Genomic DNA, 56,895 nt, shown 5'->3' with positions numbered 1-56,895 from the left:
GAGGCGAGTTCGGCCGCGAGGGCCGTGGTGAGCGCGCGGGTGGCGCCCCGGCCGTGGCTGATCATGACCAGGGTGGGCCGCCGGGGCGCCCGCCGGGCCGTGCGTACGCCGGTGCGGATCCGGGCGAGGGAGCCGGGCGGGGCGCCCCAGGAGCGTTCCAGCACGGTCGCGGTGGGTGGTTCGGTGTACGGGGCCGCCGCGCCCCGGTCCCGGTCGTCCCCGGTCAGCGGGAACCAGAGCTGCGTCATCAGCTCACGGGGCCCGGGGCGGCCGGCGAACGGGTCGGTACGGGTGTGGTCGACCACGGGGAAGGAGAGTGTGCCGACCGGGTGGCCGCCGGTCGGCCGGGGCAGCGGCAGCGGGCCGGCCCCGGTGGTGGCGACGGCCTCGGCGGCGGGCAGCGCGGCCAGCGCGGCCGCCCCTCCGGCTCCCAGCAGCAGCGAACGACGAGCGAGCACCGACACCTCCCGGTCCGGGGGCGCGGGGTGCGCCCTGAACAGCGCCCACCCTATTGGTCCGTACCAATATCGGGGAGGGTCCGGGCCCCCGCTTCCCTCCGGCGGCCGCCCACCGCCCAAGGCTCCCGCCCGGCCGGTGGTCCGCGGTGCGGGACACCCCGGACCACCGGCCGACGGGGTACCGCGCCGCGCGACCCCGTCCACACCCACCCCCCTCACCGGCCGACGACCCTGCCGCGTACGGCCGACGCCGCCGCCGGGGACCCGGACCCGGCCCGGGACCGCGCCCGCGACCTCCCGGGTCCGGCCCGCCGCAGCCACCACACCCGTCAAGCCGCCCCCTGTCGCGGGCTCCTGCCCCGCCGCTGCCCTCCGGACCGTCCAGGAGCCCGCCCGCCGGCCGGGACGCACGTCCCGCCGCCCAGGGCCTTTCTTCCGGATCAGGCTGGATCAGGGAGCGGAATCTGGTGCATGGGGTCTCCCCAGGCCCCCAGGGCCGAGGGGACGGAGGCCGCCAGGCCCAGAGGAGCGGTGCCATGCCAACGCGAGCCCAGCAAGATCCGGAAGCGAGGGCCCAGGGCCCCGTACGCACATCGTGCCCGTCACCGCCTCTGCCGCCCGATCGTCCGGAGCCGGCTTCTCCCCGCGGAGGGAAGCATCCGGCCAACCGGCCCTCCGCGGCGCCCTGTCCCCGCCCCCGCCGCGCACTGGGAGGGGCGGGGGGCCGTATCCGCGCCGGGACCCGGCGGCCGCCGTCCATGACCAGTGCCGGAGCGGCCCGGTGGGCCCGGTCGGCGACACGCGTGGGTGACTTCGGGCGTGCCGGGGTGACCCGACGTGTGCCGGGTCCCGCGGCGGGGCAGGGCTGGGGAGTCGGCCGGGCCCCGCGTACGGTGCCGGGGCGGGCGGCGACCGGGACGGTGAGCGGTGACAGGGACCGAGGGCACGGTGGACCAGGGGGCGCGGATCCGGGCCACCGGAGTCGGGCTGCGGCTGCGCGGCGGACGGGACGCCCTGCGCGGGGTGACCCTCGCCCCGCCACCGGGCCGGATCACGGGGGTGGCGGGCGGCAGCGGCGCGGGGAAGAGCCTGCTGCTGGAGACGCTCGCGGGGCTGCGGCGGCCCACCGACGGCGCGGTGCTGCACGACGGGCTCGAACCGGCCGCCGCCGCCGTGCCCTTCGGCTTCGTCCCGCAGGACGACATCCTGCACCGGGGCCTCACCCTGCGGCGCGGCCTCGCGTACGCCGCCCGGCTGCGGGGCGCCGATCCGGCCGAGGCCGACCGGGTCCTCGCCGAGCTGGGGCTGTCCGCGCGCGCCGGGCAGCGGATGGGCACCCTCAGCGGCGGTGAGCGCAAACGCGCCTCCATCGCGGTCGAGTTGCTGACCCGGCCCCGGCTGCTCTTCCTGGACGAGCCCACGTCGGGCCTGGACCCGGCGACGGGGGCCCGGTTGCTGGACACCCTCACCGACCTCGCGGCCCGGGGCGTCACCGTGGTCCTCACCACCCACTCCCCCGCCGATCTGGACCGCTGCGACCAGGTCGTCCTCCTCGGCCCCGACGGCTCCCCCGCCGCCACGGGCACCCCGGGCCAGGTGCTGCGCCGCTACGGCGTACGGGACTTCGCCGCGGTGTACGCGGCCGTGGCCGACGCCCCGGGCGACCGGGGGACGTCCGGAGCGCGGCAGGGGACGGAGAAGGCACGGCAGGCACAGGAACCGGAGGAGACGGAGGAGACGGAGGAACCAGACGCACCACAGGGACCAGAGGGGGCGGAAGGGTTCCGGGACGTCCGCGGCGGGCACGGTGCGGCGCGCACCCCTCACCGGCGCCGGCGGATCCCCGGTGCCGTGCGGGCCCGGCGCCCCGGACCGCTCGCCCAGTGGCTGCTGCTCACCCAGCGCGCCGGTGAACTGCTGCTGCGGGACCGGCCGGCCGCCGCGATCGTCGTGGGCTCACCGCTGATGATCGTGGCGATGTTCGCCCTGCTCTTCCGGCCCGGTGCCTTCGACCCGGCGGCGCCCAGCCCGTCGGCGTCGGCGATGGTGCTCTTCTGGATCGCGTTCGGCGCCTTCTTCTTCGGTCTCGCCTACGGGCTGCTCCAGATCTGCGCCGAACTCGGCGTGGTCCGCCGCGAACGGCTCACCACCCTGCGGCTCGGCCCCTATCTCGCGTCGAAGGTGACGCTGTTGCTGCCGGTGCTGGCGCTGGCGGACGCGCTGCTGCTCGTCGTGTTGCGGGCGGGGGACCGGCTGCCCGCCGCCGGGGCGGGTGTGTACGGGTCGCTCTTCGTCACCACCGCCCTCGCCTCCGCCGCCGGGCTCGCCCTCGGTCTGCTCGCCTCGGCGGCCGCCGCGGACCCGGCGCGGGCCGCGCTGGCGCTGCCGCTGCTCTGCTTCCCGCAGGTGCTGTTCTCGGGGGCGTTCGTCCCGGTGCCGCTGATGGCGGAGGCCGGGCGGGCGCTCAGCACGGCGATGAGCAACCGCTGGGCCTTCGAGGCCCTGGGGGCCGGGGTGGATCTGGAAACGCTCTGGGCGCGGGGCGCCTCCCCGCTGGGCCCGCCGCTGCTCGCCTCGTACGGGGACAGTTTCGCGCACGCCCCCTGGACCCGCTGGCTGATTCTCGCGGGTTTCACGGCCGTGCTGCTGCTCATGGCGGGGTGGGTGGTGCACCGCCGCTGTCCCACGCCCGCCCGGCCGCTCGGCGCGCGACGCGCAAGGCCCCGCCGACCCCGCGGCCCCCGCCGACCCGACGCACCCGACGCACCCGACGCACCCGAGGAGCACGGTCGGCCGCCCGGTCAGCAGCTGGTGCGCGGCGACAGCCCGTCGGCCACGGGGACCCGGTCCCGGTAGGCGGCCCCCAGGAAACGCAGCAGGGCGTCCACGTCGTCCGCGCTGGTGGGGATGCCGACGGAGACCCGGATCGCACCCGCCGACGGCAGGCCGAGGCGGCGCAGATACTCCTCCAGACCCGCCGTCGTCCCGGAGTGCACGGCCGCGCGCAGGGCGTCCCTGCCGATCCCGAAGGCGGCCTCGCCCGCGCCGGGGTTGCAGAAGCAGCCCGTGCGCAGCGAGATCCGGGCCCGGCCGCTGTCCCGGGCGACGACGCGCTCGTCGACGACCGCGCCGCGCGCGTCGAGGACGTTGAACGCGACGGTGCCGCCCCGGCGGTGGACGGTACGGGGCCCGTACAGCCGGATCAGCGGCCGGCCGTCGCCGTGGCGCAGCCGGGTCAGCCCCGACAGCAGCCGGGCGGTGAGCCGGGTGACGTGGTCGTGGACGGCGTCGATACCGATGGATTCGACCCAGTCCAGGCCGGTACAGATCTCGGGTATGGCGTGGAAGTCGACGGTGCCGTCCTCGAAGGCGGCCGGGCCGGGGGCGAGGCGGTGCCAGCGGCCCTCGGCGCTGGCGACCCGGATGGTGCCGCCGGAGAACCAGGGCCGCCGCAGCAGCCCGAGGGCGCTGTCACGGGCTATGAGACAGCCGACCCCGGTCGGGTAGCCGAAGACCTTGTACCAGCTCAGTACGGTGAAGTCGGCGGGCCAGCGGTCGAGCCGCAGCCGGTTGGACCCGGCGTACGCGGCGGCGTCGAGCAGGACGTGCCAGCCCTCCTCGCGGGCGCGGGGGATCCAGTCCAGGGGGTGCCGCACCCCGCTGAAGTTGCTCTGCGCCGGGAAGGCGAAGAGTCCGCGCCCGCCCCGGCGGCCGCGCAGCGCGCGCCGCAGATCCGCGTCGGCCACCCGCAGGTCCGGTCCGTCGAGGGGGATGTAGGTGGTCGCGGCGCGGCGGGCGCGGGCGAACTCGCGCAGCCCGTTGACGGAGTTGTGGTTGTCGAGGGTGAGCAGCAGTTCGGCCCGTCGCCGGCGGAAGGGGTAGCTCTCGCCGACGAGCCGGCAGGCGGCGGTGGCGTTGGCGGTGAACACCACGGTGTACTCGGCGGGGTCGGCCCCGGCGAAGGCGAGCACCCGCTCCCGGGCCCGCTCCAGCAGGGCGGTGCTGGGGGCGGAGGCCGGGCTGTCGCTGTGCGGGTTCCCGAAGACGTCCCGGGTGAGGCGTTCGGTCTGGGCGTGGAGCTGGCGGCGGGCCGGCAGGGCCGCGCCGGTGTGGTCGAGGTAGACATGGCGCCGCTCGTCGAGATACCCGTACTCGGCCTCGCGTATCCGGGCGAAGCGGCCGGGGCCGTCCAGGGGGTCCACGGGGTGGCCGGGGGGCTGTGGCACGGGGGCGTGCCGGTCGTCGGTACGGTTGTCGCTCATCGCATCCCCTGTCCTGCCCCCCGATCCCAGGATGCGGCCGGGTGTCCGGCTGGGCAAGAACGCACCCGTGCGCCGCACACCGCCGGGCGGGTGCCTCGGCCGAACGAGGGCGTCCGGCGCGGCCCTGCGCCCTGTCCGGGCGGTACCGGATCACAATGGCCCCGGGCGAAGCCGATCCTGGGAGGCCACCGGTGGGAAAGACCATGAGAGCCGTCGTGCTGGACGAGCCGGGGCCGGTGGAGAAGCTCGCGCTGCGGGAGCTGCCGGTGCCGGAGCCCCCGCCCGGCTGGGTGCGGATCAAGGTGGAGGCGTTCGGACTCAACCGTTCGGAGCTGCACACCCGGCTGGGGCTCGCGGAAGGGGTGACCTTCCCCCGGGTGCTGGGGATCGAGGCGGCGGGAGTCGTCGACGCCGACCCGGACGGGGTGCTGGAGCCGGGCCGGCAGGTGGTCACGGTGGTGGGCGGGATGGGCCGGACCTTCGACGGCGGGTACGCCGAGTACACGGTCGTCCCCCGCGAACAGGTGATCCCCTTCTCCTCCGCGCTGCCGTGGGAGACGCTGGGGGCGCTCCCGGAGACCTTGCAGACCGCGTACGGCTCGCTGACCACCGGGCTGGATCTGCGGGAGGGTCAGACGCTGCTGATCCGGGGCGGGACCTCGGCGCTCGGGCTGGCCGCCGCCTCGCTCGCCAAGGACAGGGGGGCGACGGTGCTGGCGACCACACGGAACCCGGACCGGGCCAAGGCGCTCGCCCTGCACGGGGTGGACCATCCGCTGGTGGACGACGGGGCGGTGGCACCGAAGGTCCGGGAGATCGTGCCGGAGGGCGTCCACGCCGGGCTGGAGCTGGTCGGCACGCCGACGCTGCCGGACACGCTGGCGGCGGCCCGGGTGCACGGGACGGTGTGTTTCACCGGGATGCTCTCCAACCAGTGGATCGTCAAGGACTTCTATCCGATCGAGTACCTGCCGCGCGGGGTGCGGCTGAGCGCGTACGGCGGCGGGTCGGCCGATCTGCCGCCGGAGGTGTTCCAGCGGTACGTGGACCGGATCGCCGACGGGACGATCTCGCTGGGCCCCGTCCATGTCTACTCGATGGACCAGATCCGGGCCGCCCACACCGACATGGAGCAGGGGCACCGGGTGGGGAAGCTGGTGGTACGGGTCTGAGGCGCGGCCCGCCGGGGAGGCCGGGGTGCCGAGAAGGACGGCCCGCCGAGGAGGACGGGGTGCCGAGGAGGACGGGGTGCCGAGGAGGACGGGGTGCCGAGGAGGCGGGTCAGGGGCCGCCGCCGGCCGCCGCGCCGAGGGCGGCCGCGAGCACGGCCCGCTGGGTGTCGGTCATGGTGCCGACGAAGGCGGTCAGCGCGGCCCCGGGGTCGTCCCCGAGGGCCCACGCCCGGTGCATCAGGGCGGCCGTGTAGGCGGCCCGGGTGGAGACCGGGGTGTAGCGGTACGCCCGTCCGTCCAGCTCCCGCCGGAGCCAGCCCTTCTGGTGCACCTTGTCCATCACGGTCATGACGGTGGTGTAGGCGATGGAGCGGTCCCGCTGGAGGTCCACCAGGACCTCACGGACCGTCACCGGGCGGTTCCACCGCCACACGACGGTCATGACCGCGTCCTCCAGCTCTCCTAATTGGCCCTTCACGAAGACCAGCCTAGGCGGTGCCCGGAGCCGGGGCGGGGCGGCCGGGAGCGGCCGGGCAGGGCCCGGCTCAGTCGGTGCGCGCCCGGACCGTCATGGGCACATGGTCGGGGTGGGCCATCGCGGACGCCGCCTCCCGGGTGACGTGGTCCCCGGTGGGCCGCAGCCGCCAGCGGGCCAGGACGGTCGCCAGCACGATGGTGGCCTCGGTCCAGGAGAAGGCGTCCCCGATGCACTTGCGGGTCCCCGCGCCGAACGGGACGAACGCCGTGCGCGGGACGGCCTCGCGGCGGCCGGGGAGCCAGCGGTCCGGGTCGAATCGGTCCGGGTTCTCGTAGACGGCGGGGTCGCGGTGGACCGCGTACAGGCTGAAGGCCGTCTCCACGCCCGCCGGGAGCAGGTGGCCGCCGATCTCGACGGGCTCGGTGGTACGGCGCATCAGCAGGGTGACGCCGTGGAGCCGGATCGTCTCGTCGAGGACCCGCCGGACGGTGGTGAGCCGGGGGATGTCGGCGGCGGTGACGGGCCGGCGGCCCACCACCTCGTCCACCTCGGCCACCACCTGCCGCTCGATCTCCGGGTGGCGGGCGAGTTCGTGGAACGCCCAGGCGAGGGTGGAGGCGGTGGTCTCGGTCCCGGCGAAGAGGATGGTGACCAGCTCGTCCCGCACCTCCTCGTCGGTGAGTCCGGCGCCGGTCTCCTCGTCCCGCGCGTCGAGCAGCAGGGAGAGCAGATCGGGCTGCCCGGTGCGCCCCGCGCGGCGGGTGGAGGCCACCACCGTGTCGATGACGGACCGCATGCGCGCGGTGGCACGGTCGAAGTCCCGGTTGGGGCGGATGGGGAGCCGGTCGAAGAGCCGCGGGGAGGCGGCGCGCAGCAGCATGTTCTTCAGGATGACGGGGAGGTCGCGGCGGACTGCTTCCACGGCGGGCCGGCCGATGTCGGTGGAGAACATCGTCTCCGCCAGGGTCTCGACGGCGTACTCCCCCATGACCTTGTCGACCGCGAGCCGCTCCCCGTGGGCCCAGGAGTCGGCCAGTTCGACCGCGCGGCGGCTCATGATCTGTGCGTATCCCGCGATCCGGGTGTGGTGGAACACCGGCTGGATCAGCCGGCGGTGGGTACGGTGCAGCTCGCCGCTCGCGTTGGCCAGGCCGTTGCCGACGAGGGGGCGGACCCGGTCGTAGAGGCGCCCCTTCTCGAAGGAGCGGGCCCGTTCGACGGTGATCTCGTGGATCAGGGCCGCGCTGGTCGCGAAGCAGACGGGCAGGGTGCCGACCCGGACCTGGACCAGTTCGCCGGTCTGCCGCAGGGAGCGGAGGAAGCCGAGGGGGTCGCGGCCGAGCCGCAGGGTGTGGCCGATCAGGGGCAGGGCCCCGGGGGCCACGGGTATCCGGTCCAGTCCGACGGACGCCACGCGTGAACTCCTCGCTGAAACGTATCTGCTGATGGGGCGCCGCCGGCGCGGGGAAGCCCCGGTGGCGCCGCGGCCGCGGGGCCCCTTCGTGCCCGGGGGCGGACGGGGACCTGTGCGGCCGCGGAGCCCGGACGGACTCGATGGCGCGAGGGGCTGGGCTTCAGCCCAGCAGCGACTTCCACCAGGGACGCCGCGCGTCGCCGGAGCCGTCGGAGTCCGGCCCGGCGGCCTCGGGGGCCGGCGGTCTCGGCCGGGCGCCCTCCAGGGACGCGGTCGGGAGCCGCAGCTCCGGGCGCGGGGCGAACCGTACGGGCAGCGAGTCCACCCGCTCCGTCAGCCAGGCGGCGCTGGTGGACAGTTCGGTGACGGAGGCGTCGAGTTCCAGTCCGGGCAGCAGGCTGAGCAGGGTGTCGATGCCGGTCTCGGCGATGCCCCTGCCGATGTCCCGGCCCGGACACTCGTGCGGACCACTGCTGAAGGCGAGGTGGGAGCGGTTGCCGTGGACGGGGGCGGTGAGGTCGGGCCGGATCCGGGGGTCGGTGTTCCCCGCCGTCAGGCCCAGCAGCAGCATGTCCCCCTCCCTGATGTGGTGGCCGCCGAGGACGGTGTCCCCGGTGGCCCACCGGCCCGGGACGACGGAGATCGGCGGCGCGTCCCAGAGGACCTGCTCCAGCGCGTCGGGCAGGGTCATCTGGCCGCCGGACAGGCTCGCCCGGAAGCGGCGGTCGGTGAGCACGAGGCGCAGGGTGTTGGCGACCAGGTTGACCGTGGTCTCGTTGGAGGCGACGAGCACCAGGCGCAGATGCTCCACGACCTCGTCCTCGGTCAGCCCGGACGCGTGGGCCATCAGCGAGCTGGCGAGGTCGCGGCCGGGCCGCTCGCGCTTGCGGCGCACCAGCGACCGCAGGATCCCCACCACGGCCTCATTGCTGGCGTAGGCGGTCTCGCCGCCCTTCATCAGGTCGAGACAGGCCGCGACGAGGCGGGGCCCGTTCTCCTCGGGCAGGCCCAGGAGCTGGGTCATGACCAGCATGGGGAGCTGTTCGGCGTAGTCGCGTATGAGGTCGGCCTCGCCCTTCTCGGCGAACGCGGCGACCAGCTGGCGGGTGCGGCGGGTGACATGGCGGCGGATGCCGTGCCGGTTGAACTGCGCCAGCCCGTCGGTGACCGCGCCGCGCAGCCGGGCGTGCTCGTCGCCGTCGGCGAAGACGCAGAGCGGCTGCCAGCCGATCATCGGGTTCAGCGGGGACTCCGGCGGCACCCGGCCCTCCCGGAACATCGACCAGCGGCGTGAGTCCCGGGAGAACAGCGACGGGGTGCGCATGACTTCGAGGTTCTCCCGGTGGCCGAGAACCAGCCAGGCCGGAAGGTCACCGTGCATCAGTACCGGGGCCACCGGCCCGTACTCGCGGCGCAGCAGCTCGTACAGGGCGGGCGGGTCGGATTCGGCCGCCGCGCCGTAGAGCCGGTGCAGTCCCTCCGGGCCCAGGTCGTGCGCGGGGCAGCCGGGCGGTGGCACGGGTGCGGATCCGTCGCGGGTGAGGTCTGGGCGCGGGGTGGTCACGGGGCCTCCGAAGCCGGGGTGGGGAGCGCCGGGCGGGCGGACCAGGCCACGAGACTCCCGGTGGGGCGCTCAGGAAACAACGCTGCGGCACGGGACGGCACGGCCGGCGGCCCGCCGCGGTCGTACAAGATCCGAACCGGAGGCAGCATATCCCTGTTCGGATCCGGCCGGACAAGCCGTCAGGCGCACCGGTCCGCAGGGGGGTTCCGGGGCGCGGCGCGAAGGGCCCGTACGCGCGGTTCCGTGCCGTCGTGCTGCGAGCCCCGGCCCGCCGGGCGGAACGGCGGGCGGCGCGGCGGGCGGAACGGAGCGGCTGACCGGGGCGATGTCACAGCGGCGGCCCTCCGGTGCACCAGGTGGACCGGGCGCCGTGCGGGAACGGCGCCGGCCGGGCATCGGGAGGCTTCATGGAACGGGTGGCAGACGCACGGCGGGGGCCGTCGCGTCCGGCGCGATCGGTCCCTCCGGCGGACCGGGGGTAGGCGTGGCGGAGGAGACGGCGGGTACCGGGGTACGCGTACCCGGCGCACCGGAGGCGCACGACGCGCGGAGTGCGTCCGGTACGTCCGAACGCGCGCAGCCGGGGCGGGAGCTGGCGCAGGAGCTGCATCAGGCGGAGTATCCGGGCCTGGTGCGCTTTCTGCTGCTGAGCGGGGCGTCGTGGAGCGAGGCCCAGGACGCGGCGCAGGACGCCTTCACCCAGATGTGCCGGCCGGGGGTGCGGATCGCCCGCCCCAAGGCGTGGCTGCGGACGGTGGCCTGGCGTTCGTGGCTGCGCCAGCGGGTACGGCCGGAGGAGCCGTACGAGCAGGTGCCGGAGGTCCGTACGGCGCACTGGGAGAACCCGGCGCACGCGGCGGAGCTGGGGGTCGAGGAGCGCCGGGTCGTGGAGTTGCTGCTGCGGCTGCCGGCCAAGCAGCGGTCGGCGCTGGCGTGGAACCTGGACGGTTTCACGACCCAGGAGAGCGCGCGGGCGATGGGGATCACACCGGAGGCGGTGCGGCAGAACCTCTCCCGGGCCAGGGCGGCGCTCAAGGAGTGGCTGGGCCTGGAGGGACCGGGGGGCCCGGACGGCGGCGGAGCGGGGGAGGCCGGCGGATGAGGCCGCAGCGGGCGGGCGGCCCACCGGACGCGCTCCGCGCGGGAGTGCCCGGGGGAGCGCCGGACGCACTCCGTGCCGAACTGCCCGAGGGACTCCCGGTCGGGACGTGCGACGGGCCGCTGGACGACCTGCTGGCGCGGGCGCACGGGGCGCTGGGGATCGCGGTGTACGACACCCTCATGGCGCGCGGCGGACCGCCGGAGCCCCGGGACCCGGACCGGGCGCTGGGGCTGCTGCTGGCGGCGGCGCACCGGGGGACGCTGGCGGCGGTGACCGCGCGTACGGACCGGCAGCGGCGGGAGGAACCCGGCGGCCGGCGCGATCCGGACACGGGGCCCGGTGGCGGGATCCTGATGGACCGTCCGCCGGCGGTCCGGCTCAAATACCGGGCGCAGGCGCTGGGCATCGCGCGGGCGCACCGGCCGCACGATCTGCTGGGGTCGACCGGGCGGGCCCGGGCGGCGGTCCACCGGCTCGTCGGGGAGCTGGAGGAGGAACGGCTTCCGGACGGGGTACGGGCCTCTCTGGCGCGGGCCGCGGAGGAGCTGGGGCGGGTGCTCGCCCTGCCCCCGGGGCGCCGGCCGCCGCCCGCGCTGACGGGGTACGCCTATCTGGAGACGGCACGGGCCCGGCTGGCGGAGCGGGCCGCCCGGCTCACCGGGCGGGCCGGCAGCGCCCTGGCCCTGCTGGAGTCGGAGCTGCTGCCCCGGTTGGAGGACCCGGAGATCTCCTGGCCCGGGGTGCTGGAGGTGGCGCTGGACCTCGCCGACGAGCTGGATCTCGTGCACCGGGCGGCGGCGGCACTGCTGCGCGCGGTGTCGGAGGCGGAGGAGGCGGGCAACGACTTCCGGGGCGCGGATCTGCGGACGGCGGCGCTGGACGGCGTACCGCTGGAGGGCATCCGCTGGGACGCGGACACCCTCTGGCCGCCGGACTGGGAGTCCCGGGTGCGCCGGGCCTCGCTGACCGAGGGGGAGGCTCCCGGGGTCCTGGTGGTGGGGCCGGAGCCCCAGGACACCACGGTCCCGGCGGACCGCTGACGCACCGCCGGGGCCGGCCGGTCCGCGTGCCCCGGTCAGCGCGGTGGGCCCGGGGGCACCGGAGTCGGCGGGGCCGCCGGGGTCGCCGGGGTGGGCGGGGTCGGCGGGGTCGTGCCGTGGGGGAAGACGTCCCGGGAGGCGGACGGGGCCGAGTTGAGGACCCACAGGCCCGCGAGGACGGCGAGGGCGAAGACGGCGGCCACGGCCGTGACGAGGGCGAGCCGGCGGCGGCGTTCGCGGCGGCGCCAGGAGCGGTGGGCCGCACGGTAGGCGCCGGGCGCCGGGTGGACCTGGTCCGCGAGGGCCTCCAGGGTCTCGCGGAGCCGGCGTTCCGTGCCGTCGTCGTTCCTGGGCGGGCTCCCGGGGCGGCTCACCGGCGGTTCTCCAACACCTGGGTGAGGGCGGCGATCCCGCGCGCGGTGTGTGTCTTGACCGAACCGGCGGAGATCCCCATGGCCTGCGCTATCTCGCTTTCCTTGAGTCCCATCCAGTGCCGCAGCACCAGTGCCTCGCGCTGGCGGGCCGGCAGCCGCTGGAGCGCGGTGACCAGGGCCCGCTGGTCGTCGTGGAGCAGTGCCGTGTACTCGGCGGAGACGACGGCGGGTTCGGCGGCGGGCGTCCGGCTGTGCTTGCGGACGATCTGGAGGTGGCGTATCCGCATCCGGGTCAGGTTGCAGACCACGGAGCGCAGATACGACTCGGCGCGGTCGGCGTCCCGCAGCCGCCGCCACTTGCGGTAGATCTCGTAGTACGCCTCGGCGACGATGTTCTCCGGGTCGTCCGCGCCGAGCAGCGCGGCGAGCCGGAGCATCGAGGCGTAGTGGCGTTCGAAGAGGAACGCCAGCTCGGTGTCCCGGTCCCGGTCGCCTGGGTCGGCCGGGGCGGTGGGCGGGACCGGCTGCGGTGTGACGGCCGGCACCGGCTGGGGCGTGGCGGACGAGACGGTCCGCGGGGCGGTGGGCGGGACCGGCTGCGGTGTGACGGCCGGCACCGGCTGGGGCGTGGCGGGCGGGGCGGTCCGCGGGGCGGCGGGCGGGAGCAGCCGCGGTGTGGCGGGCGGGGTCCTTCTCACGGGGTGCGCACCTCCGTACCCGTACCGGGCGCCCGGTGGGGCAGCGCGCGCAGCAGCAGGGTGCCCAGGGCGGTGACGGCCAGGTTGAGCAGGAGGGCGGCGAGTCCGGCGTAGACGGCCACGGTGCCTTGGGGGCCGAGCGGGACGACGGGCGAGAAGCCCTCCCTGACGACGGCGGCGGTGCCGCAGACCATGCCCGCCGCCCAGCCCGCGAGCAGGGCCCGGGGGTGCGGCCGGCGGCTGTGGAGGCCGATGACGACGGCGGGAAAAATCTGGAGGATCCACACCCCGCCGAGGAGCTGGAGGTTGACGGCGGCCTGGTCCCGCAGACCGTAGACAAAGACGACCGCGCCCGCCTTGGTGGTGAGCGAGACCGCGCGGGCGACGCGGACCTGGCGCTTGGGGGTGGCGGTGGGGTGCACATGCCGGACGTAGACGTCACGGACGAACGAGGTCGCCGCCGCGACCGACATCACGGCGGCCGGGACGAGCGCGCCGACGGTGATGGCGCCGAGGACCAGCCCGGCGAGGGGGCCCGGCAGGAGCCGGTCCACCAGGAGGGGGACCGCGGTCTCGGCCACGCCGTCGGGGGCACGGATCCCGGCGGCGACGGCGGCGATCCCGAGGAGGCCGAAGAGGGCCAGTACGGCGGTCCAGGCGGGCAGTCCGATACAGGCCCGGCGCAGGCTGCCGGGGCCGCGGGCGGCGAAGGCGACGGTGAGGACGTGCGGGTACATCAGGAGGGCGAGCGCGGAGCCGAGGGCGAGCGAGGCGAAGGCGGGGTGCTGGCCCTCGGTGAGGGTGAGGGAGGCGGTGGAGGGGCCGTCGGCGGCCAGCCGGTGCGCGGCGGCGGTGAAGATCCCGCCGGGTCCGCCGAAGCGCCTGAGGACCAGCCAGACCACGGCGATGACGGCGCCGAGGACGGCGGCGGCCTTGAGGGCGGAGATGACGGCCGGGGCGCGCAGCCCGTGCCGGTAGGTGGCGACGGCGAGTCCGCCGAAGAGGACGATCATCACGAGGTCGGCGGTGGGCCCGGCCGGAGGGCCGAGGGGGCCGGCGGCGAGGACGGCCCGGATGCCGAGGAGTTGCAGCGCCAGGTACGGCATGGTGGCGAGGATGCCGGTGAGGGCGACGGCGAGGGCGAGGGCCGGTGAGCCGTGGCGGCCGCGGACGAGGTCGGCGGCGGTGAGATGGCCGTGGGCGCGGGCCTCCGACCAGAGCCGGGGCAGCAGCACGAAGGCGAGCGGGCAGACGACGACGGTGTAGGGGACGGCGAAGAAGGCGGGGGCGCCGCTGCCGTAGACGAGTCCGGGCACGGCGGTGAAGGTGTACGCGGTGAAGACGGTTCCGCCCAGCAGCAGCCAGGTCCAGCCGGCGCCCAGGGAGCGGTCGGCGAGGGCCCAGCCGTCGAGGGCGGGGAGCGCCCCGGTGGGGCGCAGGTGCCGGGCGCGCGCCGCCAGCACGGAGGCGGTGGCGACGACGGCGGCAAAGGCCGCGGCCGCCACGGCTCCTTCGGTCATCGTCCACCGTCCGTGCTGAGTTCCGGGGCGCACGGTGCGCCCGGACCGGTCGCCGGTCGTACCGCGCCGGGGGAGCCGGTCGTTTCCGGGGACAGGCGCTCATGGAAATCCGCCGGACTTCCGCTGTCAACCGAACCGGGGTGATCGGCAACTCTTCCACGGACCGGCGCGGAAGGGCGCCGGCGACGCGACGACCGGGGAGGCTCCGTGACCGTGGACGACGAGCTGCCGCCGGAGCCCTCCGGGGACCGGACGGTGGCGGCCGTGCGCCGGTTCGCGGCGGCCTGCTGTCTGCTGGCGCCGGTGGTCGCGCTGCTCTGGGTGCCCTGGTACGCGCGGGAGGGGCCCGCCCTGGCGGGTGTGCCGTTCTTCTACTGGTACCAGCTGGCCTGGGTGCCGGGGTGTGCTCTCGGGCTGCTCGCGGCGTATCTGCTGACCCGGCGCCGCCCCGATCCCTGACCGCGCGCCCGCGTACCCCGCGCGGGCGGCCCGTACCGGCGGATCGTGGGGCTCCCACCCACGGGCCGTCCCGTGTCCCCTCCCTGTGGTCCCCGTTCACCGGTCCCGTTCACCGGTCCCGGCCGTCCGGCCGGTCCGTCCCCGATGTCCTTGAGGAGTATGTGTGTCCGGTTCATCCGCACCCCCGACCCGTTTCTCTCCGAAGACCGTTCTGATCTGGGCCTCGGTCTCGGTCGTCGGCGCGCTCTGCTGGGGGGTGCTGGCGCTCGCGCGGGGTGAGGAGATCTCCGCCGTCTGGCTGGTCGGCGCCGCTCTCGGCACGTACGCCATCGCCTACCGCTTCTACTCGCGCTTCATCGTGACCCGGGTGCTCCGGCCCGACGACACCCGGGCGACCCCGGCGGAGCGGCTGGACGACGGGGTGGACTACCAGCCCACCGACCGCCGGGTGCTGCTGGGGCATCACTTCGCCGCCATCGCGGGCGCGGGCCCGCTGGTGGGTCCGGTGCTCGCGGTGCAGATGGGGTATCTCCCGGGCACCATCTGGATCGTCTTCGGCGTGATCTTCGCGGGCGCGGTCCAGGACATGGTGGTCCTCTTCCTCTCCATGCGCCGGGACGGCAAGAGCCTCGGGCAGATGGCCCGGGAGGAGATCGGCAAGGTGGGCGGGGCGGCGGCCCTGATCGCCGTCTTCATCATCATGATCATCCTGCTCGCGGTGCTGGCGCTGGTCGTGGTCAACGCCCTGGCCCATTCGCCCTGGGGCACCTTCTCGGTGGCCATGACCATCCCGATCGCGCTGTTCATGGGCATCTACATGCAGGTGCTGCGGCCGGGGCGGGTCCTGGAGACCAGCCTGATCGGCGTGGTCCTGCTGCTGCTCGCGATCGTGGGCGGCGGCTGGATCGAGAACTCGTCGCTGGCGGACACCTTCACGCTCTCCCCCACCACCCTGGTGTTCTGTCTGGTGGGGTACGGATTCGTCGCCTCCGTGCTGCCGGTGTGGCTGCTGCTGGCGCCGCGCGACTATCTGTCGACCTTCATGAAGGTCGGCACCATCGTGCTGCTCGCCCTGGGGGTGCTGATCGCCGCGCCCACGCTCCAGGCCGACGCGGTCACGGACTTCGCCTCCTCGGGGGCGGGCCCGGTCTTCGCGGGGTCGCTCTTCCCCTTCCTCTTCATCACGATCGCCTGCGGCGCGCTCTCCGGCTTCCACTCCCTCGTCGCGTCCGGCACCACGCCGAAGCTGATCGAGAAGGAGTCGCAGGTCCGGATGATCGGCTACGGGGCCATGCTCATGGAGTCGTTCGTCGCGGTGATGGCGCTGATCGCGGCCTCCGTGCTGGACCCGGGGCTGTACTACGCGATGAACGCGCCCGCCGGACTCCTCGGCGACTCCGTGGAGTCCGCGTCGCAGGCCGTGGCGAACCTGGGCTTCACCATCTCGCCCCAGGAGCTGGCGGCGGCGGCCAAGGCGGTGGAGGAGTCCACCCTCGTGGCCAGGACCGGCGGTGCGCCGACGCTGGCGGTCGGCATGTCGCAGATCTTCTCCGATGTCATCGGCGGCGCGGGCATGAAGGCGTTCTGGTACCACTTCGCCATCATGTTCGAGGCGCTGTTCATCCTGACCACGGTGGACGCGGGGACCCGGGTGGGCCGATTCATGCTCCAGGACATGCTCGGGAACGTGTGGAAGCCGCTCGGCCGGGTGCACTGGAAGCCGGGCATCTGGCTGGCGAGCGCGGTGGTCGTGGCCGGCTGGGGCTACTTCCTGTACGCCGGGGCCACCGATCCGCTGGGCGGTATCAACCAGCTCTTCCCGCTCTTCGGCATCGCCAACCAGCTGCTCGCGGCGATCGCGCTGACCGTGGCGACCACCCTGCTGATCAAGACGGGGCGGCTGCGGTGGGCGTGGGTGACGGGGGTGCCGCTCGCCTTCACGGTGGCCGTGACGTTCACCGCGAGCTGGCAGAAGGTCTTCTCGCCCGACCCCCGGGTGGGCTTCTTCGCCCAGCGGGACCGCTTCGCGGACGCCATCGACGCCGGGAAGGTGCTGGCCCCCGCGAAGAACATGGACGACATGCACACCATCGTCACCAACTCCACCGTGGACGGGGTGCTGATCGTGGTGTTCGTGGTGCTGGTGACCGCCGTCATCGTCAACGCGGCGCTGGTCTGCGTCCGGACCCTGCGGGCCCCGCAGCTGCCGCCCACCACCGAGGCGCCGTACGTGGCCTCGGCGATCGGCACCGCGAAGGCCGAGCCCCCGGTGGAGGTGGGCCGGTGAGCGCCCTCGTCCCCGTACTGACCGCGCTGCGCCGGGGCGTACGGGCCACCCACTGGTATCTGCGCGAGCTGACCGGCGAGTCGGCGTACGAGCGCCACTGCGAGCGGCACCGGCGTACGCATCCGGGGACCGAGCCGCCGAACCGCCGGGAGTTCCAGCGGCTGCGGACCCGCCGGCAGGAGGGGTCGGCCGCCTCCCGCTGCTGCTGAGGCGGATGCCCGCGGGGCGGGGCCGCCGTCGTGCGACGGCGGCCCCGCCCCGGCCGGCAGGAGGTCAGCAGAGCTTGGAGTCGACCCGGGTGGAGTTGTACGAGCAGGTGTCGGCCGTGGAGCCCGAGGCCCGCTTCAGGGTGGCCGTGTCCCTGTCGTTGTTCCACACGTAGGCCCGGCGGCCCTGGTAGCGGTTGGACGCGGTGTTGTCGCCCTTGCCGGTGCGTATCGTGACGGTCTTGCCCTTGCCGAGGGTGTACGCGCCGAAGGTGTACTTGTGGTTCGACTTGTCGGTGAGGGTCCAGCCCTTGAGGTTCACCGCCGCGCGGGTGGTGTTGCGGATCTGGACGTACTCGCCGTTCAGGCTCTTGTTGCTCCGGTTGTCCGTGCCGGGGCTGTCGTAGTGGATCTTGTACAGGTGGACGGACCCCTTGGCGGCCTGCGCGGGCGAGGGCAGCAGGACGAGGCCGCCGACACAGGCCGCGACAGCCGCGGCGGTGACGGAGCGGAGGTGACGCATGAGCATCCTTTGCTTCCAGGGCCGGGCACCCCCCAATCAGGGCCCGGCGCGGACGCTCACCCTAATGCCCGTTGCACACAAGGATGGAGGAACCCCGAAGAATGTAAGGGATTCGCGGATCCGACCGGGTTCCCCGGGCCGGGAGAGCTGCCCAGCTTTGTCCGAAAACAGCCGCCGGAAGGGGCCATGGCCCCACCCCGGTGGTCACCCGGGGCCGCTGCACGGGCCGCCTTGGGGCCGCTTTTGGACCTCTCCCCCGGGATGCCGGGGAGACGAGGGAGGCCTGGGAGCCCCCTGGGGGATGGGCCCGGGGCCGCCTCAGAGCGGTTCGCCCGGAGCGCCGAGCCAGCCGGCGACCGCGTCCGCGATCGGCTGACCCGTGTCCAGCTCGACAAATCCGAACTGGCCACCCTGGTTGCACTCCAGGAACCACCAGGTGCCCTCCGCGTCCTCGGCGAAGTCGAAGGCCCCGTACGCCAGCCCGGCCAGCCGGAGGTACCGGGCGACCGCCCGCGCGACCGTCGGCGGCGCCTCGACCGGCTGCCAGGAGTGACCGGTGTCCCCGAACCGCCCGTCGACCTGGCCCGGTTCGGCGGCCTTGCGGGCGGCGAAGATCTCGTCGCCGACGGCGGTGAGCCGGATGTCGGCCCGCTTGGCGATGTACCGCTGGAGCAGGGTGGGCCCGGCCGCGACCTCCGCGAAGTCGGTGCCGGGCGGGACGAGGGTGGTGGGCAGCGCCATCGGCGGGTCGCCCGGCGGCTTGCCCGAGATCACCTTCACCACCACATGCCGGTACTGATCGGCGAACTGCCGGGCCACCCGCGGATAGGTCGTGATGACCGTCGCGGGAACGGGGAACCCACTGCGGTGCGCGACGCGCAGCTGCCAGGGTTTGAGCCGGGCCCTGGCGGCGGCGGCACGCTCGTTCATCCAGCGGGCCGTCGTGCAGTCCAGCATCCCGTACAGCGCCTGGCCGCTCTCGGCGGACAGCCACGCGGACGGCTCGGCGGCGTGCGCCGCCGGTTCGCCCGGCCTGCGCACCCAGATGGAGCGCAGGCCGTCCATGCTCACCACGCGCCCGCCGGTCGAGAGATACCCGCGGAACTCTCCGCGGACATATTCCGCGGAGAGCGCCCCCTCGCCCGGGAGGTCGCCCGGGTCGAACCTGACGAGCGGGACGCCCCTCTTGTGGAGCTGCGCCACCACCATGTCGGCGGTGACGTCCTCCTCGCAGGTCAGGATCAGTACCGTCATCGTGGGTGAAGGATCAGTCGTCGAAGTGGGTGGCGGAGCCCGCCGTGGACGTGGTGGTGCCGACCGCGGCCAGCAACGCCCGGTCCTGGATGGCCGGCCGGCCGTCCGCCAGAACGTTCAACTGGAGGGTGGCGTCGTACGAGTACTGGTCGACCACAGGCGCCAGTTCGGCCGGACGTGCGTAGTTCCACGCGAACGGTTTCATGCTTTCTCCCTGCCCACACGGGACTGTCCGGGGCCACGGTGTGGCCACTGAGGCAATACGTCGAGTTGATGTAGTCGATTCATCACGTACCGTCATATTGCAGAAACTACTTGCCGGTCCGGAGTCCTCCGATCCGGGCGGTCGTGCATTCACTCCGTGAACGCACCGACACGCACAGGCGGTTGACGCTTTCCCAACACTTATCAAGACGCTCGGAGCGTCAATTTCGTGCACCCGTCAGGGGAGTGATGTCGGTCACCATCAGCCCCAGGAGTCCCACTGGTCACATTGGTTACCAATGTTCGCTCATACTGCCCCTCGCGTGATGAACACAGCGTGATACCGCGTTCCCTTTTCGGTGATCACCGCCGACGCCCGGTGCACGGACGCGCAAACCCCGTTGGCAGCCGCCCCCGGAACGATCCGGCAGGGTCGGCGCACTCATCCGCAATCGTACGAGGAAAGCGCCGGATTACCCATGCCGGGCCCCCTATCCCCGGCATCGAGTGCACCCGTTTCCGGACACCGGGTGCCCGGACGGGCCCGGAAGCCCGTCACCCGTAAGCGGGGGGCCGCACGGCATTCCCGTGTTGACGGTGCCTGACGTGACCACCGTCACCCGAGGTGTCATCCCCGTCCGCCGGGGCAACGGTTTACCGATCACCGAAACGGGGCGCGCACGGACCGTACGGCAATCGTCACCCGAAAGAGCGGACCCGCATTCGCCATTGCGCCCGCGCGAAGGCGCCGGAGCCGCGGGGGAATCCGGATCCGGTGAATTCGTCCAATACGTGACCAGTTTCACTGTCGTGGGATACAACCACCGGGCGGGGCGCCCCCGTTCGGCCTTTCCTACGACGACCCGAGCCCTGCCGGGGCCGGTCGCTCAGCCGGTGGCCAGCCGCCCGGCGGCGCGGGCGAAGCCCTCCCGGGCGAGGTCCGCGTCGGCGCCCGGAGCGTGGGGCGAGCGGAAGAAGGCGACGCAGGAGGCGATGTCCTCCAGGTCCCAGCGCAGCTCGTACAGGGCGAGCGCCCCGGCGTCGGGGGCCCGGCCGGTCAGCTCCGTCCAGCGGTCCAGCTCCCCGGGTTCCAGGGCGACCTGCCACAGGTCCCGCTCGGGCGGGGCGACGGCGGTGGTGTCCCAGTCCAGCAGCAGCGGACGCGTCCCCTGCCACAGCACATTGCCGGGGTGCGGCTCGCCGTGGGTGAGCACCGGTGCCACGCCCCGCCGGCGCATGTCCCGCGCACGCAGGTCGTACTCGGCGAGCCGCCGGGCGACGGGCGTGCCGGCGAGGAGTTCGCGCGCGGGCTCGGCGAGGGGGCCGCCGGTCCACGGGACCCCCAGGTCCCCGAGGGACCGCTCCAGACCGGCGCGGCCCGCCGGGTCCGACGGCAGGACGGGGGCCCGCCCGGGCACCGGCGCCCGGTGCAGGGCGGCGAGGATCTCCACGGTCCGCATCCGCCGCGCGGGGTCCGTCTCCCGCCCGAACTCCCCTGTGGCGCCGGGCAGATGGGGGAAGAGGGCGACGGCGTACCGCTCGCCCAGCGGGAGCAGGGTCCGGCCGTCCCGGGTGGGCAGCGGCGCGACCACGAAGCCGAGGCCGGCGCGCTCCCGCAGGGCCCGCGCGGTGTCCATGGCCCGGCTCAGGCCGTCCCGGGCGCTCGCGGTGCCGGGGCCGCAGTGCGGCTTGTCCGACAGATCGGAGACGGTGACGAACCAGCGCTCCCCGTCGGGGGCGGTCGCGGTCCAGTGGTGGTCGCCGAAGCCGACGGGGGCGTACTCGACCCGGGCGGCGTCGACGTCCCAGGCGCGCAGGGCCCGCAGGACCGTCGTGTCACCGGGGGCGCCGTCGCCCCGGGGGCGTTCTCTCATGGAACGGAACGCTAACGAGGTCCGGGCGGGGGCCGCATCCGGTTATCCGCCCGGGGAAGGGGTGCCCGGGCGGGTGCGGCGACGGGCCAGGGCGTGTCCGGCGGCGGTCGCGAGGACGGCGGCGGCGACGGTGAGCAGGACCGCGTACGCGGGCAGGGACGCGTGCAGCAGGGCGGCACCCAGCAGGGCGCCCGCGAACATCGCGCCGACGGCGTAGCACCGGTGACGGGTGCGCTCCGGTTCCGGGGGACGCAGGTCACCGGAGGCGGGACCGGCGAGCAGCCCGGTGAGGGAGCGGGTGGCGACGGTGGTGGAGAGGTCGGGGACCCGGACGCGGAAGGTGGTGACGTTGCGCAGGCCCATCGCGAGGCCGACGGCCGCGGTGACGGCGAGGTGTGCGGCGGTCGGGTGCCCGGCGGAGGGTTCCAGGTGTCCGAGGGCGAGCCCGGCGCAGCCGAGGACGAGGCCTTCGGCGAGCAGGGCACGGGTGAACCAGGGGCGGCCCGCGCGGTCGGCGCGGGCCGTTGCCCGGGCGCCGAGGAGTGCGCCGGCGGTGAAGCCGCCGAGCGAGGCGGCGGAGGCTGCGGGTGAGAGTCCGCCCCCGCCCGCCACGGCGAAGCCGAGGAGCAGCAGATTGCCGGTCTGCACGGCGGTGAAGACAGGGCCGAGGGCGAGGAAGCTGACGGCTTCGACCATGCCGGTGGTGAGGGTGAGGGTGACCAGGGCGGCGGTCAGGGCGGGCCCCGGGGTGGGCTTCATCGCGTGGCTCCTTGTCCGGCCCCGGGGGCCGCGCCCCCCACGATAGGGGCGCGGCCCGCCGGTCAGCCGTCGTGCGGCTCCCGTGTCGCGGGTGGGCCGGGCAGGAAGTGGAAGCCGGGCCGGGGGTGCATCAGGAAGTCGTGGTGCGAGATGTTCCAGGCGTAGGCGCCGGCCAGGGCGAACAGGACCCGGTCGCCGGCCCGCAGCGGGGCGGGGAGGGCGACGGCGCGGGCGAGGACGTCCTTGGGGGTGCACAGCTGTCCCACGAGGGTGACGGGGCCGGCGCCTGTGGTCGCCGGCCGGGGCCAGGGGTGCGGCCAGGCGTCGACGGGGAGGACGGCGCAGGGCTGGTCGTGGCCCTTGGTGGCGGGGGTGCGCAGATGGTGGGTGCCGCCCCGCAGGACCGCGAAGTCCTCGCCGTGGCTGTGTTTCGTGTCGAGGACGTCGGTGGCGTACCAGCCGCAGTACGCGGTCAGGGCGCGGCCGGGTTCGATCCGCAGCACGGTTTCGGGGTGGCGGTCGGCGAGGGCGGCCAGGCCCTCGCCGTACGCGGTCCAGTCGAACCGCTGCCCGGGGCGGGTGTAGTCGACGGCCATGCCGCCGCCGGTGTTGACCTCGCGCAGGGGCAGGCCGTGGCGGGCGAAGAGTCCGGCCGACCAGGCGGTGACCGACGCGGCGACGGCGAGCAGGCCGGGTGCGTCGAGTCCGCTGGCGAGATGGGCGTGGACGCCGAGCGGTTCCAGGTGGGGGTGGGTGCCGTCGGTGAGGGAGCGCAGGACGGTGTCGGCGTCGGCGGGGTCGATGCCGAAGGGGGCGGGGCGGCCGCCCATGGCGAGGGCGCTGCCGTCGAGGTGTCCGCCGGGGACGGCGAGGTTGAAGCGGAGCAGGATCCGGGCGCGGACGCCGACGCGGGCGGCGAGGTCCGCGAGGACGGCGAGTTCGTGGGCGCTCTCGACGTGGAAGCGGTCGACGCCGAGGGCGAGGGCGCCGGCGAGTTCGCCGGGTGTCTTGCCGGGGCCGCCGAAGGCGAGGGGCCGGCCCGGCACGGCCCGGGCCACATGGGCGAGTTCGCCGCCGGAGGCGACTTCGTAGCCGTCGACGCAGGGGGAGAGCGCGGCCAGGATCTCCGGTTCGGGGTTGGCCTTGGCGGCGTAGTACAGCTCGACCCGGCGGGGCAGGGCCGCGCGGACGGCGGCGGCGTGGTCGCGCAGGGCCGCGAGGTCGTAGAGGTAGGCGGGCAGCCCTTCCGGCCCGAGGGAGCGGGCGTGCTCCCGGACGGCGGGGGTGGTCGTCATCGGGGGCTCCGGTGGGTCTGGGCGCAAAGGGCCTGGCCGAGGACGTCCTCGGCGAGCGGGGAGGGCAGCCGGACGTATCCGGCGTTGCGGTCGGCGGCGCGTTCCCAGCGGGCGAGGAGGTTGGCCTTGGCGGGCAGGGGCACTCCCGCGAGCAGGGCGCGCAGCCGGGGCGGGCCGCCGGCGCCGTCGGCGTAGTCGGCGATGGCGCCGCGTACCGCGGACCAGAGGGCGGGTTCGGCCGGGGGGTGGAGGTCGGCGAGGGCGGCGAGCAGTTCGGCGACGTGGTTGACGAGGAGGCAGTAGACGACCCGGTCCCAGCCGCGGCGGGCGTCGTAGGTCATGGGTCCCGCCACGTCGGGCGGGAGGGAGGCGAGGGTCTGCTCGTGGTGGTCGGGCAGGAGTTTGGTGCCTTCCAGGTCGCGCAGGAGGAGCTGGACGGGCATGCCGTCGGGGCCGACGCAGACGATCACGTTCTGGAGGTGGGGTTCGAGGACGAGCCCGTGGTCGAAGTAGGCGGCGAGGACCGGGGGGACGAGGAGCCGCAGGTAGGCGCGCCACCAGCGCAGCACCTGGCCGGGGTCGCGGCCGGCGAGGCGGGAGACGTGGCCGGGTCCTGTGGGGTACTCGTCGGCGACGGCGGCCGCCAGGAGGGGGGTGACGCCGGGGCGGAGCCGGGGGCCGAGCCCTTCGCGCACGATCACTCCGAAGCCTTCGAGGAGGGAGCGGTCGGGGTGGCCGTCGGGGCCGGGGAGGGCGAGGCTGCGGTAGGCGGGTTCGCGCAGGACGCCGGTGTCCGGGAAGCGGGCGGCGAGGTCGGCGAGGACGGGGGTGAGGGCCCGGGTGAGGGCGACGGCGCCGCTCAGTTCGTAGTGGGCGTTCTTCCGCAGGCAGTTGGTGATGCGGACGTTGAGGCTGAATTTGAGGAAGGTGTCGCCGTCGTAGAGGGTGCGGACGGAGGCGGTGGGGGTGAAGACGCGGTCCCCGGGGCCGAGGTCGAGGACGTCGCCCCGGGCGAGGGCGGCCCGCAGGGCGGGCGCGGCGCGCAGCTGCTCGTACTGCCAGGGGTGGGCGGGCAGCAGGCGGTAGCCGTCGGGGACGGGCCGCAGCCGGTCGAGGGGGTCGTCGGCGCCGGGCACGGCGCACTCCCCCGCGGTCAGGTGTTCCCGTACGGCGAGGTGGCGCAGGGGGAAGGCGGCGCGGGCCTCGGGGGCGTAGGCGGACCAGGTGTCGGGGTCGGAGCCGTGGGCCTTGGGGGTGGGGTGGAAGCGGTGGCCGAGGACGAGGGACTGCTCGGAGGCGAGGTAGGCGCCGAGGGGGTCGGCGGGGGCGGGTGCGGGGCGGGCGTGGGCGGCGAGGGCGGCCGTGACGCCCCGGTGGCTGGCGGCGACCTGGGGCAGGAACTCGTCGTTGCGGGCGCCGGTGCGCAGGGAGAGTTCGGCGTGGGTGTGGGCGGCGAGCCGGCGCCAGTCGACCTCGGCCCAGTCGCCGGCGCGCTGTTCGGTGACGGGTCCGGTGAAGCGGTGGGAGCCCAGGAGGGAGGTGCGGCGGAGCCCGACCCGGAGCAGGACGCCGCGGCGGGGCAGCCGCAGCAGGAGATGGCCGTCGCTGACGGCGGTCTGGTGCTCGGGGGCGGAGACCTCGCGCAGCAGGCAGTTGAGGAGGGTGTGGGCGACGGCCTCGTCGGCGGTGGGCAGCCGGGTGGGCGGTCCCGCGGGGGCCGCGGGGCGGTCGGGGGTGGTGCTGGTCATCGGCTCTGCCTTCCCCAGGTCAGATAGTTGGGGCCGGTGGTGTAGTGCTTGTTGACGTCCCTTGCCCCTGATCTCTCCTTGGCGAGCAGGGTGCCCGCGGTGACCATGGCCTTGACGGGCAGGTGCGGTGCGTTCAGGACATGGGTGCGCAGCAGGTCCGCCCGCGCGGGTTCCAGGCGTTCGACGGCTTCGGTGAGGCGGTCGCGTACCAGGGCGAGCAGCCGTTCCAGGGGCGCGTGTCCGTGGCGGGCGAGGCCGAAGGCGAAGGCGCCCGCGCAGAGGTGGACGGTGATGGTGGTGAACAGGTCGAGTATCGGGCCGTCGCCGTCGACGGGGACGCGGGGGTCGGCGAAGACGGCCGGATCGGGGCCGATGGTCTCGGCCAGCCGGGCGGTGTGGACGCGGGGGCCGTCGTTGTCCTTGAGCAGCAGCCGCAGCCGGGTGGTGGTGCCGGGGGTGTCCAGCAGCAGGGAGATGTTCTGCTGGTGGGACTCCAGGGCGATGCCGTGGCCGAAGAGGGTGGTCTGCCAGTCGAAGAGGAGGGTGAGGACGGCGTCGAGGAGGGCGAGGGTGTCGCCGCCGTAGTAGTGGTCGGCGAGGTGGTCGGCGAGGAGCCGGCCGCCGGGTCCGGGGGCGAGGAGGGCCGCGAGGGGGACGACGGCGGTGTGGTCGAGTCCGGGGGGCAGCCGACGGACGAGGACGGCGAGGAGTTCGTGTCCGGCGTGGGCCCAGACGGTCTCGTCGGCGTGCAGGACGGTGTCGCGGAAGCGGGGTTCGTGGGCGAGGACGCGTTCCACGAGGCGCTGTCCCGCCGTGCCGTCGACGAGGGTGCCGGGTTTGATGGTGCGCCGGTTGAGGCGGCCCAGGGTCGAGGTGGCGAGGGGCAGTTTGAGGTGGGTCGCGGGGTCGGCGGCGAGGGCGAGGGTCCGCATCGACAGGGTGGGGACGGCGTCGGCGTAGGGCTCGTCGGCGAGGTGGGCGACGTGGTCGAGTCCGGTGGCGGCGAGGGCGCGGCGCAGGGGTTCGCCGGCGGTGAGGGGGTGGACCGGGAGTACGAAGCGGTCGCCGTCGGTCCAGGGCAGGCGCTCTCCGTCGCTCCGGGCGGTCGGGGGCGGGGTGCCGTGGACGGTGACGGCGTCCCGGGGCAGCAGCAGCCGGCGCAGGGTGACGCGGGGGTGGAACTCGGGGGCGCAGGACCGCAGCTCGTCGTCGCCGAGGTCCGAGCGGCCGCGTCCGGTGGGGTACACGGGGTGGTCGGTGCGGGCGGCGAGGGTGTCGAAGGCGAGCGCGGCGGCCGGGCCGGTCCAGTCGGCGGGGCGGGGGCCGTAGCGGGCGGTGAGGCGGGCGGTGACCTGCTTCTGCGTCGCCGTGTGCAGACGCCGGGCGGCGAGGGCGCGGCGGTGTTCCTCGGCGAGGGCGGTGAAGCCGTCGCGGTCGCGGGGGTCCGCGGCGTCGGCGAGTGCGGCGAGGACGGTGTCGGCGGTGGTGAGGTCGTGGCCGTCACCGGCGCGGCGCAGCAGGGGCAGCCGGGTCTCGGTGTCGCTCTGGAAGCCGGGGGTGGCGGTGCGTACGGGCAGCAGCCACGCGTCGGCGCCGGCGGGGAGCCGCAGCCAGTCGCCGTCGGGGCGGGTCTCGCGGGTGGCGCGGGTGCGCAGTCCGGCGGCGTCCTCGCGCAGGAGGGCGTCGAGGACGGCGAGGAGCAGGGCGTCGGCGGCGGTGGTGTCGGGGGACGGGGCCTTCCCGGGGGCCTTTCGGGCGGAGTCGGGGGCCGGGCGGGGCGGGGCGGGGTCAAGGGTCCGGTGGGCGGGGTCGGGGTCGTGGATCACGGAGTGATCTCCCAGCTCAGCCGGGCGGTGAAGGCGTCCACGACCCGGTCGACGGCCTCCTGGCCGGGGCCGATGGCGCGGACGATGCCGAGGAAGTCCCGGTTGGTGCGGTACAGCTCGTGCCGCTCGCCGACCCCGCGGGCCGGACGGTAGGTCAGGCGGACACCGTCGACGGTGAGATCCGCGGGGCCGGGGGCGGCGGTGAGGGTGCCCGCGCGGTCGGCGAGCGGATAGGCGAGCCGGGCGGCGCGGCCGGTGCGCAGCGGCAGGTCGGCGGGGAGCGGTTCGCCGAGGTGTATCCGCAGGACGTGTTCGAAGTAGGGGATGCCGAGGAGTTCGGCGAGCAGCAGATCGCACTGGTCCCCGATGGCCCGGTAGTTGACCTCGATGATCCGGGCGCGGCCCGCGTGGACGACGAACTCGGTGTGGCAGGCGCCGAAGCCCGCGCCGAGGGTGCCGAGGGCGTCGAGGACCTGGGCCACGACGGGCCCGGGGTGGGCGGGGACGAAGGCCATCCGCTCCTCGATGAAGTGCGGGAGGGGGGAGAGTTCGGTGCGGAAGCCGCCGAGGACGTGCAGCCGCCGGCCGTCCCCCAGGGTCTCCAGCGAGCACAGCTCGCCGGGCAGGTACTCCTCGGCGACCAGGGCGGCCCCGGGGCGGCGGGCGCGGATGGCCGCCGCGTGGTGGAGGTAGTCGCCGGGGTCCGCCACCCAGATGACGTCCTCGCTGGCGACGCCCTCGCGCGGCTTGAGCACCCAGGGGAAGGGCAGGTCCGACGCGAGGAGGTCGGCGGGGTCCTGATGGGCCGCCAGTTCGAGGGAGCGCACGGCGTCGGCGGTGAGCAGCCGGCGGGTCTGCGCCTTGTCCTTGGCGGCCAGCGCGGCCCGCCAGGGCTTGCCGGGCAGGCCGAACCACTCGGCGGCCAGCGCGGTCTGCGTCTGGAGGTGGTCGCTGTTGCTGAAGACGGCGTCGGGGCGGCGGTGGGCCGAGATCCGGCTGATGACGGCGTGGAAGTCGCGTACGTCGCAGTCGAGGACCTCGACGCCGGGATGGCTCTCGCGGTAGCGGTCCCGGTGCGCCCCGGGCTGATCGGTCAACAGGGTGACGTCGAGTCCGAGACGGCCGGCGGCCGGGAGGAAGCCCTCGGTGACCGCGTCGGTGGGGTTGTGGGCGAGCACATACATCTGCATGGGTGAAATACTTCCGCGCGCACATTCGCCGGGCAGGGGGACAGGCAGGAAAGGTACAGGGCCGGACAGGACGGCTCCGACCGCGGCCCGGGGCGAACTCCCTGGTCGCGGCCTGCCGGTCACTCCGGATCACCAAACCGGAGCTTAGGTTAGGCATCCCTAAGAAGGCCAATTCGCCGCACGCGGGGTTCAGTTAACGATCTGGTCCGACCATATGGTTAAGGTGAGGCTTACCTTCTCGGCGCTACCGTCCTCGTGACGTTCCGTCGGCCGCGGCCCCGCCGTGACCTCCTGCCCGTTCCCGTGCTCCCGGCCCTCCCCCACCGCCGGGGCATCCGCACGCCCCACCCTGAGGAGTCCCGTGACCCTGGCCCCGGTGCTCACGTCCGCGGGAGCCGCGCTCAGCTGCTCCACCCTGCTCTCCGCCGGCTACCGCAGACTCACCGCGCTGTGCGAAGCCCTCCAGCTGGAGATCGCGGATCCCCACGCACCCGCCGCCCAGGGCTGGATCGACGGAGCCGAACTGGCTCTGCGGCCCGAACTGCTCGACGCCTTCCTGGACGGGGAGGACCGGCGGATCCGGGAGCGGTACGGGACCCGGGCGCGCCCCGACGTGGTCGCCTCGCGGGCGCTGCACGGCTTCCTCTGGGCGGCCGCCCTGGTCATCAGCGGACCCTGGTACCTGGAGCGCCGCGTGCCCCGGCCGCGCCCCGACCAGCTGTGGGTCAGCCGGACCGGGGACCGTTACGCGGTGGTGCCGGGCGGCTTCTCCTGTCTGCCCGACGACCCGGCGGCCGGGCTGCCGGGAGTGCGGGTGATGTCCGGCGAGGCGTCGCTGCGGGACGAGCTGCGGGCGGCGGTCGCCGACCACGTACGGCCGCTGCTCGCCGCGATCGGCCCCCGCGTGCGGCGCGGCCCGCGCGCCCTGTGGGGCATGGTCACCGACGACCTGGTCTCCGGGATCTGGTACGTGGGACGCGTGCTGGGCGAGGAGGACCGGGCGGTACGGGAGGCCGAGGCCCTGTTGCCGGGGGCGGTCGGCCCGTACCCCGGCGGGGCGGCCTTCCGCCGGCTGACGGGCCGTGAGGGACGCTCGTACCCCACCCGGACCCGGATGGGATGCTGCCTCTTCTACGCCATCCGCCCGGCCGAGGCGTGCGCCACCTGCCCCCGGACGGATGACACCGAGCGGCTGCGCCGCCTGGAGGGGACCGCGTCCTGACCGCCGTGCGGTAGACACGGCCCATGGCGCACCCGGGCACCCTCCTGCTGATCATGGCGGTCGCCGTACTCGCCCCGGTGCTCGCCCACGGCGTCGGCCGCCGGCTCCGCGTACCCCTCGTCATCTTCGAGATCGGGCTGGGGATCGTGATCGGCCCGGACGTCCTGGACTGGGCCCGGTCCGACGCGGTCGTCGACACCCTGTCCCGGCTGGGCCTGGCGATGCTGATCTTCCTCGCGGGGTACGAGACCGACTTCGCCGCGATCCGGGGCGGCGTCCTGCGCCGTGCGCTGGGGGCGTGGCTGATCTCCCTGGCCCTGGGCCTCGGGATCGCGGCGGCGCTCGGGCCGTGGGAGGCGGCCCTGGTCGTCGGGACCGCCCTCACCAGTACCGCGCTGGGAACCGTCCTGCCGATCCTGCGCGACAGCGGCGATCTGCGGGGGCGGTTCGGGACGGTGATGCTCGCCTTCGGAGCGGTCGGCGAGTTCGGCCCCATCATCGCCATGGCGCTGCTGCTCAGCGGGCGGGCCCCGGCCGAATCGGCCGTGCTGCTGGCCGCGTTCGCGGCGGTGACGGCGGTGGCCGTGGTGTGGGCGCTGCGGCCCCGGCCGCCGTGGTTCTCCCGGATCATCGCCGGGACCCTGCACAGCAGTGCCCAGTTCGCGGTCCGGTGGGTGATGCTGGTGCTGGTGTCGATGCTGGCGCTGGCGGCGGTGTTCGGGCTGGACACCCTGCTGGGGGCGTTCGCCGCCGGGGTGCTCACCCGGCTGGTCCTCACCGGGGCGGCGCCGGAGAGCAGCGCGGAGATCCTGGGCAAGGTCGAGGCGATGGGGTTCGGGTTCCTGGTACCCCTCTTCTTCGTGGTCACGGGGATCGAGTTCGATCTGCGCGCGCTGCTCTCCGGCGGCCGGGAGGCGGTGCTGCTGGGCGTGTTCCTGCTGCTCTTCCTGGTGGTGCGCGGCGGGCCGGTGTATCTGCTCGCGCCGCGCGCGCTGAGCGGGCCGGACCGCCGGGCGCTGACGCTGTACGCCGCCACCTGTCTGCCCCTGGTGGTGGCGATCACCACGATCGGGACGGAGGACGGCTCGGTGGGTTCGGGCGAGGCGGCGGCGATGGTGGGCGCGGCGATGGTGTCGGTGCTGCTCTTTCCCCTGGCGGCGCTGCGGCTGCGGGCCGGGCGGAGCGCCGCCGGGGTGGAGGAGGAGGTCTGGTGAGGGACCGGGCGGCGGCCGCTGCGGGGGCTTCGGGTGCGCGGGCCACTTCGAGTACTCCGCGCATTCCGTGCATTCCGGGTGCTCGGGGTGCTCGGGGTGCTCCCCAGGCGCGTGCCCTCCGGCCGGGTCACGATGGGACGCGGAGAGACACCCGTACACAGCGGGCCAGGACAGGCGCGGTCGGCGACCGCCCCGGCGGAGCCGTCGCAGGAGGACACATGGAGTACGCGGAACGGTATGAGCTGGTCTTCCAGGCATCGGGCGCGGAGGACGACTCCGTCGTGGTCACGCGCACCGACCGGACCGGCGCGGGCGGCCATCCGGTCTACGAGGACGAGACCGGGATCGTCCGCGCGGAGATCACCGAGCGCGGCGAGGTCCGGATGCTGGCGAGTGGCGGACACCAGGCGCCCGGCCTGCCGGTGACGGTGCGGCCGCTCGGCGGCTGACGGGCAGTGCGCGGGGCGCCCGGGTCACGTCAGGAACCATGCCGAAGCCGTACGGAAGTCTGCACGGCGGCTGCCGGAACAGGCGGCCGGCCGACCACATGACGGACCGGGCTTGGCGATCGACCATCCGACGGATTAGGTTAGGCATACCTAACTATATCGATGTGCGGAGATGTGGAGCCCCGGATGCGCCGTCTGTTCAACGCCCCGCCCGCGGAACCGACCGGCGCCGAGCGCGTCCGGTCGATCCTGGCGGCGGCCGACTCCATGACCGTCGTCACCGACGAGGGCCGCACCGAGGTCTCGCGGCTGGACGGGACGGGCGGCCCGGAGCGGGTCCACCTCCACCCCGCGTCGTCGCGGGGGTGGGACGCCGCGCCCGATCCCGCCGAGGGCACGGCGGTACGCGCCACCCTGGAGTTCACCGACATCGCCCCCACGGCGGTGCGCGACCGCGTCCGGGCCCGGGTGCTGCTGGCCGGATGGCTGCTGGACCCGGCGGAGCACAACCGGTCCGAGGACAGCCGGTGCCTGGAGTTCTCCCACGCCGTCCTGGACACGGCGGGCCGGCGGACGACCGTGGACCTCGCGGATCTGATGGAGGCCGAGACCGACCCGCTGGCGACCTGCGAGGCGGGGATGCTCACCCATCTCACCGACGACCACGGCGATGTCGTCTCGCTGCTGCTCCGCCTGGTCAAGCCGCGTGCCGCGCAGAAGGTGCGGCGGGCCATGCCGCTGGCCATCGACCGGTACGGCATCACCATGCGGCTGGAGTACGACAACGGCCACAGCGACGCGCGGCTGTCCTTCCCCTCGCCGGTGCGGGACGCCGACGAGGCGGGCGAGCGGATCCACGCGCTGTTGAACCAGGCCCGTGCCCGGTCCGCCAGGAACTGGCTGCTGAGCGACTCCTGACGGTACGCCGTGACCCGTCCGGCGCGCGGGTCGGAATGTCGTCGCGGTGGGGATCCAGCCCGGTGGACCGCTCCCGCTCCGGGCGGGGGCGGTCCACCGCACGTCCCCCGCGCCGGCCACGACCCGTCCCGAAGGCCCACGGCCCGACCGGAACCCGCCGGCCGGAAAGCGCCCGTGGCGGCCCCTGCCCCTCTCTCAGCGGGCACCGTGCCGCGTACGGCCGCTCCGTATCGCCACCATGGTGCAGACGACCCCCAGCAGGAAGGTGAGCCCGCCGAGCACGGCGTTGGTCCAGATGACCCCCGCGTCCGGGCTGCTGCCCACGATCCAGGGCGCGATGACCAGCCAGATGCCCATCGCGCACATGGCCCAGCTCAGCCCGTACATCCGCTCCGGGGTGACGGTGAAGCCGAGGGCGAGGACCACGATCGCGACACCCATGATCAGGTTGTGGGTCGCCAGCGCGGGCTGGCCGCCCGCGAAGTGGACGACCCACGGGGAGACGGCGCACGCGAGGCCGACCAGGAACACCGGCCCGTCGACCAGCGCCACATCGCGCCCGCCGAGGACCTTCGCATAGCGGTCACGCATCTCGCCGATGTCGGGATGCCCCGCCAGATCCCCCCTGTGTGAGACGCCGGCCATACGACTCGCCTCCTTCGACGCGTTGCATGTGCGACCGGGAAGCGCTGCGATCAGCGCCCTTCTATTGTGCGCTTATCTCTTCTTTATTGGTAGCTGATCCGGAATATCATCTTTTGCGTGGCTGCGGTATGCCGGGTCCGGGATGGGGCGGGCCGCGGGCCCGGACGGGTGGCGGTTCGTCACACGGATGCACCACCCCGGCCGGGTACCGGAGTTCGGCGGGAAGTCGCTGGTCACAGGGGGATCCGGCGGGCAGTCGGCGCAATCGCGGACCTGCGGCGCGGTTGCCGCGCGCCCGGGGCGCTCCACACGGTGAGGACGAGTCCGTCCCACCCTCGTAAGGAGCCCTTCCATGCGTTTCGCCCCGCTCTCCCGGGCACTGGTGCCGTCCGTGCTCTGCGCCACGGTGGTCCTCGGCGCGGCCGGTACCGCCTGCGCGTCCACCCCCGCCCTTTTGCCGGAAGCCGGACCGGGGCGCGCCGCGGCCCTCGCCGACGACGATGTCGTACCGGCCCATGTCAGGGAACTGCTCGCGCTGATCGAGGCGGCGACCTCCGGAGAGTCGGCGGCCGGTCCGTACGCGACGGATCTGCCGGGGCTCCAGGAGGGCCTGGCCGGGCCTGATCAGAGCGCGCTCCTGACGGCTCCGACGGGTGACGGCGCCGAGGACGGCGGGGCCGACGCGCTCGCCGCGTTCCGCGCGGAGCTGGAGCGGCTCGTCGCGGACGCCACGTCCGGACTGGCCCGTCCGACCAGCCAGACCCTGCCCACCTCGGACGGCCTGCTCACGGCCGCCCTCGCGGCGACGGCGGGGAACACCACGGCCCTGACTCCGGCGCAGGACCAGCCGGCGGCGCTGCCCTCCCTGCCGTCGCTGCCCGGACTCGGGCAGCTCGGCCAGCTCGCCCAGCCGGGCCAGTCCGGGCAGCTCGGGCAGTCCGGCCAACTCGGCCAGCTCGGGCAGTTGGGTCAACTGGGGCAGCTGGGGCAGTCGGGGTCGGTGCCGGCGGCGCAGAGTGCCCCGGCGGGCCTGTCGTCGCTGCCGCTGCTGGGGCAGCTCGCGCCGGGCTCCGGCACCCAGGCGTCCCCGTCCGCACTGCCCTCGCTGCCGCTGCTCGGGCAGATCACCCAGCTCGTGCAGGCCGTCTCGGCCGGTTCCTGACCGGCCGCCGAGGGGGCGGGCCCACCCGGGTCCGCCCCCTCGGCACGCGCACCGGGGCCGGATCTCCCCCTGCCGCCCCCGGTACGGCCGGTACGGACGGACCGGTCAGCCCCGCCGCGCCACGGGCTCCGCCGGGCGGGACACGGCACCCCGGGCCCGTACGGGCGTACCCGGTCCGACCGTCGCCGCGGCCGTACGGCGCTCCAGACGGCGGGAGACGACGGCGAGGACCAGCGCCGTCGCCGTCAGCAGCGCGCCGACCCCGTTGGGCGCGGTGTATCCGAAGCCGGCCGCGATGACCAGTCCGCCCAGCCAGGCGGCCAGCGCGTTCCCGAGGTTGAAGGCGCCGATGTTGACGGCCGACGCCAGGGTGGGGGCGGCCGCGGACCGGTCGAGCACCCGCTTCTGGAGCGGCGCCACGGTGGCGAATCCCAGCCCGCCGACCAGGGTGATCGTCACCGCCGCCGCGAACCGGTCGTGGGCGGTGACGGTGAAGAGGGCGAGGACGAGGGTGAGCCCGCCGAGCGAGAGGTACAGGAGCTGCACCGGCGCCCGGTCCGCGTACCGGCCGCCGGCCAGATTGCCGACGACCATGCCGATGCCGAAGAGCACGAGCAGCCAGGTGACCGACGTGGCGTCGTACCCCGCGACCTCGGTCATCATCGGTGCGACGTAGGTGAGGGACGCGAAGACCCCGCCGAAGCCGAACACGGTCATGCCCATAGCCAGGAGCACCTGGACGTCGCGCAGGGCCGCCAGTTCGTCGCGGAGGCGCACTCCCGCGGGCCGGGGCAGCTCGGGCACGAACCGGGCCACGCCCAGCAGCCCGACGACCCCGAGGGCGGCGACCGCGAGGAAGGTGACGCGCCAGCCGGCGCTCTGGCCGACGGAGGTGCCGAGCGGGACCCCGACGACGTTGGCGACGGTCAGGCCGGTGAACATCAGCGCGATGACCCCCGCCCGCTTCCCGGGCGCGACGAGTTCCGCGGCGACGAGCGAGCCGATGCCGAAGAACGCGCCGTGGGTGAGCGAGGCGACGATCCGGCCCGCGAGCATGACCTCGTAACCGGGCGCGAGCGCGGAGAGCGTGTTCCCGACGACGAACAGCCCCATCAGCAGCACGAGCATCCGGCGGCGGGGGACCCGGGTGCCGAGCGCGGCCATCAGCGGCGCGCCCAGGACCACTCCGAGCGCGTACCCCGTCACGAGGAACCCGGCGGTCGGCAGGGAGACCCCGAAGTCGGCGGCGACCTCGGGCAGCAGCCCCATGATCACGAACTCTGTCATGCCGATGCAGAAGGCACCGAGAGCGAGGGCGGGCAGGGCGAGGGGCACCAGGACCTCCAGGGGTCATTGCCTGAGCCAGTAACGTGCGTACACATTAATTGCAGACGCACTTACTTGCAAGCGCCGCTCATTTGCGTCCGTACGCTCCACGCGCGCCGACGTCGCCGTTCGGCGGCGCGGGCGGGGTGTCAACACGGCGCGACTGAACGTCCGTTCAGCCCGCGGGGCGGCAAGATCGTCCTACCGATGGGTAATATGAGTGCTCCCGGGTCGTGCGCCGCCCGGCCGGCCGGCCCCGGACAGGAGACGTCCCCCAGGAGGCGTCGGCATCCGCTCCGGGGGCAAGGGCCCCGCACAGCCCTCGTTCTCGACGGATCGGAGTCTTCTCCATGCCACGCACCCTCGCGGTCTCGGACTGCATCGTCATCCAGGCCGCCCCGGCCGCCATCTACGCACAGGTCAGCAACCCCGCCCTGATGGGCCGCTGGAGCCCGGAGAACCTGGGGGCCACGGTGCGCGGCGGGGACCGGGACGCCCATGTGGGCATGGTGTTCGACGGCCACAACCGGCGCGGGCCGCTGCGCTGGACGACCCGGTGCACGGTGACGGCCGCGGTCCCCGGGCAGCGCTTCGCCTTCCGGGTGCACGCCATCGGCAGGCGGCGGCCGGTGCTCCGGGGGCGCATCGCCACCTGGGAGTACCGCTTCGAGCCGGTCGACGGCGGCACCCGGGTGACGGAGACATGGCGGGACGACCGGCGGGCCTGGCCGGACGTCCTGGCCCATACGGTCGACCGGCTCATGACCCGGGGGCACACCTTCGCCGACTTCCAGCGGGGCAACATCCGGCGGACCCTGCGCAATCTGAAGGACGCGATGGAGGGCCCCCACCACCGGCCGTCCTGATCGGAAGGACCCGCGCCGACGCGGGTCCGTGGCGGGCGCGGGTCCGTGGCGCCTCCCGGCGGGCCTCCGTGGCATCCATGCATCCATGCATCCATGCATCCATGCATCCGTGGCATCCGGCGGATCCGAATTGCGGGACACTACAGGTGTGTTGGGACATCTCCCCGAGGACACGACCAGTTTCGTCGGACGGCGGCGCGAGCTGGGTCTGCTGGACGGGGCACTGCGGCAGCACCGGCTGATCACCCTCGCGGGCTGCGGCGGAGTGGGCAAGTCACGGCTGGCGCTGCGGGCCGCGCGCCAGGTGCGGACGGCGTTCCCCGACGGGGTGGCCTGGGCGGACCTGGCGCCGCTCTACGGCGATCGGCTGCTGGTGGCCACCGTGTCGAGCGCCTGCGATCTGTCGGACCACACGCCTCGGATGCCGGCGGACGCGTTGTGCGAGTGGCTGGCGATGAAGCAGGTACTGCTGGTGCTCGACTCCTGCGAGCATCTGCTCGCACCCTGCCGGGCCCTGGTGGGTGATCTGCTGACCGCGGTCCCCGGGCTGACCGTACTGACCACCGGGAGGGAGCCCCTGGGCATGGCCCCCGAACGGGTCCTGGATGTGGAGCCGCTGCCGGAGAGCGGGCCGGAGGCGCGGGAACTGTTCCGGCAGCGGATGGTCTCGGCGCTCCGGGGCCCGGGGCGATGGGGCTCCGGGCCCAGCTCCAGGCCCGGCTCCGGCACCGGCCCCGGCCCCGGAGCGGAGGCGGACCACCGGGCCCCCGGAGGCGACGACGGGACGGCGGGCGGCGACGGTGCCGAGGCGGGCGGCGAGACGGGTGACGGGGCGGGCGGCGGCGCTGTGCCCGGTGGCGTGGGCGGCGCCGGGCGGGCGGCGTGGACCGAACGGTACGACCCGGAGGCCGCCCGGTGGATCTGCCACCGGCTCGAAGGCATCCCCCTGGCGCTGGAACTGGCCGCCGCCCAGGCGGCACGCACCGGCACGGCGGACATCGCCGAACGGCTCGCGTCCCGCTTCGACGTCCTGAGGGCCGACGACACCGCCGTGGTACGGCCGGAGCGGCACCGGACGATGGTCACCACGATCGGGTGGAGCCATGAGCTGTGCTCCCCGCCGGAGCGGCTGCTGTGGGCGCGGCTCACGGTCTTCCGGGGCGATTTCGACGAAGGGGCCGCCCGTGCGGTGTGCGCGGGCGGGCCACTCGCCACCGAACGGATCAGTCCGCTCCTCGACCGGCTGACCGCCGCCTCCGTGATCTTCGCGGTCAAGGCCCCCGGCGGGGGCGGCGTCCGCTACCGGATGCTGGACACCATCCGCGACTACGGGCGGATCTGGCTGCGTGAACTCGCGGAGGAGCGGGCGGTCGCCGACCGCCACGCGGACCACTTCGTCCGCTTCGCCGAGGAGGCCGACGCCGCGTGGCTGGGCCCGGAACAGGCGCACTGGTACCGGCGGGTCGGCGACACCCATACGGATCTGTGCACGGCGCTCGACCATCTGCTGACCGCCGACCCCGGGCGCGCGCTGCGGCTGGCGGGGCTGGTCGGCTTCTTCTGGAGCTGCTGCGGCCATCTGCACGAGGCCCGCGGCTATCTGGAGCAGGTCATCGCCGGGCACCCCGGCAGCGGTCCCGACCGGACCCGGGCGCTGTGGGCGCTCGGGATCGGCGCCACCCTCCAGGGCGAGTACGGGACGGCACAGGAGATCAGCACGGCGTGCACCCGTTCCGCCCGCGACACCGGTCAGGCGGCGGGGATCCTGGCCGCCGCGTATCTCGCGGGCCTGCTCGCCCTGCTGACGGGCCGCCCGCTGGACGCCGAACGGATCTCCGTCGAGGCGCTGGAGGCCACCGGTTACGAGCCCTTCGACTCCGCGGACGGGCTCCGCTGCCATCTGGTGCGGGTCTTCGCGCTGACCGGGCTCGGCCGGCTGGCGGAGGCGCGGGAGCGGGCGCTGTGGCTGCGCCGGGGCTGTGTGGAGCGCGAGGAGTCGTGGACGCGCGCGTACCTCGACTACCAGCTGAGCCTGATCGCGCTGTTCACCGGTGCGGCGGAGCAGGCCGCCGAGCACGCGCGGGCGATGCTGACCTGCAAGCACGGCATCGGTGACAGCTTCGGCATCGCGCTGGGGCTCGATCTGCTGGCGGCGGCGATCGCGGCGGGCGGGGACGGCGAGCGGGCGGGGCTGGTGTACGGCACGGGGCAGGCGTTCTGGAGCACCGTGGGCCATCCTCAGCGCGGCACCCCGGAGCTGGCCGCCGTACGCGAACAGTGCGAGCGGGCGGCGCGGACCGTGGCCGGTGACCGCGTGTACGAGCAGGCGTTCCGGGAGGGGGCCGGGGCCGATCTGGAGTCCGGGCTCAAGGCCGCCCTGGTACCGCCACCGGGCTGACCCCGGCCCGTCGCTCCGACGGCGGGTTCGGGTGGGTCGGGGTGGCGGGGTTCGGATGGTGGCCGGGTCCCGGCCCGGGGCCGGCCCCGGGCCGGTCGTCAGGTGCTGGGGAGGGCCGTCGCGGCGCGGGCGAGCGCGTCGAGCACCGGGCTGATCAGGGGGTGGTCCTCGGCTCCGCGCCGTACGGCGGCGAAGACCCGGCGGGTCGCGGCCGGGCCCGAGACCGGGCGGACGACCGCGTCCGTCAGCTCCATGCCGCGCAGCGCGGAGCGCGGGACGAGCGCCACGCCGGCGCCCGCGCCCGCGAGGGCGACGACGGCCCGGAAGTCGTCGGAGGAGTGGACCAGCCGGGGCTGGAAACCGGCCAGCTCGCAGGCGAGGAGGACCACGTCGTGGCAGGGGTTGCCGGGGTAGGGGCCGATCCAGTCGCTGTCGGCCAGCTCGGCCAGGGCGACCGGCGCCCCGGCGGTCCCCAGTGGGTGATCGGCGCGGAGCACCGCGTCGAAGGGTTCGGCGTAGAGCGGCACCCGCGCCAGCCGTGGATCGTCCGCGCCGGGCGCCCCCCGGTACTCGACGGCGACCGCGAGGTCGGCCTCGCCGTCGAGGACCAGCGGCAGGCTCTCGTCGCCCTCGGCGTCGCGGACCCGGACCCGGATGCCGGGGTGCCCGGCGGCGAGCAGCCCCAGCGCGGGGGCGACGACCTCGGCGATACCGGTGGCGAAGGCGGCGGCCGTGACCTCTCCGGCGGCTCCGCCCGCGTACGCCGCCAGCTCCGCCTCGGCCCGCTCCAGCTGGGCGAGGACCGCGTGGGTGTGCCCGAGCAGGATCTCGCCGGCGGGGGTCGGTCTGACCCCCTTGCCACCGCGGATCAGCAAGGTGTGCCCGGTCTCCTGCTCCAACGCGCTGAGCTGCTGGGAGACGGCCGAGGGCGTGAGGTAGAGCGCGGCGGCCGCGGCGGTCACCGTACGGTGGTCCGCCACGGCCCGCAGGATGCGCAGCCGTCGTGGGTCGATCACCGGACCATTCTGTCAGCAGACCGGAGGCAGACCTTCCGGAGGCGGATCCTCCGCGGATCGTGGGCAGGGGCGGGCGCCCCCGGGGCCGGAGGGGGCCGCATCAGGCGGCGCGGTGCGGGACGGGTGGGACGGTGGCGCCGCCGCCCAGTTGGACGGCATCGACCACGGCCTGGTGCAGGGCCCGGCTCTCCTCCTCCGTGTCGCAGGGCGTGGGGCTGCCCGACATGGTGAACCAGTCCGACGCCCCGCTGTACTGGACGGCGACGCGCGCCTCGTCCGCCGCCCAGGTGGTGTGCACGGTGAGATCCCCGGTCAGTACGCCGACCTCGTCGGTGAGGACTCCGCCGCGCCCGGAGTACACACCCGTGGTCGTCCACGATGCCCAGCTCATCCTCCCAGGCTCGCACCGTGGCGACGGATGTGCGAACGAAGTACCCGGGGCCCGTCCGCACACCTCTCGCCCCCTGGTGGACGGCCCCCGGGCACGGGGGAAAACGGCCCGTGAGGGTGCGGGGCGGACCAGGGCGGGCCAGGGCAGGACGGCGGTGGCGCACGGGCGCGAGGGGGCGGGGGCGAGGGGGGGCGCTGCGGCCGCAGGAAACGGCCTGGCTGCGGGAGACCTGCCGGGATCGGCCCCGGAAGGGGCCGGGGAGCCGGGGCCGGTCCCGGCAGGCGCCGGGAGCCGGGAGCCGGGACCGCACGGGAGCAGATTCCGGGGAGGTGAGGGAAGGGGCCGGATCCGCCCGCATCGGATCCGGCCCCGCACCGGCGGCCCGCCGCCGTCGCCCCGGCGGCTGTGGCCGTACGGCCCGGAGCACACCCGCAGGTGTGCGCCCCGGGCCGCCGCCTTCCCGGTGCTGCCCAGCGGCCACGGTATGTAGCTGTGCTTGGGGACCGCTTAAGAAATCCTCGATGGACTCCCGGGGCCACGCTGGGCAGATTGGTGCGAGCCCGATGGTCAGCGCTGTCGTACATTCTCGCCATGGGCACTAAGTCCCATTGATTCGCATTTGTCATGATTTCTTTCGCGATCATGCCTGGAGCCGCCCCCATGAAGGCACTTGTCAAGCAGTACGCCGAGCCCGGCCTGTGGCTCATGGACGTACCCGAGCCGGAGATCGGACCGGGCGATGTGCTGATCAAGGTGCTGCGCACCGGCATCTGCGGCACCGACCTGCACATCCGCTCCTGGGACGCCTGGGCCCGGCAGGCCGTGGACACCCCCCGCGTACTCGGTCACGAGTTCGCCGGGGAGGTGGCCGCCGTCGGCGGCGATGTCCAGGACATCGCCGTCGGTGACATCGTGAGCGGCGAGGGCCATCTCGTCTGCGGCAAGTGCCGCAACTGTCTGGCCGGCCGGCGCCATCTGTGCCGCAGCACGGTCGGACTGGGCGTCGGCCGCGACGGCGCGTTCGCCGAGTACGTCGCCCTCCCCGCGTCCAACGTGTGGGTGCACCGCACCCCGGTGGACCTGGACATCGCGGCCATCTTCGACCCCTTCGGCAACGCCGTGCACACCGCGCTCTCCTTCCCGCTGGTCGGCGAGGACGTGCTGATCACCGGCGCCGGGCCGATCGGCATCATGGCCGCCGCCGTCGCCCGGCACGCCGGAGCCCGCAATGTCGTGATCACCGACATCAGCGACGCCCGCCTCGACCTCGCCCGCAAGGCCGGCGCCACCCTCGCCCTGAACGTCTCCGACCACGACATCGCCGAGGCACAGCGCCGGCTCGGCCTCAAGGAGGGCTTCGACATCGGCCTGGAGATGTCGGGCCGGCCCGAAGCCATGCGGGACATGGTCGACAACATGACCCACGGCGGCCGGATCGCCATGCTGGGACTGCCCGCCGAGGAGTTCGCCGTCGACTGGGCGAAGATCGTCACCTCGATGATCACCCTCAAGGGCATCTACGGGCGCGAGATGTACGAGACCTGGTACGCCATGACCGTGCTGCTGGAAGGCGGACTCGACCTCACCCCCGTCATCACGGGAAGCTACGGCCACGAGGAATTCGAGGCGGCCTTCGACGAGGCGGCCACGGCACAGAGCGGCAAGATCATCCTCGACTGGACCCGCTGACCACCCCGCCCGCCCCGCCTTCCCCAGGTGGGTGGGGGGAGGGGCCCCTCCCCCCACCCCCTCCCCTCCCCCACCCCCGTTCCCCCCCGTCCCCCGTCCGCCGTCTCCGGCACGGGAAACCCGACCGTCTTCGCCGGTCGGGCGTCGGCCCGCGCGCCGGGCGCCCGTCCGCCACCCATCAGGGAGCACCCGCCCATGTACGCATCCGTCCGCGACGAACTGCGCACCGCCCTCGACGAGATCCGGGAGGCCGGTCTTTACAAGCCCGAGCGGGTGATCACCACCCCGCAGAGCGCCACCGTCTCCGTCGCCTCCGGCGAGGTCCTCAATTTCTGCGCCAACAACTACCTCGGTCTCGCCGACCATCCCCAGGTGGTCGCCGCCGCCAAGGGGGCGCTTGACCGCTGGGGCTACGGCATGGCCTCGGTCCGGTTCATCTGCGGCACCCAGGATGTCCACAAGGAGTTGGAGGCCCGGCTGTCGGCCTTCCTGGGGCAGGAGGACACGATCCTGTACTCCTCCTGTTTCGATGCCAACGGCGGTGTCTTCGAGACGCTGCTCGGCCCCGAGGACGCGGTGATCTCCGATGCTCTCAACCATGCCTCGATCATCGACGGCATCCGGCTCTCCAAGGCGGCGCGGCACCGCTATGCCAACCGTGACCTCGCCGATCTGGAGCAGCGCCTCAAGGAGACCCAGGACGCCCGCCGCCGGCTGATCGTCACCGACGGGGTCTTCTCCATGGACGGCTATGTGGCGCCGCTCGCGGAGATCTGCGATCTCGCCGACCGGTATGACGCGATGGTCATGGTGGACGACTCGCACGCGGTCGGGTTCGTGGGTCCGGGCGGCCGGGGCACGCCCGAGCTGGCGGGTGTCATGGACCGGGTGGACATCGTCACCGGCACGCTCGGCAAGGCGCTCGGCGGGGCGTCAGGTGGCTATGTCGCCGCGCGGGCCGAGATCGTCGCCCTGCTGCGTCAGCGGTCCCGTCCGTATCTCTTCTCCAACTCGCTCGCCCCGGTGATCGCGGCCGCGTCGCTCACGGTCCTCGATCTGCTGGAGTCGGCCGGGGAGCTGCGGGAGCGGCTCGCCGCGAACACGGCTCTGTTCCGGCGTCGGATGTCCGAGGAGGGTTTCGAGATCCTGCCCGGTGACCACCCGATCGCGCCCGTCATGATCGGTGACGCGGCGGAGGCGGGCCGGATGGCGGAGTTGCTCCTGGAGCGCGGGGTCTATGTCATCGGTTTCTCCTATCCGGTGGTGCCGATGGGTCAGGCGCGGATCCGTGTGCAGTTGTCCGCGGCGCACTCGGCACAGGACGTGGAGCGGGCCGTCGACGCGTTCGTGGACGCGCGCCGGGAGATGAACGGCTGATCCGCCGGGTGCGGCGGGCCGTGCGGGGCTTCTCCTCTCCGGGGAGGGTGTGCCGCGCCCGGGTCGCCGGGCGCGGGCGGGGGTGGTGCCGGCCGTGCCGTGGACCGGTCCCGTCCCGCAGGGGCGGGACCGGTCCTCCGGTGCTCCGGCCGGGGCGGTGGTGGTCATCGCCCCGCCCCGGTGGGGTCGCCGGCCGGTCGGGGCCGCCGCAGGCGCAGCCGTTCGAGGAGGCTGCGGCCGGGGCGGTGGCGCGGCCGGTCCCGCTGTGCCCGGGGGGTCGTGGCTCGGATCGGGGGCCAGGTGGGCCGCGGTGACCGGGTCGGCGGCCGTGTGGTGCCGGGCTCCGGGTGCCGGGGGCCGGAGATTTCCGGCGGTGCGGTGGCATGGGGTGCGGTGGTCCCGGGTCCCTCGTCCGGTACGTCTTCGGGGTGGGGGCCCCATTCCGTGAGGGGGTGCGGGTGCTGCCCGGTCCCGGGTGGGTCGGCGGGGGCGGGCGGTGGTGCCTGGGTGGTGACGTGCCGTCCGGGCAGGGGCGCGGGCCCGGTGGCTCGTGCTTGTCGCAGTTCGTCGGCGAGGCCGGCCCGGAACCAGCGGGTCTCGTCGGGGTGGTCGGCGCGTGCCAGTCGCTCCGCCGTGTCCCGCGCGGTGGCGGAGCGTGAGCCGATGCCGTCCGGCGGGGGTGCGAGGAAGCGCAGGCAGGAGTATTCGACGGGATCCGGCACGAGGAGGGTGAGGAGGTCCGGGCCGAGTGCGCAGGCCAGGACGGCCGCGCGTTCCCAGGGGTCGCGGGCCGAACTCAGCAGCAGTGCGGTGCGCTGGGCCCGCCAGGTGCGGGCGCGGTGGTCCTCGCCGCTCTCCAGGAGGGTGCGCTGGTGGGCGGGGGTGCGGCCGGTGAGTGCCTGGGGCCGGGTGGCGGCGAAGGTGCGCAGGTCGTCGGCGAGGTAGCGCCAGACCACGGCGTGGTAGCGGTTGGTGTAGAAGGTGATCGGGGCAATGTGGCCGAGGCGGGCGAGCCGGGTGAAGCGGGCGGGGCCGATGCCGAGGAGCGCGGCTCCGTCCCGGGTGCCCACGGTCCTGACGCGCTCGCGCAGGGCTTCGGGGAAGCCGGCCATGGCGCGCAGCCGGTCGGTTTCCTCGCGTGTGACGCGGAGCGGTCCGCCGGGTGTGCGGGGCGCGGTGCGGATCAGGCCCATCCTGATGGCCAGGTCCGTCTCGGCCCGCCGCAGGTCGAGGAGGCGGGCCGCGCCTGTGGGTGTGAGTGTTTCCTGGTGTGTCATGTGTGTCTCCCCCGTGAGCGGTGTGTGCTCTCGGGGACGACGATAGATGGGTCGGGCGAGTCTTGGGCGGGCCTGTGGATAACTTGGTCTGTGTTGCTGTTTTTGCAGGTCAGCGGCTGTCAACAGTGGGCTGTCTGGCGGCGACGCCCAGGTGTTCGCCGACGCGGTTGACCATGAGGGTCATCTCGTAGGCGATCTGGCCGACGTCGGCTTCGGCCTCGCTGAGGACGCAGAGGCAGCTGCCGTCCCCGGCGGCGGTGACGAAGAGCAGGGCCTCGTCGAATTCGACCATGGTCTGGCGCGCGCGGCCGGCGCGGAAGTGGCGTCCGGAGCCGCGTGCGAGGGAGTGGAGGCCGGACGAGACCGCGGCGAGGTGTTCGGCGTCCTCGCGCGCGAGTCCTGTGCTCGCTCCTGTCACCAGGCCGTCGTTGGACAGCACCAGTGCGTGCTTGATGTGCTCGATCCGTTTGGTCAGGTCGTCGAGCAGCCAGTCAAGTGCGTTGTTCAGCGGCATCGTCGGTCCTCCCCGCTCATACGTTCCCCGCGTTGCGGTAAGCCTTTCGTACCGGCGACGGCACGGCAAGGCGCAACGGGAGCACGGGATCGCGCACACGGGGAGCGTACATTCGACCGGCATATTCCCTTACGGGGATCGGCGGTTGCCGCCCCGTGACGGCTGCCGATTTCTCCTGGAATTCCCCGGGTGGGCAGGTCGGTCGGGAGACGGTCGACCGGCGGCGCCGAATCGGGCGGGGGAATTCCCGGTCGCGGGGATATCCGCTGGCGTGCGCCCCGGAGCGCGGGCAAGGATGTGATCATGAGTGTGTTCCTGGAGACCGAACGCCTGACCCTGCGCGCCGTCACCGGGGCCGACCTCGACCATGTGTTCGCTCTCGACAGCGATCCCGAGGTGATGCGCTATCTGAACGGGGGCCGGCCGACGACCCGGGAGACGGTCCGCGACACCGTGCTCCCCCGGCTGGCGCGCGTTGTCCCGTGCACCGGCAGGCCGGGCTTCTGGGCTGCCGGGGAACGCGCGACGGGTGCCTTTCTGGGCTGGTTCGAGTTCCGGCCGGTGCGCGACGACGACGCGACGGTGGTGGAGCTGGGATACCGGCTCAACAAGGCGGCCTGGGGCCGCGGTTACGCCACCGAGGGCGCACGTGCCCTGATCGCCGGGGAATTCGCGGAACCGGGAGCGGAGCGCGTCTTCGCGACGACGATGGCCGTCAACACCCGTTCACGGCGGGTCATGGAGAAAACGGGACTCCGGTATGTCCGCACCTTCTTCGGTGACTGGCCCGACCGTATCGAGGGATCCGAGTACGGCGAGGTGGAGTACGCCCTGACCAGGGAGGAATGGCGGCGCGGGACGGAGGAGGCGGGGTGAACGCGCCGGCGGTGCGCGCATCCCGCGGGCCCACGGCCCGGCCGGGCGCGACCCGCGCGCCGGGCCGTCAGCGCCCCAGTTCCTTGCGGGAGACCTTGCGGAGCCTGCGGCGCTGGCCCGGGTCGAGCAGGAAGTACGCCGCGGTGGGGACCCCGATCACCACCAGCAGCGAGAGCCAGAACCCGAGCAGCGGCATCAGCAGCAGCCCGATGGCCACTCCCCCAACAATGATCTTCGTACGTGCCGTCATGCCGATGCCTCCTCGCAGGGTGGCCCGCCCCCGCGCGGACCCTCTGTCCGGAGAACGCGCGGGCGTCCCGTCCGGTTCCCGACCAGCACCACAGGCGCGCGACCTGTCCGCCGGAACGCCTCCCGTCCGTACAGTCGACCATCAGCGTCCACCATGAAGTGAGGGGCATCACACCCCATGAATCCCCCCGAGCGGCCCCTCTTGTGTACTATCGGCGACTCTCGGCTCCACTAGTCAAGTTTGAGGAATGCGTCATCGCTGTGCACAGCCCCTCCGCGGCAACGACCTCCCCCGACCCGCTCGACTCCCCCGACCCCCTCGCCGGCGCCTGCGCGGTCTTCCTCCCGGGTGAGCCTGCCCGCGAGGGCCGGGTTGCCCTCTGGCACCCCGCCGGCACGCCGGTCCCCCACCCGTCCCTGGCCCCGCGCACCCCGGCGGCCCCGGACGCCTCCGGCGTCCCGGACACGACCACCGCACCGACGGCGGGGGCGGCCGGGACGCTGACCGTCGTCGGCGAGGACCTGCGGCCGCGCACCGTGCCCGCGCTCCTCCTCGCCGTCCCGGAGGCGCTGCCCCTGCTCACCCGGGCCCGCATTGCCCCCGACGCCTCCCCCTCCCTGGCGTTCTGGGGCGCCGCCGCGGTGCTGGCGCTCCATTTCACCGCCCGTGGCCTGCTGCTGCCGGGGCTGACCGCCCAGGACCACGACTCGTGGCGGATGGGCCCCCTGTCCGCCGAGGACCTGGAGGGGATCCGCGCGCTCGCCGCGGCGATGCCTCCGGCCGCCCACGCCGTCCCGCTGGAGACCGGGGCGGGTGCCCCGGTACCCGGTGTGCCGCTGCTGCCGGAGCCGGAGCGGCTGCTGCGCTCCTTCCTCGACGCGGTCGCCGACGTACTGCCGCGTACCCCGGCGGCGGCCACCGCGGCCGGGGGTCCGGCGTTCGCCGCGACCGAGCTGCGGCCCCGGCCGGAGCTGCGGGCGTGGGCCGCCGACATCGCGGCGGCCCACGACGCCGCTGTCCGCATCTCCCTGCGTCTCGAACTCACCGAAGACCCGTTCACGTCCGCCGGCGGCGAAACGGCCGCGGAGCCCGGTTTCCGGGCCGTGCTCCAGATGCACAGCGCCGACGACCCGACCACGGTCGCGGACGCCGCCGACGTCTGGGCGGACGGGGACGGCCACCACGGCGCGTTCGGTCCGCGCGCGCGGATGGACGCGCTGCTCGCCCTCCGCCGGGCGGTACGGGCCTGGCCCGCGCTGACCCCGCTGCTGCGGGAGGCCGTGCCCGACGCACTCGATCTCGCCGACGAGGACGTGGCCGAACTCCTCGGCGGCGCGGCCGAAACCCTCGCCGCCTGCGGAGTCGCGCTCCACTGGCCCAAGGAACTGTCCGACCGGCTCACCGCGCGCGTCGTCGTCGGCCTGCCCGGCGACCACCCGGCGCCCGGCGCGGAGCCCGCGGCGGGGGACAGCGGCGTCGGCGGCAGCGGCTCCGGTGGGTCCTCATCGCTCTCCTCGCTGCCGTCGCTGCTGGGGGCGGGTGCCCCGTTCGCGCTCCGGCGCCATCTCGCGCTCGGCGACCGGCCGCTGACCCGGCAGGAACTCGACCGGCTGGCCGAGACGAAGCGGCCGCTGGTCCGGCTGCGCGACCAGTGGGTGCTCGTCGACCCCGACGAGGTCCGGTTCGCCCAGGACCCCGCCGACGGCGGGATCTCCGCCGCCGACGCCCTGCACGCGGCGCTGACCGGCACCGTCGAACTGGACGGCCGCCCGGTTCAGGCCGAGGCGGCCGGCGCCCTCGCACGGCTGCGGGACAGGATCGCCGACCCCGAGGACGGCAGCGGAGCGGCGCAGCCCGCCGCGCTCGCGGCGACCCTGCGCGATTACCAGCTGCGTGGCCTGAACTGGCTGGACCGGATGACCGGATGGGGCCTCGGCGGCTGCCTCGCCGACGACATGGGACTCGGCAAGACCATCACCCTCATCGCCCTCCATCTGCGCCGCCAGGAGGAGGAGTCGACCGCGGGCCCCACCCTGGTCGTCTGCCCGACGTCCCTGCTGGGCAACTGGCAGCGGGAGATCGAACGGTTCGCGCCCGGCACCCCGGTGGTCCGCTTCCACGGCTCCTCCCGGAACCTGGACCGGCCCGCCGACGGCTCGTTCGTCCTCACCACGTACGGCACCATGCGGCTCGACGCCGAACGGCTCGGCCGTACCACCTGGGGACTGGTCGTCGCCGACGAGGCGCAGCACGTCAAGAATCCGTACTCGGCGACCGCGCGACAGCTGCGCACCCTGCCGGCGAAGGCCCGTGTGGCCCTGACCGGAACCCCCGTCGAGAACAATCTCTCCGAGCTGTGGGCGATCCTCGACTGGACCACCCCGGGGCTGCTCGGCCGGCTCGGCACGTTCCGGCGGCACGTCGCGCAGGCGGCTGAGGGCGGCGATCCGGCGGCGGCCCGGCGGTTGGCGGCGCTGGTACGGCCGTTCCTGCTGCGCCGGCGGAAGTCGGATCCCGGGATCGCGCCGGAGCTGCCGCCGAAGACGGAGACGGACCGTGCCGTGGCCCTCACGCCCGAACAGGCGGGCCTGTACGAGGCGGTGGTCCGGGAGACCCTGGAGGCGATCTCCGGAGCGCACGGCATGGAGCGGCGCGGTCTGGTGGTGCGGCTGCTGACGTCGCTGAAGCAGATCTGCAACCATCCCGCCCAGTACCTCAAGGAGGAGAGCCCCGTGCTGGGCGGGCGTTCGGGCAAGCTGGAGCTGCTGGACGAACTCCTCGACACGATTCTCGCCGAGGGGGCGAGCGTGCTGGTGTTCACCCAGTATGTGCAGATGGCGCGGCTGGTGGAGCGGCATCTGGCGGCGCGGGGCATCGGGACGCAGCTGCTGCACGGCGGTACGCCGGTGGCGGGGCGCGAGGCGATGGTGGCCCGTTTCCAGCGCGGTGAGGTCCCCGTCTTCCTGCTCTCCCTGAAGGCGGCGGGCACGGGTCTGAATCTGACCCGGGCGGAGCATGTCGTCCATCTGGACCGCTGGTGGAACCCGGCGGTGGAGGCGCAGGCGACGGACCGCGCGTACCGCATCGGGCAGACCCGTCCGGTCCAGGTCCACCGGCTGATCGCCGAGGGCACCGTGGAGGACCGGATCGCGGCGCTGCTGGCACGCAAGCAGGAGCTGGCGGACGCGGTCCTCGGCTCCGGGGAGGCCGCCCTGACGGAGCTGAGCGACGCGGAACTGGCGGAACTGGTCGAGCTGCGAGAGGACGGCGGACGCCGATGAACGACGGATACGGCGCCTACGGCCGCTACGACGAGCAGGACATGCACGACGAGGGCGACGACGGCTTCAGCGGCCACGACGAGGGGGAGGACACGGCGGACACCAACGGCACCAACGGCGGGAGCGGCGGTCCGGACGGCGAGCGGACGTTCGCCGCAATGCCGCCCGTCAGCGGGCGGGGTTTCGCCGGCACGTGGTGGGGGCAGGCGTGGCTGTCCGCTCTGGAGGGGACGGCGCTCGACTCCGAACAGCTCACCCGGGGCCGCCGGATCGCCCGCTCGGGCGCCGTCGGGGCGGTGTCGGTGCGGCCCGGCCGGATCACCGCCGTGGTGCGGGACCGGGACGGCACGGGGCACCGCGCCGACGTTCTGCTGACCGAGCTGACGGAGCCCGCCTGGGAGCGGTTTTTGGACATGGCGGTGGACAGCGCCGGGCATATCGCGGCGCTGCTGGACCGGGAGATGCCCCCGCATCTGGTGGAGGACGCGGCGACGGCGGGGGTGGACCTGCTGCCGGGGATCGGCGATCTGGAGCCCGAGTGCGGCTGTGGCGCCTGGGACCTGTGTCCGCACACCGCCGCGCTCGCCTACCAGCTGGCCCGGCTGCTCGACCGGGACCCGTGGGTGCTGCTGCTGGTGCGGGGGCGTGGTGAGCGGCGTCTTCTGCGCGAGTTGCAGGAGCGCAGCGCGGCGCGGGCGGCCGGGGCCGTGGAGGGGGGTGCCGGGGGCGGGGTACCGCAGGAGCCCCGGGGCGTACCGGCGGACCGGGTGTACGCGGCGGCCGGTTCGCTGCCGCCGCTGCCCGCCCCGGTGCCGGTGCCCGGGGCTCCGGGTCCGGTGCCGGTCCTGGACGCCGAGGCCGATCCGGCGGGGATCGATCCGCGGGCGCTGGGGTTCCTGGCCGGTGATGCCGCCGCGCGGGCCCGGCGGATGCTCCTGGCGGCGCTCTCCCCGGAGCACGGACGCCGGCCGGGACCGGCGTCACCGGTCGGTGGGCTGACGTACGACCAGGACGCGGTACGGCTGGCCGCCGCGGCGCCGGGGCCTGCGGTCCTGGCGCGGCTGGCGGCCGGTACGGGACGGCAGCGGGCCGGTCTGGAGACGGCTGTACGGGCCTGGCGTGCCGGGGGCGCGGACGCGCTCGCGGTGCTCGACGGGGTGGGCCCGCCGGGGCCGGTGGTGCTGGACCGGGCTGCCGCGGCGCTGGAGTCGGCCTGGGAGGGCACGGAGCGGCCCCGGCTGCGGGCCGCCGGCGCGGGGCGCTGGACGGTCGTGGGCCGGGACGCGCAGCTGCGGGTGGGTGCCGACGGCCGCTGGTGGCCGTTCCACCGGGAGGCGGGGCGCTGGGTGCCGTCGGGGCCCTGCGCGGGGGATCCGGCGGCGGCGCTGGCGGAGGCCCTGGGCGAGACGGGCTGAGCGTCCCCGGGGGCGGCGGATGCGGGACGGCCGCCGCCCCCGGGATGCCGGCTGCCCCGGCGCTGCCGCGGGGTCGGTCCTCCCGATACCCGCCGGGGAGGGGCCCGTACCCGCACGGCGGGCGTCGGTACCGGTATACCGCGTCAGGGACCGGTGGGCCGTCGGGCGTACCGGTGCGGTGCTCCGTGTGCCGCCGGTCCGGCCCGCGCCCCGTCCGGCGTTGTGGACCGGGGCGGCGGGCGGTCGGCCGGACAGCGCTCACCCGTCACCCCCCTTTATCACAGATGGGGTTGATTCGCGCCGAGTTGCGGGGAACTCCTTCCCCACGGCGTTCCGTCGCCGTACCGTGGTGCCGCCCGAACCGGTCCGTTCCCCGTCCGCGTGATCCCGTGAAGCCGACTGAAGCCGACACCCCCATCACCGTCCCGGCGGCACCGCCGACACGGTGCGGCGCCGACATCCCCGGCGAACCGCCTCCGGCAGGAGATCCTGCTGGCGGCCTCCCCGGTGTCGCGCGGCGGAAGGCCGTCGTCCCCGTCCCCGCCCGCGACGGTCTGGAGAGGCTCCATGGAACGCAGAGACGTACTGAGGGCCGCCGCGGCCGTGTCCGCCGGGGCCGCGCTGCCGCCGCTGGCCGGTGCCCCCTCGGCCGCCGCGTACCCCCGGCCGGAGCGGGCCGACGATCCGGGGGCGCTGTGGGTCCCGGCGTCCGCGTCCAACCGGACGGCGTCGAACCGCCCCTCCGCGTACCGGATCACCCATGTGGTCGTCCATGTCACCCAGGAGACCTTCGACGACACGCTCGCCATCTTCCGCGACCCGGCCCGCAGGGTCTCCGCGCACTACGTGGTGCGCTCCGCCGACGGGGTGGTGGCCCAGTGCGTACGGGAACGGGACATCGCCTGGCACGCGGGCAACTGGGGGTGGAACACCCACAGCGTCGGTATCGAGCACGAGGGCTGGGTGGACCGGCCGGCGTACTTCACCCCGGCGCTGTACGAGCGGTCCGCCGCGCTCACGGCGGCGGTCTGCGACCGGTACGGCATCCCCAAGGACCGTACGCACATCATCGGCCACCACGAGGTCCCCGGCGCCACCCATGGCGACCCCGGCGCCTTCTGGGACTGGACCCGCTATGTCCGGCTGGTCAACGTCGCCTGACGGAAGGGCCCGTGCCGCCGCGCGCGACCATGGGTGCCCCGGGCACCGACAGGGAAGGGCTCCCGCTATGAGCGAGGCGTGGGTGGCGCTGGATTCCGGCGACGATCCGGCCCGGCGGAACGCGGAACTGCGCCGGGCGTACGACGTCTACCGGACGGTGGGCCGGGTCGAACAGCCGGTACGCGCCGTCGTGGCCGAATCCTGGCGCAGATCGGAACGGGCCCGGGTGAGCCCCGAGGGCATCGCGGGCGTCGAACTCGACGACGACGCCCTCAGCGCCTGCCGTGAGGACCATCCGCTGGCCCGGGCGATGCCGCTGATCCGCGAGCTGACCGGGGGCTACGCCCGCGACGGCGACCATCTGGTGGCGGTGTGCGACGCGCACGGGCGGCTGCTGTGGGTCGACGGGCCACCGGCGACCCGGCGCCGGGCGGACCTCATGAACTTCGTCCCCGGCGCCCGCTGGGCGGAGTCGGCGGCCGGGACCAACGCGCCCGGGACGGCGCTCGCCGTCGACCGTCCGGTGCAGGTCTTCGCCGCCGAGCACTTCCGCCGCCCGGTGCACGCGTGGACGTGTGCGGCGGCCCCCGTCCACGACCCGGCGAGCGGGCGGCTGCTGGGCGCCGTCGACATCACCGGTGGGGACCGGCTGGCGCACCCCCACAGCCTGGCCTTCGTCACGGCGGTCGCGCGGGCGGCCGAGTCGCAGCTCGCGCTGCTGGCGCCCGCGCCGGCCCCGGACAGTGTCCACCTGCGGGCACTCGGCCGCGACGAGGCCCTGCTGACGACCGGTGGACACACCGTCCGGCTGAGCCGGCGGCACAGCGAGATCCTGGTGCTGCTGGCGCACCGCCCGGAAGGGACGGGCGGCGACGAACTCCTGGTGGAGCTGTACGAGGACGAGTCGGTCACCCCGGTCACGCTCCGGGCCGAACTGCACCGGCTGCGCGGGCTGCTGGGGTCCGACGCGCTGCGCTCGCGGCCGTACCGGCTCACCCAGCGGGTCGACTCCGACTTCGGCACGGTGAACCGGCGGCTCGCGTCGGGCGCGGTGACGGGGGCGCTGCACGCGTACGCGGGTCCGCTGCTGCCCGCCTCCCGGGCGCCGGCGGTGGTGCGGCTGCGCCGGCGGCTCGCGGACCAGTTACGGGCGGCGCTGATCGCCCGCGGTGACCCGGGGCTGCTGCGCGACTGGGCGTACAGCCCCTGGGGCGAGGACGATCTGCCGGTGTGGCGGGCGCTGGCCTCCGTACTGCCGAAACCACAGCGGCCACCCGCGCTGGCCCGGGTCCGGGAGCTGGACGGCGGGCTGCGCTGGTCCTGAGACCCGGCCCGGGCGGCCGGCCCCGCCCGCCCCGGCCACGCGCCGCGAACGGCCGGGTGGGCGGTGCCCGGACAGCGTGTCCCGGCCACTGGCCGGTACGCGCCCCCGCAACGCCCTTGCAACGTCGCGGATCCTAGCCTCGCCGTGGGCGCCGTCCGACGGCGGACGGCGCGGGGAGTCACCGGGAGGCTCAGTTCATGACGCGATTCGCAGCTCCGGGCAGTGACGGCGCGATCGTCTCGTACCGGTCGCGCTACGACCACTGGATCGGCGGGGCGTACGTCCCCCCGGCCCGTGGGGGGTACTTCGAGAACCCGAGTCCGGTGGACGGCCGCCCGTTCACCGAGATCGCCCGGGGCACCGCGGAGGACGTGGAACGCGCCCTCGACGCGGCGCACGCGGCGGCCCCCGCATGGGGGCGTACGGCGCCCGGGGAGCGCGCGGGCGTCCTGCTGCGGATCGCCGACCGGATGGAGGAGCATCTCCAGGAGCTGGCGGTCGCGGAGAGCTGGGAGAACGGCAAGCCCGTACGGGAGACCCTGGCGGCGGACATTCCGCTGGCGATCGACCACTTCCGCTACTTCGCGGGCGCGCTGCGCGCCCAGGAGGGCACCCTCAGCGAGCTGGACGACGACACGGTGGCGTACCACTTCCACGAGCCGCTGGGGGTGGTCGCCCAGATCATTCCGTGGAACTTCCCGATCCTGATGGCGACATGGAAGCTCGCTCCGGCGCTGGCCGCGGGGAACGCCGTGGTCCTCAAGCCGGCCGAGCAGACCCCCGCGTCCATCCATGTCTGGCTGGGGTTCGTCGCCGACCTGCTGCCCGACGGGGTCCTCAACATCGTCAACGGTTTCGGGGTGGAGGCGGGCAAGCCGCTGGCGTCCAGCCCCCGGGTGGCGAAGGTGGCCTTCACCGGCGAGACCACGACCGGCCGGCTGATCATGCAGTACGCCTCCGAGAACATCAAACCGGTCACCCTGGAACTCGGCGGGAAGTCGCCGAACCTCTTCTTCGACGACATCTGGGCCGCCGACGACGACCTGCGGGACAAGGCCCTGGAAGGCTTCACGATGTTCGCCCTGAACCAGGGCGAGGTCTGCACCTGTCCGTCGCGGGCGCTGATCCAGAGCGGCCACTACCGCGAGTTCCTGGAAGCCGCCACCGCCCGCACCGAGCTGATCGTGCCCGGCCATCCCCTGGACACGGACACGATGATCGGCGCGCAGGCCTCCAACGACCAGCTCCAGAAGATCCTCTCCTATCTGGACATCGGCCGGCAGGAGGGGGCCAAGGTGCTGACGGGGGGCGAACGGATCGAGTACGACGGGGACATGGCGGGCGGCTACTACGTCCAGCCGACGATCTTCGAGGGTGACAACCGCATGCGGATCTTCCAGGAGGAGATCTTCGGCCCGGTCGTCGCGGTGACCTCGTTCTCCGACTTCGACGACGCCATCAAGACCGCGAACGACACCCTGTACGGTCTGGGCGCGGGGGTCTGGACCCGTGACATCTCCACGGCGTACCGCGCGGGCCGGGCGATCCAGGCCGGCCGGGTCTGGACCAACTGCTACCACGCCTATCCGGCGCACGCGGCCTTCGGCGGCTACAAGCAGTCGGGGATCGGCCGGGAGACGCACCGGATGATGCTGGACCATTACCAGCAGACGAAGAATCTCCTGGTGTCGTACTCACCGAAGAAGCTGGGATTCTTCTAGAAATCCGCGAGAAGGCGCCTGAACCCGGACCCGTGTCCTTCAGGCGCCTTCCGCTCACCCCTCCCGCGGCCGAGCACTGTGACAGCGCTCCCGAAAACGCTCTTCCCCCCATGACTTCCGCATGATTGCCGAGGTGCTGCCCGTGCAAGCCTCCCTCTCCCGATGCGCATCGGCGCTGACCTCGGCTCTCGTCCTGGCCGCCGTCGCTCTGGGCCCCTCGGCGGCCCCGGTGGCGGCCGCCACCGTCCCCGCCGGCTCCGGCAGCTACACCGACACCCGCCCGCCCGGCACCTTGGGGCCGACGACCAGCACCGGCGCTCCCGTCACGCCCAAGCTGACCGCCGCCGCCCGGGACAAGCCGGTCCCGACCAACGACTGGTGGTCCTCCCTCGCCTACCAGCGCTACGGCGACAACCCGTACTCCACCCCGATGTACGGCCACCCCCTCACCTACCAGGCGAAGGCCTCCGGCCTTGAGGTCGGCTACCCGACCGTGCCCGTGATCGTCGGCGAGGGCCGGCAGTACGAGTACCCCCACCGGGCCGACCTGACCGTCGGGCTCAGCGGCCTCCACTCCCCCGACACCAGGGCCGACGCCTGGTCCGACTGGACGGTCACCCCCTACTGGGCCGACGGCACCCGCACCTTCCGGGCCACCATCGGCCACGGCATGCCCTTCGTGTACGCCAGGGGCTCCGGCGGCGACGCCCGGATCACCACCGCCGCCGCGCCCACCGTCTTCGCTGACGACGGCAACGTCCTCGGCATCACCGTCGCCGGACACCACTACGCCCTCTTCGCCCCCACCGGCAGCGACTGGACCCTCTCCGGTTCCACGATCACCGCCGGACTCGGCTCCCGGGACTACTTCTCGCTCGCGGTCCTGCCCACCACCGGCGCGCTCGCGACCTACCGCACGTACGCCTTCAGCTTCGTCACCGGCTCCCGGGTGGCCTGGCAGACCACCGGCGGCATGGTCAGGGCCACGTACACCCTGACCACGGAGGCCAAGGAGGGCACCGAGCGCGGCACGCTCCAGGCCCTCTACCGCCACCAGTGGCTGCACACCACCGACACGCTGACGCCGTACACCTATGTCTCCCCGCGCGGCACGATGAAGGTACGGGAGTCCGCCTCCTTCACCACCGGCCGGCGCGGCGGCGGCGTCCTGCCCGCCCTGCCGGCGTCCGGCGGTGTCGATCGGGCACGGCTGACCGGGTACCTCAACGAGGTGGTGAACGCCCCCGACCCCTTCTCGGGGGCCACGGACACCTACTGGACGGGCAAGGCGCTCGGCCGGCTCGCGCAGCTGGTGCCGGTCGCCGACCAGATCGGGCAGAGCGCCGTGCGCGACAGGCTCATCGGCCTGCTGAAGGGCCGGCTCCAGGAGTGGTTCACGGCGGGCGGCGCCGGCCAGTTCGCCTACGACACCGGCTGGAAGACCCTCACCGGCTACCCGGCGTCGTACGGCAGCGACACCGAGCTGAACGACCACCACTTCCACTACGGCTACTACGTGTACGCGGCGGCGGTCGTCGCCCAGTACGACCCGGCCTGGGCGGCCGACGGAGCGTGGGGCGCCATGGTCGGGCATCTGGTGCGCGACACCGCCAATCCCAGCCGCACCGATTCAGCCTATCCCTTCCTGCGCGGCTTCGACGTGTACGCGGGCCACAGCTGGGCCTCCGGCCACCAGGGCTTCGCGGCGGGCAACAACCAGGAGTCCTCGTCGGAGTCCGTCAACCTCAGCGCCGCACTCGTCCTGTGGGGCTCGGCCACCGGCGACACCGCGCTGCGCGACCTCGGCAGCTATCTGCTGACCACCGAGTCCGACGCGATCACCCAGTACTGGTTCGACGCGGACCAGCAGGTCTTCCCCGCCTCCTTCGGCCACGACACCGTCGGCATGGTCTGGGGCAGCGGCGGCGCGTACGCCACCTGGTGGACCGCGAACCCGGAGGAGATCCACGGCATCAACGTCCTGCCCGTCACCGGCGGTTCGCTGCATCTGGCGCGGGAGAAGGCGGCCATCGAACGGAACATCGCGGAGATGGAGCGCGAGAACGGCGGCCCCGCCCAGGAGTGGCGCGACCTGCTGTGGGAGTTCGAGTCGCTGGCCGACCCGGCGGCCGCGAAGTCCAAGTGGGACGCGGGGCACACGGGTTACACCCCCGAGCAGGGCGAGTCCAGGGCGCACACCTACCACTGGATCTCCACACTGGCCACACTCGGCGCACCCGATACGACGGTGAGCGGGGACATCCCGACGTCCGCCGTCTTCAGCGGGAACGGCATCCGCACCTACGCCGCCCACAACCACGGCCCCGCCGCCCGCACGGTGACCTTCTCCGACGGCAGGACCCTGTCCGTACCCGCCCGCTCGACGGCGACCGGCACCGGGCCGCAGGAGCCCGGCCCGCCGGCCGGCCACACCTTCCGGCTCAGGACCGGCGGGATCCTCACCCCTGCCACGACCGACCCGGCGGGAGCCGACACGCTGGCCTCGGCCGACGGCGTCAACCGGGACGGAACCCCCTACCGGCAGACGGTCTACGAGATCAGGAACGTCGACGGGAGGCTCACGCCGGGCGCCGCGACCGCCTTCCGTCTCCGCGTGGACGCGGGTGAGGCGGTCGGGCTCGCCCCGCAGGTCCGGGTCGGCTACGACCTGACCGGCGACGGCACGTTCGACCGGA

47 protein-coding genes (2 of these 47 cut by a window edge) are annotated in these 56,895 nt (G+C 74.4%); 23 read left to right on the top strand and 24 right to left on the bottom strand.

Annotation, left to right across the window (positions count from 1 at the left end):
- Positions 1 to 458, bottom strand: partial view of an alpha/beta hydrolase gene (locus SYYSPA8_RS03640; RefSeq protein WP_323445422.1) — the beginning only. 679 nt of this gene lie to the left of the window's left edge; only the first 458 of its 1,137 coding nucleotides appear in the window; the start codon lies at positions 456 to 458; its stop codon lies beyond the left edge, outside the window.
- A gap of 927 nt (positions 459 to 1,385) precedes the next feature.
- Between SYYSPA8_RS03640 and SYYSPA8_RS03635 the strand changes: the two genes are divergently transcribed.
- On the top strand, positions 1,386 to 3,314 hold the full coding sequence (locus SYYSPA8_RS03635) for an ABC transporter ATP-binding protein (RefSeq protein WP_323445421.1): 1,929 nt from the start codon (positions 1,386 to 1,388) through the stop codon (positions 3,312 to 3,314).
- Here SYYSPA8_RS03635 and SYYSPA8_RS03630 read toward each other — a convergent pair.
- Positions 3,260 to 4,720, bottom strand: coding sequence for an aminotransferase class V-fold PLP-dependent enzyme (locus tag SYYSPA8_RS03630; protein WP_323445420.1), 1,461 nt, complete (start codon positions 4,718 to 4,720; stop codon positions 3,260 to 3,262). The genes SYYSPA8_RS03635 and SYYSPA8_RS03630 overlap by 55 nt on opposite strands.
- A gap of 203 nt (positions 4,721 to 4,923) precedes the next feature.
- On the opposite strand from SYYSPA8_RS03630, the gene SYYSPA8_RS03625 reads away from it, so the two are divergent.
- On the top strand, positions 4,924 to 5,892 hold the full coding sequence (locus SYYSPA8_RS03625; RefSeq protein WP_323445419.1) for an alcohol dehydrogenase catalytic domain-containing protein: 969 nt from the start codon (positions 4,924 to 4,926) through the stop codon (positions 5,890 to 5,892).
- Between the two features lie 109 nt (positions 5,893 to 6,001).
- Here SYYSPA8_RS03625 and SYYSPA8_RS03620 read toward each other — a convergent pair whose 3' ends face one another.
- The 3 genes from SYYSPA8_RS03620 to SYYSPA8_RS03610 all read right to left on the bottom strand — a co-directional run bounded on the left by SYYSPA8_RS03620 (position 6,002) and on the right by SYYSPA8_RS03610 (position 9,348).
- Complete coding sequence (locus SYYSPA8_RS03620; protein WP_323445418.1) at positions 6,002 to 6,370, bottom strand: BlaI/MecI/CopY family transcriptional regulator; 369 nt, start codon at positions 6,368 to 6,370, stop codon at positions 6,002 to 6,004.
- Between the two features lie 67 nt (positions 6,371 to 6,437).
- The gene (locus SYYSPA8_RS03615; protein ID WP_323445417.1) at positions 6,438 to 7,784 is read right to left on the bottom strand and encodes a cytochrome P450; all 1,347 of its coding nucleotides are present in this window, start codon (positions 7,782 to 7,784) and stop codon (positions 6,438 to 6,440) included.
- A gap of 160 nt (positions 7,785 to 7,944) precedes the next feature.
- Complete coding sequence (locus tag SYYSPA8_RS03610; protein WP_323445416.1) at positions 7,945 to 9,348, bottom strand: cytochrome P450; 1,404 nt, start codon at positions 9,346 to 9,348, stop codon at positions 7,945 to 7,947.
- A gap of 484 nt (positions 9,349 to 9,832) precedes the next feature.
- Here SYYSPA8_RS03610 and SYYSPA8_RS03605 point away from each other — a divergent pair, with 484 nt between their 5' ends.
- Complete coding sequence (locus SYYSPA8_RS03605; RefSeq protein WP_323445415.1) at positions 9,833 to 10,450, top strand: RNA polymerase sigma factor; 618 nt, start codon at positions 9,833 to 9,835, stop codon at positions 10,448 to 10,450.
- Positions 10,447 to 11,490: a hypothetical protein gene (locus SYYSPA8_RS03600; RefSeq protein WP_323445414.1), complete on the top strand. Its 1,044-nt coding sequence runs from the start codon at positions 10,447 to 10,449 to the stop codon at positions 11,488 to 11,490. Before SYYSPA8_RS03605 ends, SYYSPA8_RS03600 begins: the two co-directional genes overlap by 4 nt.
- Before the next feature lie 35 nt (positions 11,491 to 11,525).
- On the opposite strand, the gene SYYSPA8_RS03595 is transcribed toward SYYSPA8_RS03600, so the two are convergent.
- The 3 genes from SYYSPA8_RS03595 to SYYSPA8_RS03585 form a co-directional block, all read right to left on the bottom strand.
- Entirely contained in the window at positions 11,526 to 11,864 is a 339-nt protein-coding gene (locus SYYSPA8_RS03595) for a hypothetical protein (RefSeq protein WP_323445413.1), read from the bottom strand.
- Complete coding sequence (locus tag SYYSPA8_RS03590) at positions 11,861 to 12,409, bottom strand: sigma-70 family RNA polymerase sigma factor (RefSeq protein WP_323445528.1); 549 nt, start codon at positions 12,407 to 12,409, stop codon at positions 11,861 to 11,863. Before SYYSPA8_RS03590 ends, SYYSPA8_RS03595 begins: the two co-directional genes overlap by 4 nt.
- Positions 12,410 to 12,558: 149 nt before the next feature.
- Complete coding sequence (locus tag SYYSPA8_RS03585; protein ID WP_323445412.1) at positions 12,559 to 14,082, bottom strand: sodium:solute symporter family protein; 1,524 nt, start codon at positions 14,080 to 14,082, stop codon at positions 12,559 to 12,561.
- A 255-nt stretch (positions 14,083 to 14,337) separates the two neighbouring features.
- On the opposite strand from SYYSPA8_RS03585, the gene SYYSPA8_RS03580 reads away from it, so the two are divergent.
- From SYYSPA8_RS03580 to SYYSPA8_RS03570, 3 genes are all read left to right on the top strand, one after another.
- Positions 14,338 to 14,541, top strand: a complete 204-nt coding sequence (locus tag SYYSPA8_RS03580) for a DUF3311 domain-containing protein (protein ID WP_323445527.1) — start codon at positions 14,338 to 14,340, stop codon at positions 14,539 to 14,541.
- A 163-nt stretch (positions 14,542 to 14,704) separates the two neighbouring features.
- Entirely contained in the window at positions 14,705 to 16,828 is a 2,124-nt protein-coding gene (locus SYYSPA8_RS03575; RefSeq protein WP_323445411.1) for a carbon starvation CstA family protein, read from the top strand.
- On the top strand, positions 16,825 to 17,037 hold the full coding sequence (locus SYYSPA8_RS03570) for a YbdD/YjiX family protein (protein ID WP_323445410.1): 213 nt from the start codon (positions 16,825 to 16,827) through the stop codon (positions 17,035 to 17,037). The genes SYYSPA8_RS03575 and SYYSPA8_RS03570 overlap by 4 nt, the downstream gene beginning before the upstream one ends.
- Positions 17,038 to 17,101: 64 nt before the next feature.
- Here the strand turns inward: SYYSPA8_RS03570 and SYYSPA8_RS03565 are convergent, their stop codons facing one another.
- The 9 genes from SYYSPA8_RS03565 to SYYSPA8_RS03525 form a co-directional block, all read right to left on the bottom strand.
- The gene (locus SYYSPA8_RS03565) at positions 17,102 to 17,557 is read right to left on the bottom strand and encodes a lamin tail domain-containing protein (protein ID WP_323445409.1); all 456 of its coding nucleotides are present in this window, start codon (positions 17,555 to 17,557) and stop codon (positions 17,102 to 17,104) included.
- Between the two features lie 318 nt (positions 17,558 to 17,875).
- Positions 17,876 to 18,811: an ATP-grasp ribosomal peptide maturase gene (gene tgmB / locus SYYSPA8_RS03560; protein ID WP_323445408.1), complete on the bottom strand. Its 936-nt coding sequence runs from the start codon at positions 18,809 to 18,811 to the stop codon at positions 17,876 to 17,878.
- 13 nt (positions 18,812 to 18,824) lie between these two features.
- Positions 18,825 to 19,016 carry a putative ATP-grasp-modified RiPP gene (tgmA, locus tag SYYSPA8_RS03555; protein WP_323445407.1) on the bottom strand — a complete coding sequence of 64 codons (192 nt, stop codon included), beginning with the start codon at positions 19,014 to 19,016 and terminating at the stop codon, positions 18,825 to 18,827.
- Between the two features lie 886 nt (positions 19,017 to 19,902).
- Complete coding sequence (locus tag SYYSPA8_RS03550) at positions 19,903 to 20,889, bottom strand: aminoglycoside phosphotransferase family protein (RefSeq protein WP_323445406.1); 987 nt, start codon at positions 20,887 to 20,889, stop codon at positions 19,903 to 19,905.
- 42 nt (positions 20,890 to 20,931) lie between these two features.
- Positions 20,932 to 21,648: a YoaK family protein gene (locus SYYSPA8_RS03545; RefSeq protein ID WP_323445405.1), complete on the bottom strand. Its 717-nt coding sequence runs from the start codon at positions 21,646 to 21,648 to the stop codon at positions 20,932 to 20,934.
- Positions 21,649 to 21,710: 62 nt separating this feature from the next.
- Entirely contained in the window at positions 21,711 to 22,943 is a 1,233-nt protein-coding gene (locus tag SYYSPA8_RS03540; RefSeq protein ID WP_323445404.1) for a type III PLP-dependent enzyme, read from the bottom strand.
- Complete coding sequence (locus SYYSPA8_RS03535) at positions 22,940 to 24,691, bottom strand: IucA/IucC family protein (RefSeq protein WP_323445403.1); 1,752 nt, start codon at positions 24,689 to 24,691, stop codon at positions 22,940 to 22,942. The genes SYYSPA8_RS03540 and SYYSPA8_RS03535 overlap by 4 nt, the downstream gene beginning before the upstream one ends.
- Positions 24,688 to 26,394 carry an IucA/IucC family protein gene (locus SYYSPA8_RS03530; protein WP_323445526.1) on the bottom strand — a complete coding sequence of 569 codons (1,707 nt, stop codon included), beginning with the start codon at positions 26,392 to 26,394 and terminating at the stop codon, positions 24,688 to 24,690. Before SYYSPA8_RS03530 ends, SYYSPA8_RS03535 begins: the two co-directional genes overlap by 4 nt.
- Positions 26,395 to 26,513: 119 nt before the next feature.
- Entirely contained in the window at positions 26,514 to 27,707 is a 1,194-nt protein-coding gene (locus tag SYYSPA8_RS03525) for an ATP-grasp domain-containing protein (RefSeq protein WP_323445402.1), read from the bottom strand.
- Between the two features lie 361 nt (positions 27,708 to 28,068).
- Here SYYSPA8_RS03525 and SYYSPA8_RS03520 point away from each other — a divergent pair, with 361 nt between their 5' ends.
- From SYYSPA8_RS03520 to SYYSPA8_RS03505, 4 genes are all read left to right on the top strand, one after another.
- Positions 28,069 to 28,929 carry a (2Fe-2S)-binding protein gene (locus tag SYYSPA8_RS03520; protein WP_323445401.1) on the top strand — a complete coding sequence of 287 codons (861 nt, stop codon included), beginning with the start codon at positions 28,069 to 28,071 and terminating at the stop codon, positions 28,927 to 28,929.
- 23 nt (positions 28,930 to 28,952) lie between these two features.
- Entirely contained in the window at positions 28,953 to 30,143 is a 1,191-nt protein-coding gene (locus tag SYYSPA8_RS03515) for a cation:proton antiporter (protein ID WP_323445400.1), read from the top strand.
- 218 nt (positions 30,144 to 30,361) lie between these two features.
- Entirely contained in the window at positions 30,362 to 30,592 is a 231-nt protein-coding gene (locus SYYSPA8_RS03510; RefSeq protein WP_323445399.1) for a DUF6296 family protein, read from the top strand.
- Between the two features lie 186 nt (positions 30,593 to 30,778).
- Entirely contained in the window at positions 30,779 to 31,510 is a 732-nt protein-coding gene (locus SYYSPA8_RS03505; protein WP_323445398.1) for a DUF2470 domain-containing protein, read from the top strand.
- A 195-nt stretch (positions 31,511 to 31,705) separates the two neighbouring features.
- Here SYYSPA8_RS03505 and SYYSPA8_RS03500 read toward each other — a convergent pair whose 3' ends face one another.
- Positions 31,706 to 32,155 carry an SPW repeat protein gene (locus SYYSPA8_RS03500; protein WP_323445397.1) on the bottom strand — a complete coding sequence of 150 codons (450 nt, stop codon included), beginning with the start codon at positions 32,153 to 32,155 and terminating at the stop codon, positions 31,706 to 31,708.
- Between the two features lie 352 nt (positions 32,156 to 32,507).
- On the opposite strand from SYYSPA8_RS03500, the gene SYYSPA8_RS03495 reads away from it, so the two are divergent.
- Positions 32,508 to 33,317: a hypothetical protein gene (locus tag SYYSPA8_RS03495; RefSeq protein WP_323445396.1), complete on the top strand. Its 810-nt coding sequence runs from the start codon at positions 32,508 to 32,510 to the stop codon at positions 33,315 to 33,317.
- Between the two features lie 105 nt (positions 33,318 to 33,422).
- Here SYYSPA8_RS03495 and SYYSPA8_RS03490 read toward each other — a convergent pair whose 3' ends face one another.
- A complete protein-coding gene (locus SYYSPA8_RS03490; RefSeq protein WP_323445395.1) occupies positions 33,423 to 34,652 on the bottom strand; it encodes an MFS transporter in 1,230 nt (409 codons plus the stop codon).
- A 341-nt stretch (positions 34,653 to 34,993) separates the two neighbouring features.
- On the opposite strand from SYYSPA8_RS03490, the gene SYYSPA8_RS03485 reads away from it, so the two are divergent.
- Together SYYSPA8_RS03485 and SYYSPA8_RS03480 are read left to right on the top strand one after the other, a co-directional pair.
- On the top strand, positions 34,994 to 35,509 hold the full coding sequence (locus tag SYYSPA8_RS03485; RefSeq protein ID WP_323445394.1) for an SRPBCC family protein: 516 nt from the start codon (positions 34,994 to 34,996) through the stop codon (positions 35,507 to 35,509).
- Positions 35,510 to 35,657: 148 nt separating this feature from the next.
- Positions 35,658 to 37,907, top strand: a complete 2,250-nt coding sequence (locus tag SYYSPA8_RS03480; RefSeq protein ID WP_323445393.1) for an ATP-binding protein — start codon at positions 35,658 to 35,660, stop codon at positions 37,905 to 37,907.
- Between the two features lie 98 nt (positions 37,908 to 38,005).
- On the opposite strand, the gene SYYSPA8_RS03475 is transcribed toward SYYSPA8_RS03480, so the two are convergent.
- Positions 38,006 to 38,923, bottom strand: a complete 918-nt coding sequence (locus SYYSPA8_RS03475; RefSeq protein WP_323445392.1) for a LysR family transcriptional regulator — start codon at positions 38,921 to 38,923, stop codon at positions 38,006 to 38,008.
- Positions 38,924 to 39,023: 100 nt separating this feature from the next.
- Positions 39,024 to 39,314, bottom strand: a complete 291-nt coding sequence (locus tag SYYSPA8_RS03470) for a hypothetical protein (RefSeq protein ID WP_323445391.1) — start codon at positions 39,312 to 39,314, stop codon at positions 39,024 to 39,026.
- A gap of 660 nt (positions 39,315 to 39,974) precedes the next feature.
- Here SYYSPA8_RS03470 and tdh point away from each other — a divergent pair.
- Positions 39,975 to 41,003 (top strand): L-threonine 3-dehydrogenase, encoded by a 1,029-nt coding sequence (gene tdh, locus SYYSPA8_RS03465; RefSeq protein WP_323445390.1) that lies wholly within the window; start codon positions 39,975 to 39,977, stop codon positions 41,001 to 41,003.
- 195 nt (positions 41,004 to 41,198) lie between these two features.
- Positions 41,199 to 42,380 (top strand): glycine C-acetyltransferase, encoded by a 1,182-nt coding sequence (locus SYYSPA8_RS03460; RefSeq protein WP_323445389.1) that lies wholly within the window; start codon positions 41,199 to 41,201, stop codon positions 42,378 to 42,380.
- Between the two features lie 164 nt (positions 42,381 to 42,544).
- Here SYYSPA8_RS03460 and SYYSPA8_RS03455 read toward each other — a convergent pair whose 3' ends face one another.
- On the bottom strand, positions 42,545 to 43,657 hold the full coding sequence (locus tag SYYSPA8_RS03455) for a DUF6397 family protein (protein ID WP_323445388.1): 1,113 nt from the start codon (positions 43,655 to 43,657) through the stop codon (positions 42,545 to 42,547).
- 109 nt (positions 43,658 to 43,766) lie between these two features.
- Positions 43,767 to 44,171, bottom strand: a complete 405-nt coding sequence (locus SYYSPA8_RS03450; RefSeq protein WP_323445387.1) for a roadblock/LC7 domain-containing protein — start codon at positions 44,169 to 44,171, stop codon at positions 43,767 to 43,769.
- A gap of 303 nt (positions 44,172 to 44,474) precedes the next feature.
- Between SYYSPA8_RS03450 and SYYSPA8_RS03445 the strand changes: the two genes are divergently transcribed.
- Positions 44,475 to 45,047 carry a GNAT family N-acetyltransferase gene (locus tag SYYSPA8_RS03445; RefSeq protein ID WP_323445386.1) on the top strand — a complete coding sequence of 191 codons (573 nt, stop codon included), beginning with the start codon at positions 44,475 to 44,477 and terminating at the stop codon, positions 45,045 to 45,047.
- Positions 45,048 to 45,114: 67 nt separating this feature from the next.
- Here SYYSPA8_RS03445 and SYYSPA8_RS03440 read toward each other — a convergent pair whose 3' ends face one another.
- Positions 45,115 to 45,297: a hypothetical protein gene (locus SYYSPA8_RS03440; RefSeq protein WP_323445385.1), complete on the bottom strand. Its 183-nt coding sequence runs from the start codon at positions 45,295 to 45,297 to the stop codon at positions 45,115 to 45,117.
- A 260-nt stretch (positions 45,298 to 45,557) separates the two neighbouring features.
- Here SYYSPA8_RS03440 and SYYSPA8_RS03435 point away from each other — a divergent pair, with 260 nt between their 5' ends.
- From SYYSPA8_RS03435 to SYYSPA8_RS03410, 6 genes are all read left to right on the top strand, one after another.
- Positions 45,558 to 48,578 carry a DEAD/DEAH box helicase gene (locus tag SYYSPA8_RS03435; RefSeq protein WP_323445384.1) on the top strand — a complete coding sequence of 1,007 codons (3,021 nt, stop codon included), beginning with the start codon at positions 45,558 to 45,560 and terminating at the stop codon, positions 48,576 to 48,578.
- Entirely contained in the window at positions 48,575 to 49,993 is a 1,419-nt protein-coding gene (locus tag SYYSPA8_RS03430; RefSeq protein WP_407705889.1) for an SWF or SNF family helicase, read from the top strand. The genes SYYSPA8_RS03435 and SYYSPA8_RS03430 overlap by 4 nt, the downstream gene beginning before the upstream one ends.
- Before the next feature lie 567 nt (positions 49,994 to 50,560).
- Entirely contained in the window at positions 50,561 to 51,154 is a 594-nt protein-coding gene (locus tag SYYSPA8_RS03425; protein WP_323445383.1) for an N-acetylmuramoyl-L-alanine amidase, read from the top strand.
- Between the two features lie 67 nt (positions 51,155 to 51,221).
- The gene (locus tag SYYSPA8_RS03420; RefSeq protein WP_323445382.1) at positions 51,222 to 52,478 is read left to right on the top strand and encodes a GAF domain-containing protein; all 1,257 of its coding nucleotides are present in this window, start codon (positions 51,222 to 51,224) and stop codon (positions 52,476 to 52,478) included.
- Between the two features lie 197 nt (positions 52,479 to 52,675).
- Positions 52,676 to 54,199, top strand: coding sequence for an acetaldehyde dehydrogenase ExaC (exaC, locus tag SYYSPA8_RS03415; RefSeq protein WP_323445381.1), 1,524 nt, complete (start codon positions 52,676 to 52,678; stop codon positions 54,197 to 54,199).
- A gap of 124 nt (positions 54,200 to 54,323) precedes the next feature.
- Positions 54,324 to 56,895 carry the 5' portion of a glycosyl hydrolase gene (locus SYYSPA8_RS03410; RefSeq protein ID WP_407705894.1) on the top strand. 206 nt of this gene lie beyond the right edge of the window, so only the first 2,572 of its 2,778 coding nucleotides appear in the window; it begins with the start codon at positions 54,324 to 54,326; its stop codon lies beyond the right edge, outside the window.

The organism is Streptomyces yaizuensis, from assembly GCF_034961445.1.
GTDB classification, from domain to species: domain Bacteria; phylum Actinomycetota; class Actinomycetes; order Streptomycetales; family Streptomycetaceae; genus Streptomyces; species Streptomyces yaizuensis.
This window is presented reverse-complemented; position numbering and strand designations above follow the sequence as displayed.

What these genes read in the sequence shown, in the direction of transcription:
- SYYSPA8_RS03630 (WP_323445420.1), bottom strand. Translation starts at nt 4,720, where the DNA reads ATGAGCGACAACCGTACCGACGACCGGCACGCCCCCGTGCCACAGCCC.
- SYYSPA8_RS03625 (WP_323445419.1), top strand. Translation starts at nt 4,924, where the DNA reads ATGAGAGCCGTCGTGCTGGACGAGCCGGGGCCGGTGGAGAAGCTCGCG.
- SYYSPA8_RS03600 (WP_323445414.1), top strand. Translation starts at nt 10,447, where the DNA reads ATGAGGCCGCAGCGGGCGGGCGGCCCACCGGACGCGCTCCGCGCGGGA.
- SYYSPA8_RS03585 (WP_323445412.1), bottom strand. Translation starts at nt 14,082, where the DNA reads ATGACCGAAGGAGCCGTGGCGGCCGCGGCCTTTGCCGCCGTCGTCGCC.
- SYYSPA8_RS03565 (WP_323445409.1), bottom strand. Translation starts at nt 17,557, where the DNA reads ATGCGTCACCTCCGCTCCGTCACCGCCGCGGCTGTCGCGGCCTGTGTC.
- tgmB (WP_323445408.1), bottom strand. Translation starts at nt 18,811, where the DNA reads ATGACGGTACTGATCCTGACCTGCGAGGAGGACGTCACCGCCGACATG.
- tgmA (WP_323445407.1), bottom strand. Translation starts at nt 19,016, where the DNA reads ATGAAACCGTTCGCGTGGAACTACGCACGTCCGGCCGAACTGGCGCCT.
- SYYSPA8_RS03550 (WP_323445406.1), bottom strand. Translation starts at nt 20,889, where the DNA reads ATGAGAGAACGCCCCCGGGGCGACGGCGCCCCCGGTGACACGACGGTC.
- SYYSPA8_RS03545 (WP_323445405.1), bottom strand. Translation starts at nt 21,648, where the DNA reads ATGAAGCCCACCCCGGGGCCCGCCCTGACCGCCGCCCTGGTCACCCTC.
- SYYSPA8_RS03540 (WP_323445404.1), bottom strand. Translation starts at nt 22,943, where the DNA reads ATGACGACCACCCCCGCCGTCCGGGAGCACGCCCGCTCCCTCGGGCCG.
- SYYSPA8_RS03535 (WP_323445403.1), bottom strand. Translation starts at nt 24,691, where the DNA reads ATGACCAGCACCACCCCCGACCGCCCCGCGGCCCCCGCGGGACCGCCC.
- SYYSPA8_RS03525 (WP_323445402.1), bottom strand. Translation starts at nt 27,707, where the DNA reads ATGCAGATGTATGTGCTCGCCCACAACCCCACCGACGCGGTCACCGAG.
- SYYSPA8_RS03515 (WP_323445400.1), top strand. Translation starts at nt 28,953, where the DNA reads ATGGCGCACCCGGGCACCCTCCTGCTGATCATGGCGGTCGCCGTACTC.
- SYYSPA8_RS03510 (WP_323445399.1), top strand. Translation starts at nt 30,362, where the DNA reads ATGGAGTACGCGGAACGGTATGAGCTGGTCTTCCAGGCATCGGGCGCG.
- SYYSPA8_RS03505 (WP_323445398.1), top strand. Translation starts at nt 30,779, where the DNA reads ATGCGCCGTCTGTTCAACGCCCCGCCCGCGGAACCGACCGGCGCCGAG.
- SYYSPA8_RS03500 (WP_323445397.1), bottom strand. Translation starts at nt 32,155, where the DNA reads ATGGCCGGCGTCTCACACAGGGGGGATCTGGCGGGGCATCCCGACATC.
- SYYSPA8_RS03495 (WP_323445396.1), top strand. Translation starts at nt 32,508, where the DNA reads ATGCGTTTCGCCCCGCTCTCCCGGGCACTGGTGCCGTCCGTGCTCTGC.
- SYYSPA8_RS03485 (WP_323445394.1), top strand. Translation starts at nt 34,994, where the DNA reads ATGCCACGCACCCTCGCGGTCTCGGACTGCATCGTCATCCAGGCCGCC.
- SYYSPA8_RS03470 (WP_323445391.1), bottom strand. Translation starts at nt 39,314, where the DNA reads ATGAGCTGGGCATCGTGGACGACCACGGGTGTGTACTCCGGGCGCGGC.
- tdh (WP_323445390.1), top strand. Translation starts at nt 39,975, where the DNA reads ATGAAGGCACTTGTCAAGCAGTACGCCGAGCCCGGCCTGTGGCTCATG.
- SYYSPA8_RS03460 (WP_323445389.1), top strand. Translation starts at nt 41,199, where the DNA reads ATGTACGCATCCGTCCGCGACGAACTGCGCACCGCCCTCGACGAGATC.
- SYYSPA8_RS03455 (WP_323445388.1), bottom strand. Translation starts at nt 43,657, where the DNA reads ATGACACACCAGGAAACACTCACACCCACAGGCGCGGCCCGCCTCCTC.
- SYYSPA8_RS03450 (WP_323445387.1), bottom strand. Translation starts at nt 44,171, where the DNA reads ATGCCGCTGAACAACGCACTTGACTGGCTGCTCGACGACCTGACCAAA.
- SYYSPA8_RS03445 (WP_323445386.1), top strand. Translation starts at nt 44,475, where the DNA reads ATGAGTGTGTTCCTGGAGACCGAACGCCTGACCCTGCGCGCCGTCACC.
- SYYSPA8_RS03440 (WP_323445385.1), bottom strand. Translation starts at nt 45,297, where the DNA reads ATGACGGCACGTACGAAGATCATTGTTGGGGGAGTGGCCATCGGGCTG.
- SYYSPA8_RS03430 (WP_407705889.1), top strand. Translation starts at nt 48,575, where the DNA reads ATGAACGACGGATACGGCGCCTACGGCCGCTACGACGAGCAGGACATG.
- SYYSPA8_RS03425 (WP_323445383.1), top strand. Translation starts at nt 50,561, where the DNA reads ATGGAACGCAGAGACGTACTGAGGGCCGCCGCGGCCGTGTCCGCCGGG.
- SYYSPA8_RS03420 (WP_323445382.1), top strand. Translation starts at nt 51,222, where the DNA reads ATGAGCGAGGCGTGGGTGGCGCTGGATTCCGGCGACGATCCGGCCCGG.
- exaC (WP_323445381.1), top strand. Translation starts at nt 52,676, where the DNA reads ATGACGCGATTCGCAGCTCCGGGCAGTGACGGCGCGATCGTCTCGTAC.